The sequence below is a fragment of the Thermococcus sp. LS2 genome (assembly GCF_012027375.1).
Lineage (GTDB): Archaea > Methanobacteriota_B > Thermococci > Thermococcales > Thermococcaceae > Thermococcus_B.
Genome location: NZ_SNUI01000008.1, coordinates 55,305 through 96,843, shown reverse-complemented (window position 1 = coordinate 96,843; position 41,539 = coordinate 55,305). Strand labels below are relative to the sequence as shown.

Sequence of the window (41,539 nt, the reverse complement as noted above, 5' to 3'; positions counted from 1 at the left end):
TGGGGTTCCGCCGATCCCTGGGGCCCGTGAAAAGCCCTCCGGGAACGATCCCCCGCGACCGTACCGAGAACCGACACTGGTGCCCCTGGGTGAGAAGCCTAAGGCGTGTCGGGGGAAACCCAGCCGAGGGAACTCGGCAAATTGGCCCCGTAACTTCGGGAGAAGGGGTGCCTGCGGGTGCGTAACCCGCAGGTCGCAGTGACTAGGGGGGCCCGACTGTTTAATAAAAACACAGGTCCCAGCTAGCCCGAAAGGGTTTGTACTGGGGCCGACGCCTGCCCAGTGCCGGTACGTGAAGCCCGGGTACAACCGGGTGAAGCGCCGGTAAACGGCGGGGGTAACTATAACCCTCTTAAGGTAGCGAAATTCCTTGTCGGTTAAATGCCGACCTGCATGAATGGCGTAACGAGGTCCCCACTGTCCCCGGCTGGGGCCCGGCGAAACCACTGCCTGGCGCATATGCCAGGGACCCCCGGTGGGAAGCGAAGACCCCATGGAGCTTTACTGCAGCCTGCCGTTGCCGTACGGCAGGGGGTGCGCAGCGTAGGCGGGAGGCGTCGAAGCCCGGTCTCCGGGCCGGGTGGAGCCGTCCATGAGACACCGCCCACCTCCTGCCGTACGGCTAACCCCCGAATGGGGGGACAGCGGTAGGTGGGCAGTTTGGCTGGGGCGGCACGCCCTCGAAAAGGTATCGAGGGCGCCCTAAGGTCGGCTCAGGCGGGTCAGGAATCCGCCGTAGAGTGCAAGGGCAAAAGCCGGCCTGACTGGACCCGTAACAGAGGCGGGTCCAGCCCCGAAAGGGTGGCCTAGCGAACCCCAGTGCCTCCCCGGTGGGGGCCTGGGATGACAGAAAAGCTACCCTGGGGATAACAGAGTCGTCTCGGGCGAGAGCCCATATCGACCCCGAGGCTTGCTACCTCGCTGTCGGCTCTTCCCATCCTGGCCCTGCAGCAGGGGCCAAGGGTGGGGGTGTTCACCCATTAAAGGGGAACGTGAGCTGGGTTTAGACCGTCGTGAGACAGGTCGGATGCTATCTACCGGGGGTGTTGGCCGCCTGAGGGGAAGGTGCCCCCAGTACGAGAGGAACAGGGTGCCGCGGCCTCTGGTCTACCGGTTGTCCTACAGGGCATAGCCGGGCAGCTACGCCGCGTCCGATAAGGCCTGAAGGCATCTAAGGCCGAAGCGGTCCCCGAAAATAGGCGGCCATTCCCTGGCGCAGGGCCTGGGTGACCGGCCCATGCCAGGGACGAGGGCGCCCGCAGAAGACGGGTTTGATGGGGCGGGGATGTAAGCGGGAAGGGAAACCGACCCGTTTAGTCCGCCGCTCCCAACAGCCCGAGGTTCTTGCCCCTTACTTGAGGGGCTGGGCATTTTTTGGGCCAATCCGCCTATGCACGGTCCTCAGTAATTGATCTTTTCTAAAAGCTTTCAATCGCAAGATTTAACTGTTGATTGTGTGCTAATTTTTGTGGTGATCATTGTGATATGGGAAAAGTTACACCGTTTTCCTCCTCGTTATGGTCCCGAGTGGGGAAGTGGCGGAATTTTTGGCTTGAGATATCACAATGAAGTTCTTTATTTCACAGTGGCATTTGAAGCAGAAGCTCACTTTATACGAGACAACATCCACAGGATCTACGAATTTGAGCTTGTTGGCGAAAAACCTACTTCGGGCGGAGATACATACAATGCTGTTGAAGTCGTTGATGAATTCATTTATTTCGGCGGGTGGGTTCACGCTCCCGCAATCTATGAGGGGAAAGGAAATGGAAGAGCAACAATAAACTTCATCAACAAGTATTCTCACGTGCATGAATATGATACAGAAAATGACTCCATACGCTTAGTCTGGAAGGAATCTATCCATCATCCCACAGACTGGGCTGGAGAGGTTAGCGATATAATATATGACCCATACAATGATAGACTGCTGTTAGCAAGAGAGGATGGGCATCAAAACTTGGGAATATATGCCCTCGATCGACGAACAGGAAAAATCGAACAACTTAATCCAGAACCAAGTTCAAAAGGAACGATTGTCCACGACACTGCATTCTTTGGCATTGGAAACAACTTCACAGAAGGACTTAGAGAAATCCATGCCTTCGACTTAATAACGGAACAATGGGAAAAATTAAAGCTTGGAGAAAGTATTGATAGCGGGAATTACATTCATCCCCACCTTGGAGCAATGGGAAGTGCCCATAATAGAGCGTTTGCCTTTGTGAGAGGTGGACTTTTTGTGGGAAACCCCCTTAACGACGAACCTTTTAACTTTGTTAGACTGTTTGACTTTTACACATTCTACGCTCCCTTCAGAATCGACGCCCTTCATGTAGATGGAGGGATCCTAATAGCATATACCTCTCACCATGACACCTTCTATAAGCCAAGAACCCCAGAAGAGATTAGATTTGCAAAATTCACTAACACAATAGTTGGACCAAGTGTCTTGGTTTACATTGCCCCACCAATGGTCAAAATAGTTGGAGTTTTCGGTGCTAGAGTTACAAGCCTAGAGAAAGCTATGGGCAAAATACTCGTAGCAACAAATACCACTCCAAACGTTGGAGCATTGGATGCAACACCTTTTGATACTGGAAACAGAGACATAGTGATCCTTGACGAAAAAATCCTCCAAGACAAACCTCCACGGGTTAGCTTTTCATTACCACTAGCATTCCCCGCAATGGCTATGCAATTCGGAGCCGGCACATTTGGTGGAATTCCTCTTGATGGATACAAAGAACCACGGCTCATTCTTTATGCATCAAAAGATAATGAGCTGACAGTTTATGAGTATGATCTTTCCTTACCATTAAGTCCTGCATACACCGACAAGTTCGATATCAAAAAAGGCAAAAATATCATTGATCTAAGCTCTTTCAGCGGCATTGTCTCATTTAAGCTTAAAGAGCAAGATTTCAAAGGGAAAGCAAGAATAGACTTAAGGTAATTTTTATAACCCCTCTCATTATTTTACTTTGGTGGTCAAATGAAGCTGTTGGTTTTAGATTTAGATGGCACTTTATGGGATCATGAGGATGCTTCTCAGCTTGTACCACCTTTTGAAGTTCATGAGGACACTGTGATTGATGCCTATGGCAATGAGCTTTCACTGTTCCCAGGCGTTAGAGAATTCCTAAACTGGGCAAAGGATAAGTTCATCCTAAGCATCGCAAGCTGGAATATGGAAGAACTTGTCAGACCAATTCTTGAAGCTCTTGGCATCTGGGATTACTTCATCTTCCCCAAAATTGAGAACCACCCAGACAAGGCAAGCATGATTTCAAGAACAGTTGAACAGCTCAAGAGCATAGGGTATGAAGTTGATGAAATAATTTATATTGACGATAGGACGCTTCATATTAGAGACATAAAGAAAGAAATTCCAAATGTTAAGTTCATTCAAATGTGGGTTGATGCAAAAAGTTTTGAAGAGCTGAAAAAAGTTTTGGAGGGTCTATGATGGAACTTCTGGTTGTTAAAGACAAAAGAGTTGATTATGATGGAAGCGCAATACGGAGCCACTGGGCTTATAGAAATTTTGGGATTCTTGGAAATTCCATAGTTGTGTTTAGGGGCAAGTGTAACGTTAAAGTCGAGGAGATGATTGACATTGAAGACGTGAGGGCCCAAAAGGAAATCAAAAGCGATGATATGGTTCATTACATAATCGAGGTTTTTGACTTTCCCAACGTCCTACTTGCATCAGCATTACAAAAGCTGTTCATAGCGAAAATCTGCGAGCTCTTGTCTGAATATGGTGTGAAAACCAAACGAAAAGGAGACGATATATACGTTGAAGGTAAAAAGCTCAGCATCTCAATAGCAACTGTTTCTCCAGTTAGCATTAAAATCCACATAGGTATAAACGTTGAGGCCAAAGGAATACCCAAAGATGTCAATGCTGTTGGCTTAAAGGAAATTGGAATTGATGACGTCGAAGCATTTATGGAAAAAAGCGGGAAGGCTTTACAAGAAGAGTTCAATAAAGTGAAAAAAGATAGCTTAAAAGTTAGATGGGCTGAGTAATTACAAAAGCCATTTTACTAAAACTCCAACAAGAGGAACTGCTAAGTTATCATCGAGAAACCTCTGATACTCTGCAAGTGTGAGTATCCCAGCCCAAACAACCTTTGATATAATCGAAGATTGTGGGAAAATAATCGCCACTATTATGACCGCGGAAATTAAATAAGCAACAGCTGTCGCTGAAAATGCAAAGGAAAAATGAAATTAATATACTTTTCGTCTTACACTTAACATCGAGAATCTAAACGCCGAAGGCATTTCTAACATTCAAAAGTGCCCAATAGAAGTCATTGGAATGAACTATAATGAAATGATCTTTTTCATTACTGAGCTCTCCTCTTGACTTTCCTTCCAGCTCTCCATAAAGCCCGACAATCTTAATTTTTGGATATGTTGTTGAAAGCTTAAGCGTTATCTTCTCTGCCTTTCCTTCTCTCCATACTATGCCAACTTTTAAGCCAGCTTTTGTTTCCTTTCTCTTTTTTAAACTCAGTTTGAGATATGGTAGAACCTCCTTATTTACTCCACTTTGCTCCGCTTTTTCTTTTAGGTACTCTCCAACAAGTTCAAATGAATTTAAGCTCAGATTATAGCCAAAAACTGGGATACCAAGATTTTTAGCCTTCCGTCCTTTATAGGAATAAACATCAATGTTTTTCCCATTGCTCTTTGAGGCAAGGTACATACCTTTCGGCTTTTCACTAGCAAATTCCTTAAGTTTTTCGTTTATTTCTTCAAAAGTATTAATAGGCAGTGAAAAGCTGGCCCAAGTGCTCCAAATTCTTGGAGGAACTCTCACAAAGCCTAAATCCTCAAGATGATAGGTTTTAACTTCAAACCCTAATTTCAAGAACCCTTTCTCATTTATTAGCAGTTTCAAGAGTGCTTTTTCTGGACTAATCTCAACAAAATTACCGTTCTCTTTAATTTTCTTGCCCTTTAACAGCTTATCTTTTCTGAGTTTTCTACCTGTTTTAAAAGCTGCTACAACTGGTATTGGAGTTGCAAAGTCCTTTTCTTTGTCATAGGGCACTTTAAATCCTGCTTTTAGAAGTTCTTCTTGGATTTCCAAAGATGCAGGAAAGAACACTTGAAAACTTTCAAGCTCATAACTCCCCAGCTCTTTCCAAACCATTTTCATCAACACCTTTAGTTTTAAATTTACTTTTTATATTCGTTATATATTCACAACTTTATAAAGTTTTCGGAGAAAGAGCCAAAGCTTAAAAACTATCTCTCATATTTACCAGCAGGTGGTGAGAATGGTTCATTGGGCAGATTATATGGCTGAAAAGATAATACGAGAGAGAGGAGACAAAGAGGAGTACGTCGTTGAAAGCGGCATAACCCCAAGCGGATACGTCCATATCGGCAATTTTAGGGAACTTTTTACTGCTTACATTGTCGGTCATGCATTAAAAGACAAAGGGAAAAAAGTTAGGCACATTCATATGTGGGATGATTATGATAGATTTAGAAAAGTTCCAAAGAATGTTCCAAGCGAATGGAAAGAATACTTGACAATGCCGGTCAGTGAAGTTCCCGATCCTTGGGGATGTCATAACAGCTATGCAGAGCATTTCATGGAGCTCTTTGAAAGTGAAGTTGAAAAACTCGGCATAGAAGTTGATTTCCTGAGAGCGAGCAAGCTTTACAAGAGTGGAGAATATGCCAACGATATAAGAAAGGCTCTTGAGAATAGAGACAAGATAGTTGCAATTCTTAACAAATTCCGCGACATGGCGAAACAGCCTCATTTAGAAGAGAGTTGGCAACCTGTTCAAATTTACTGTCCAAAGTGTAGAAAAGAGGCAGATTTTATCAAATGGGACGGTGAATGGAAGATAGAATACAAGTGTCCTCACTGTGGAAGTGAAGGAGAGACAGACATAAGGGAAGGAAATGTAAAGCTGAGATGGCGTGTGGATTGGCCTATGAGATGGGCACACTTTGGAGTCGACTTCGAGCCTGCAGGAAAAGATCACCTAGCAGCTGGTTCAAGCTTTGATACTGGAAGGGAAATTATCAAAGCAGTTTATGGTAAAGAGCCTCCACTGACACTCATGTACGAGTTTGTTGGAATAAAAGGACAAAAAGGTAAAATGAGCGGCTCAAAGGGCAACGTAATCCTGCTCAGCGACCTCTATGAAGTTCTTGAGCCTGGAGTGATAAGATTCCTCTATGCCAGACACAGACCAAATAAGGAGATTAAGATTGACCTCGGTTTGGGTTTGCTGAACCTCTACGATGAATTTGACAAAGTTGAACGCATATACTTTGGTCTCGAAAAGGCAAAAAATGAAGAAGAAGAAATTGAGCTCAAGAGAACATATGAACTCTCAATGCCAAAGATTCCAGAGCGGTTAGTTGCCCAAGCACCATTTAGATTCCTTGTTGTCCTTGTGCAGATGCCTCATTTGGATGAAGATAAAATTATTGAAATCCTCAAAAAGCAAGGCCACGTCTCACAAAATCTTACAGAAGAAGACATTGAAAGAACTAAACTCAGAATTATGCTCGCAAAGAATTGGGTAAGCAAATATGCTCCAGACACAGTGAAATTCTCAATCCTCCAAGAGCTTCCAAAAATTGAGATAAGCGAAGAGATTAAAGAAGCCCTCAGAGAAGTTGCTGAATGGCTGGAGAAGAGGGAAGAGTTCAGTGTTGATGAGCTCAACAATATAATCTTTGATGCTGCAAAGAAGCGTGACATTCCAAGCAAACAGTGGTTCAAAGTTCTCTATCAGCTGTTCATAGGAAAAGACAAAGGGCCAAGATTAGCAAGCTTTTTGGCTTCTCTTGACAGAGAATTCATAATCAGAAGGCTTAAGCTTGAAGCCTGATTCTATCTCTTTTTTGGTTTATACACTTGGAGATAAGAGTACTCGCCAATTTTTAAACTTTCTACTTGAATGAAGTATAATTTTGCCAATAGCTCAATTGCAGTTTTTCCCCAAATGTTAAACTTAACCCTGAAGTAATCATTAGGGCCTTGATATTCAAGAATGACGAATTTTTCATCTTTATCAACCAGCACTTTGCTAATCCAGTATTCCTCCCCAACTATATTACTCGATTTTAACATCGGAAGCATTTCCCTTAAGTCATTAAAGTGCAGTATGAACAATCCATCCTTACTCAAAACCCTACAAATCTCTTTAAAAACTTGGTTCAGCTCTGAAGGCGTAAAATGAACAACATTATCTCCAACAAACAAAACATAATCAAAAGAATGATCTTTGAAAGGTAACTTCTTTGCATCAGCTTGCACAAAGACAACATTAGAGCCTCTTTCTTTTTTATATTCCCGAGCTTTTTTAAGCATATCTTCATCTATATCTACACCAATAACTTCGAATCCATAATCTTCCAGTAAAAATGAAAACCCCCCAGCACCACATGCAAGGTCAAGAACCTTCCCTTTGTTAGCTAAAAACCTCATTAAATATGGTTCGAGTTCTTCAATTCTTTTCTTGTATTCCGGGGAATTGATATCCGAGTAAACCTTGAAAACTTGGTAGTATTTTCTAAAGCTCATGTTATTAAATTTGGCACGAATCCTTAAATATCTAACCTTTTATCCAAATTCAATAGAGATTAATGGAACAATAGGATTAACCACAAACGAAGTCCAAAGAAGCCGCTGAAAGGAAGTCTATACTCCCCAATGGAATTGTAAATAGAATGTATGAAAACATTGTTGAGACATCAAAATCTCGATTATGTTTTAATTAAGGAGAAGGAAAAGCTTAAGATTTTCGAAAAACTCCACGTTTAGGCTTACATTAGCTTTTTAACCTCTTCTTGTAAATTTTTTATGGTGATGCTAATGGAATTCAATCTTATCATAGCTGGTGTTGGAGGTCAGGGAGGATTAACTCTTTCAAGGATAATTGGAAGTGCCGCAATGCATGAAGGATATAGAGTTAGAATAGGAGAAACACTTGGCATGAGCCAGCGTTATGGGAGCGTTCTCTCATATCTGCGCTTTGGTGAAGATGTTTATTCTCCTCTTATTGAAGAAGGCGAAGCTGATTTAATGCTAGCTTTGGAGCCGGCAGAAGCTTTAAGAAATGCACGCTTCTTAAGCAAAAAGAGCTATGCTATTGTCAATGCATATCCGATACACACAGCAACTACACTTGTAGGAAAAGAGAGATACCCAGATTTAGGTGAAATAAAAGAAGCGCTCTCAAAGATTTGTCCAACTGACATGCTCAACTTCCAAGAGGTGGCTGATAAAATAAATCCAAGGACTCTAGGGGTTGTGATGCTCGGTTATGCTTATGGGAAAGGCCTTATTCCTCTCAAGAAAGAAAGCTTAAAGGAAGGAATAAAAGAGACACTCAAAGAAAAACTTTGGGATATCAACTTTAGGGCTCTTGAAGAAGGCATAAACTTGGCCCGCTGATTTTGCTCTTCTCACAATCTTTATATATGATACTCAATCTATATAGACACTGACTGCCAATAATCTCAATATTGATGAGTATTGTGAAGATATTTATAAAACGAGGGTATTCTTAGGGTGGTAGAGATGGAGTTTAGAAAAATTCAGTTTACCGGCAGGAGTTCGTACATAATCTCTCTTCCAAAAAAATGGATTAAGGAAAATAACTTGAAGCAGGGGGACGTCGTGCCACTGGTCATAAATCCCGATGGCTCAATAATAATATTCCCTAAAGAACCCAAAGAAATCAGTGAAAAGAAAGAGCTGGTAATTTCAGAGGAATATTCACCAGATATGGCAGTGAGGTTGATCATCTCAGCGTACATTCAAGGGTATGACGTTCTAGAAGTCAAATTTACAAAAGAGCTTCCTCATTATAAGGTCAAAATTAGAAAGATAATCCAAAGCCTTCCGGGAGTAGAGATAATACTTGATGAGCCCACGAGAATAGTGGGAAAAAGCTTGCTTGCTGATGAGGAAATAAATCTCAGGGAGATTTTGGAGAGGATAAACTCGATAATAGTATCAATGCTTGAAGACTTGTACTTCATGAAGAAGTCTCATACAAAGGAATTGATTAGAGATATCAATGATCTCGAAAACGAGCTTGACAGATTTTATTTCCTTACAATTAGAGCGGTTAACAAAATACTATCTAAACGGAGCCTATCTGAGGAAAGCGGTATTGTCAAGAGGAGTTTCGATCTAATTGGCATTCTCTTCCTAGTCCGCAACATTGAAAGAATTGGAGACCACATAATCAGAATTGCCGAGAACTTTGACGACGACATTGAGGTTGAGTACATAAAAGAGATGTACATTGAAATGCTCAGCCAGATAACCAAGAGAGACCTGAAGAAAATAGATTCCCTCATGCTCGCTTTAAAGGAAAAAATCAGACAGATTGACTATAAGAAATCAATCGCAATGGACAGCTACCGCAGAATTCTCGAATATCTGGAGAATATAGGCGAGACAATAATCAACATGGCATTGAGCTGAACATCTTCCCGCTTCCACAATTTTTTTAACATTCTTAAACTCATTAAATAGCGGTGGTTTTGATGGTTGCGATTATTGTTCATGGGGGAGCTGGGACTATCAAAAAGGAAGAGAGGATTCCAAAGGTCATTGAAGGTGTGAAAGAGGCAGTTTTAGCAGGCTGGAGAGAGCTTAAGAGAGGCTCAGCATTAGATGCTGTTGAAGAAGCTGTTAAAGCTCTAGAAGATAATCCAATCTTTAATGCTGGCACAGGAAGCGTTCTAACGCTTGATGGCAGGGTTGAAATGGATGCTGCAATTATGAGGGGCAAAACCCTTGATGCTGGAGCTGTTGCTGGCATATGGGGAGTTAAAAATCCAATAAGTGTCGCAAGAAAAGTTATGGAAAAGACCGACCACGTTCTTTTGGTTGGCGAAGGAGCTGTAAAATTCGCTCGCATAATGGGTTTTGAAGAATACGATCCAACGACTGAAGAGAGGAGGGAGCAATGGAAGAAGCTCAGGGAAAAGCTCCTAAAGGAAGGCACAATTCCACACTGGAAGAAAATCAGTGGGCTAATCAAAGAGTATCCCGAAGTTCTAAGAAGCACAGTTGGTGCTGTTGCTTTTGATGGAGAAGAAGTAGTTGCAGGAACCTCGACAGGAGGAGTCTTCTTGAAAATGTTTGGAAGAGTTGGTGATACCCCAATAATCGGTGCTGGAACTTATGCTAATGAATTTGCTGGAGCATCTTGCACTGGGCTTGGAGAAGTTGCCATAAAGCTTTCCCTAGCAAAGACTGCAGTTGATTTTGTCAGGCTTGGATTAAGCGCACAAAAAGCGAGTGAAGCAGCGATTGAACTAGCAACCAAGCACTTTGGAAAAGACACCATGGGAATAATCATGATTGACCGCGAGGGAAACGTTGGATTTGCAAAGAATACAAAGCATATGAGCGTTGCATATTTGAAAGATGGAATGAATGAGCCATTTGCAGGGATATGATATGGTGCTGAAAGATTTCCCGAGAGACATTTGGCTGCTCCATTTCTCGACGTTTTTCTTCTTCCTCGGCATTGCGTTAGTCTCACCCCTGATTTCTCCCTTGGCAATTTTACTAGGCGCAACCCCGCTCATAGTTGGCTCAATAGCCTCAATTTCTTCCATAGTTGCTTTATTTCTGAAGCCTTTTGGCGGACTTCTTGGAGATAGAGGCTGGAAGTTCCAGGTCATGATGCTCGGCAGTCTATTGGGTGCAGTTGCGGGAGTTTTGTATGTGCTCTCCGTCTACCTTGGGAATCTGGCCCTGTTTGCGGTTGGGAGAGGAATTCATGGCTTTGGAATGGCATTATTCTTCCCCTCATCTCTTGCAACGGCAATTGAGCTGGCTCCAAAAGGCAGGGTTGGAGAAACCCTCGGCTGGCGTGGAATGATGTTCTCTTTGAGCAATCTAATTGGTCCCGCAGTTGGCGGTTTTGTCGCTGAGTACTTAGGATTTCAGGTGGCTTTCACTTTTACAATAATTCTGTCCTTGATTGCAGTAGGCTTTGTATCAATAGCATATAAAGCCGATAAGAACAAAACCCACCAGAAAAAGACAGAAACTCATGAAGATGCTTCCTATCGTTTGTTGCTGAATCCTTTCTTCGTTGCTGCAAGCTTAGCACTCTTTTTGCTTTCCCTCGCGTACAGCGGAATGTTTACTTTCCTTCCAGCTTTATACAAGATTTTAGGCCTAGGAACAAGTGCCTTTGGAGTGTATGCAAGCATAATGGGTGGCTTCAGCTTGCTCACGAGAGTCTTTGGAGGGAGGGAAGCCGATAAGAGAGGCCCTTTACCAGTCGCAACTTTCGGATTTCTGCTGCTTTTATTGGCATATGTCTCGCTATCATTGAATCCAACTCCGCCTAAAGTTTACCTAAGTGCAGTTCCTCTTGGAATGGGCTTTGGCTTTGCAGTTCCCGCTCTCCAAATGATGGCACTTGCTAAGCTTCCACAGAAGATAAGGACATTTGGTTCGAGCATTTACACAATGTTCTTTGACCTTGGCTATTTATCTGGTCCTCTCATATTTGGCTACATCGCTCAATTGGAAGATAGCTATTGGGTTGTTTTCCCAATCCTTCCAGCTGTGATTTTAATAGCCGTGATTATTCTTCAGCTCCCAAGGTTTTTAAAGGAAAAAAGATAAGCGAAAATGGTGTAGCCTATGCTCATCAGAGTCTCATATGGGACAGCCATTGCAATGGGACTGATAAAAGCAAAAATGCTCGCAAGACCGACAACAGCTTATTTAATGGTCTATCATAATGGAAGGTGCATAAATAACTGCGCTTTCTGCCCTCAAGCAAGAGAGAGCAGAGCAGATTTAAATAAGCTCTCAAGGATAATATGGCCAGCTTTTGACCTTAAAACTGTCCTTGAAAAGCTGAAAAATGGGAAATTTGCAAGAATATGCCTGCAAACTGTTGATTATGACGGTTTGGAAGAAGATGTGCTGACCCTTCTTGGTGCCTTTTATCATCTAAATCTACCAATATCTCTTTCAATAACCCCCGTTGATAGGAGCTATCTTGAAAAGTTCAAGGAGCTGGGCGTTGATTATGTTGGTGTTGGATTAGATGTTGCTAGTGAGAGACTCTATAAAGAGATAAAGGACTCACTATACTCATGGAATGACATGTGGGAATTTGCTGATGAGATAATTGAAATATTTGGTAAAGGAAGGGCTTTCATCCATCTGATAATTGGGTTAGGGGAGACAGATAAGGAAGCAATTGAGACAATTCAGAGGGCATATGACATTGGGGCCGAAGTTTCCCTCTTTGCTTTCACTCCAATAAAAGGAACGAGGCTTGAAGATCACAAACCACCAGAGCTTATGAGATACAGGAAAATTCAAATTGCAAGGTATCTAATTCAGAAAAGGATAAAAAGAGCTGAGGACTTCAAATTTGATACGAAAGGAAATCTAGTTGATTTTGGAATGAGCAAAGACGAGCTTACAAAACTTCTCAGTGAAGAAGCATTTATGACTCACGGCTGTCCAGGATGCAACAGACCATACTACAACGAGAAGCCAAGTAAAGAGCCCTACAACTTTCCAATTCTTCCAGGAAGAGGATATTTAGAGGAAGTGACATCAAAGTTACTCTCGGAGTAATATGGTCAGGATTTCCTTAATCTCTGGGGTGCTGATTTCATCCAAATATTTTTCAATTTCTCTGTTCCCTTCGGCAATTGAAATTAGGGCTTTTACAAATGAGCACAGCTCTGGATTGCCTTCAATAAGCTTGCATGTTGGGGCCATGTTCTCTTTGAGACTATCAAGCAATCCACGCTGCTTGAGAATGAAGAGGATATCCCTCAGTCTCTTTGCACCCAAGATATATAAATCCCAGCTTGGAGCGTTGTACAGAGCCCTCAAAGCACACTTCACACAGCCTCTGTAGTTTTCTTCCTCAAAGAAGACCTCAGCCAGCTTGAAGCATGCTTCAAAGTAAATTCCGGGAAACTCATCTCTTGAGAGCTCCATTATTTCATCAAGCTTTTTCTTTGCTGTTTCAAGCTCTCCCCTATTTTCGGCTTCTAGAGCCTCTCTAAAAAGCTCAGCTATCTTACGCCTTTTCTCCCACACTTCAAACTTCTTCAAAAATCTCGGTCTCTCTCCCATCCCGCTTCGCCACATTATTAATATTTCATTACTCCTTATTATCTTTTTCTCCCCTACTCTCAAGCCAAGCTTCGTAGAACTTATTCCAAATCTCATCAAAGTCCTTTTTGACTCTCCATCTTCTGCGAAAAGCATTTAACAAAACGGATATGTCCCTCTTTAGATATTCAAGGCTCTCAGGATACGCGGTTGGTAGATACTGAGGCCAGTCAATAATTAAGATATCATCGTTTTCCGTCAGAACTATGTTGAACTCGCTCATGTCAGAATGAACAATCCCAAAGCGTACAATCTTGAGGTACTCTTCCAAAACCTTGTTAAGTATTTCTTCAGCCTCCTCTCTTGTCAAATCATCATCCCTAAGCTCGCTCAGCTCAACTCCTTCAATGAACTCCATCACTATGGCATGTCTGTTCCATGCTACAGGCTTTGGAACTTTTGCTATAGGAGAAAGCAATTGCAAAGCCTCATACTCTCTCTCGGCAACTAAACGTGAAATGTAAAGCCAGCTTATGTGGTGTTTGTCAATAAAATCTCTTCTGTAGAGCTTAATTCTGGTAAAGCTCGTCCTCCCAATGCGGTTGAACTTAACCGCAACTTTCTCTCCTTGAGGAGTTATTCCAACATAAACATCAGCCTCTTTCCCAACACCAATCTGCGTCTGGCTTATCGCTTCAATCACACCCTTCTTTGCAAAAGCCCTAATAGCCAGAGCATCGTAACCGTGAATGGTGAGCTGATAACCAATATAGCCGATATCACTCCTTCTCCTTACAAGCATCCAGTTATCGAGCCTTCCTAAACGGTATGAAGCAGTTTCAACATCAGTCCTAGCAAATTTTGCAATATCCTCCAATGGAACCCACTGATGGTAGCGCATATTTAGCTCTACCCCTCTCAATATTCGGAAATCTATGTCTTTAAGGTTGTGATAAACTTCAAGTGCTATTAGTTTGCTGACCATTTTCGCTCAAATGTAAATCCGATTTGGGTTTATAATTTTGTTGGCTTATCCAGAGCAGAAGTCATACGCATAATAAGCTGTTCCTTTATACCGCTTAATGCCCTCTGCCAGAACGAAGTCAACTCTAACCTCCACGGGATAATTAAAAGCGCATATTGGAGTCACGAGATACTCAAAGGTCAGTGTTCCTTCTCCAATAAGTCCTAAATTGCTGAACTCTGCCTCATTAATTGTGTATCCACTCTCTATGTCTTTTCTTATCCTAACGTTGTCCCAAGGTCCTCCTTCTGGAAAGAGCATATACACAGTGCCATCTCCCCAGCTTTTGATGATTATTTTGAGATATTCCAAGTTAGTGCTTCCAGAATGCGTTATGGATACTTCAAGGTTTCCAGACTTCCCAGCAAGAACATCAACATCAGCCATCCATTCACCTTTCCAGTAAAACTTCTCGGTTTCCCAATTATCGAATTTTCTTAGCTCATTGGAATAACCATAAACTTTCAGCTCTTTAGGAACGCTCAAGTATGCAAGTGAGATGATCATTACAAGGAGTACAATAACCGGAAGCCTTCTATCAACTCGTTCTATGATCTCATCAAAATCCATAGGGCACCAAAATTACTACCCAGAATTAGATTTAAACCTTTTGGACAAACAAATTTTTAAACGCTTAACTCTTTATCTAAAAGCATGCGGAAGAAACTTTTACTGCTCCTTTCCCTCGGCTGGATATTCAACTATGCCCACAGAATGGCTATCCCACCCCTCATTCCTATAATCAAAGCGGAGCTTGGAATTAACAACGCCCAAGCAGGACTTCTGATGACTTCTCTCCTCTTACCTTACGCTCTAATCCAAGTTCCCGCTGGATACTTAGGAGACAAACTTGGAAGAAAAAAGCTTGTTGTAGTCAGCATTCTCGGCTATTCCCTTGCAAGCGCTTTCATAATTTTTGCAAAAGACTACTGGGAATTGTTAAGCATAAGAGCCCTTTACGGTATCTTTGCGGGCCTTTATTATGCTCCAGCAACGGCTCTAATTAGCGACATTTACAAAGAAAGAAAAGGCACAGCTCTTGGTGTTTTTATGGTTGGTCCTCCAATAGGAAGTGGAATCGCACCTTTAATTGTTGTTCCTATTGCACTAACTCTAGAGTGGAGATATGCATTTTTGGTTCTCTCCATTATGAGTGCAATAATAGGCATTGCTTTACTCATTTCAATAAATGGAGAAGTTCACAAAGTCAAACATGCAAGGCTTAGGATTCCAAAGCACGTAATTGGACTGAGCATTATGAATTTCATCGTCTTAGCTGCATTCTTTGGCATGCTCACTTTTCTCCCAGATTTCTTCGTAAACAAAGGAAGGAGTTTAGGGGAGGCATCACTGTATTTCTCCGTTCTCTCAATAGTTGGCATTATAGGCTCCTTAAGCGGTGGAGCAGTTTATGACAAGCTTAAAGAAAAAAGCTTAATTTTGTCCCTTGTTTTTAACGCGTTTCTTTCATTTCTGCTGGCAAAAACTGCCCTACCATTGATAATTCCAATTCTTGGCCTGTTTTTCTATTCAGTTGGACCAATAGTTACGGCATACACGGCTGAGCAAGCAACAGAAGAAAACAAGGGATCGGTGATGGGTTTTGTAAACATGATGGGATTCTTCGGGGCAACTCTTGGTCCATACCTTCTGGGAGCGTCAATTGACAGATTGAGCTATGAGAGAGCCTTTTACTTAATCCCTCTGATGTATTTAATCGCATTGAGTATAATTGGAATAGAAAAGGGAAAAGTCATCCGTACATAACTTCGTGCATAGCTATCTGCTGAGCTAACCTCTGCTCCGAGCCTATGACCTTCTCAATAGCCTTTATGAAATCTTCATGAGTTACGTACTCTCTTCTCTCTCTAATAGCGAACATTCCAGCTTCGGTTGCTATTGCCTTCAGGTCAGCACCGCTTGCACCTTCTGTTATCTCCGCTATTGCTCTTAGATCAACGCCTTTAAGGTTCATCTTCCTTGTGTGAACTTTAAGTATTTCCAGTCTTCCTTCAAAGTTGGGCAATGGAACTTCAATGAGCCTGTCAAATCTACCCGGTCTGAGTAATGCTGGATCTAAAATATCCGGCCTGTTGGTTGCTGCTATAACCTTAACGTTACCCCTTGGGTCAAACCCATCAAGCTCAGCTAAAAGTTGCATGAGAGTTCTGTTGACTTCCCTTTCTCCACCTGTTGTCTCCTCCAATCTTTTAGCACCAATCGCATCAATTTCATCAATGAAGATTATTGTCGGAGCTTTTTCTTTTGCTAATTCAAAGAGCTCATGAACTAATCTAGCTCCTTCTCCAATGTACTTTCTCACGAGCTCACTGCCAACAACTCTAATGAATGTTGCATTCACTTCATGCGCCAATGCTTTAGCCATTAATGTCTTTCCACATCCTGGTGGACCATAGAGCAATACTCCTTTTGGAGGATCTATTCCAACCTTCTCGAAAAGCTCTGGGTGTTTAAGTGGAAGTTCTACTGCCTCTCTAAGTTCTTGGAGTTGCTTTTTCAGACCACCAATGTCGCTATACGTAACGTTTGGCCTTTCAATTACTTCAAATCCAAGAACTGATGGATCCTTTGGTGATGGCAATATTTCAACAACTGCCATAGTTCTCTGATCAAGTGCTACTCTACTCCCTGGTTTGAGCTTTTCTTTCTCAATCCATGGTGCTATTCTGACCACAAACCTTGGACCGTTGTAGTTCTGGACTATCGCTCTGTCATCATCAAGGAGTTCGAGAAGGGTTCCAGCGAATGCTGGAGGTTGCCTTAACCTCGACATCTCCATCCTTAAGCGTGAGAGCTCCCTCTCCAGTCTCTCCTTATCTGCCTCAAGTGTTCTCACTTGGAGTTCAAGCTGTCTTATACGTCTCTTTAGGTAGATGATATAATCATCATACTCATCATGAGATTTAATTTCCACATCATTAATGTCGCTCATAATTTGATCCCCCCATAATTAACTCTGCAAGAAGAACTTTTAACTCTATCTAAGATTACCATCATTAGACTCTCCTGACTCTCACTTTCTCGCGTTCTTTATAAAGTTTTGGTATAACGTAATACCCAGCTGGTCATCTAAACTTACCATTTCCCTGTAGATACTAAACATTACTCGAAATCCTTATTAACAATAAACGCGTATATTGTAATGCTTAATCAGGAGGGAGGGTTTAATGAGAGTAGAAATCAAGCTCAAACCTAGAGATAATGGAACAATTCTCCCGTTTAATTATAACTATGATATCTACAACCAGCTTATTCAGAAAATTGCTCTTATCTCTTCAGAACTTGCGAGACTCCTGGAAACTGCCCATGTGGATTACTTCACATTCTCAAGGATTATGGTTAGAAAAAGAGAGCTAATTCCTGACAAAGGCATCAGAATTCTCTCCGATGAAGTGTGCTTATACATATCCTCTTCTGTCGCTGATGTTATAAAATCCATAGTCGAGGGCTTCATTGAAAACCCAATACTCCATATTGGGGACTCCGTTTTCATTATGGATAGAGTTAAAGTCCTTAGAGAACCAAAAATAAAAGACGGCACATTGTTTTCCACCCTCAGTCCAATAATGGTTAGAACAGTGAAGCTTGACGGAAATAAAATGAAAATCTGGGACTTGTATCCAAATGAAGATCTGTTCCATGATAAGCTGAGAAAGATAATGCTGATGCGCTTTTCTGAAATAGAAGGAAGAATGCCGGAAGAAAAAGAATTCAAAATAGAGGTTATAAAGCACAAGCCCGTAAGAATCAAAGTCAAAGATTCCTATTTCCGCGGTTCTCTCATGGTTTTTCGTTATTATGGCTCAAGGGAAATAGCAAAATTCGGTTATGAAAACGGATTTGGAGAAAAAACAAAATACGGATTTGGTATGGTTAAGGTAATTGATGAAGAAGAAGCACAACGAAGCCAAGAATGACCTCAATTGCCCAGACAATTGCAACAAGTTCGTACTCTTTTACTCTCTTTATCCTCATTATCAATCCCAAAAAGCTCAGATATGGTGGTGCTTTTAATGTGCCGTCTTCCAAAATTTCTGTTTTTCCTAGTGGGCGCCCTTTAAACCTTATTTTTGTTTTAAGCAAGAAATCAAGTGCATGAGGAATTAGAAGAATTGCAGCAAAAAGCTCTACTTTTCCAAGTATTCCCACCAATCCTATCAAAGCCCCCAAGCTTAAAGTCCCAGTGTCTCCCGGAAAAACCCTTGCAGGATACTTATTCCACCATAAAAATCCAAGAGCAACCGCAAAGCTCACAAAGGCTAATATCTGGGCATCACCTGAAGTAACTAACCCCAGGAAGAGCAGAGCTATCGCTGAAGTTCCAACTTCAAGCCCATTGAAGCCTGCAAGCATGTTAACTAAGTTTGCAGAACCAGTGACAAATAAGACAGCGAATAGGTAGTACAGCATTTTCAAATTAACTGTGAAAATAAGTAAATCGATCTCCTTATTTACATCCAAACTCAAAAGGGGCAAAGAAACTAATAAAGACAGCAAAACTTTATGTGACTGCTTGAGATTAGTTAAATCATCAAGAATCCCAACCAATCCAAAGAGTAGGAATATTAACAGAGCTTTTGAGAGATCACCATCCAAAGCGGGTATCAGAGCCAATGGTAGAGATATTAGAATTGTAATTCCTCCCATCTCAGCAACTTCCGGCTTGTGCAGCTTGTGTATGTCCTTTCCCACTATTCCAGCTTTCTTCATAAGATTCGCTACATAGGGAGTTAAAACCAATGAGAGGGATAACCCTATAAATACCAATACCCAAATCATCTTTAATCCCAAAGAAATGAGTGAAAAGACAAAATAAATTCTTCGGTGATTTCAATGGACATAAAGTTAGCAATCTTTGACTTGGACGGAACACTCATAGGTGCCCCCACATCTTTTGCAGAGATTAAAGAAAAACTGAAGGAAGAACTCCTTGAGATTGGAATTCCCAAGGAAATTATAGGTGATCTAACGCCTATGTATGAGAGTCTATTCAGAATTGCTGAGGAAACTGGAAGAGACGTCAATGAGTTAAAAAAATTGCTTGAAGATTTGGAAGTCCAAAGGGTCGACGAAAGCTTTCTATTCGAAGGCACAAAAGAAGTTTTGGAGTTCTTAAAGAGCCAAGGAATAAAATTAGCAATCATGACAAGGAACTGCAGGAAAGCAACTCTCAAAGCTTTAGAAATGCACGAAATAAGAGACTACTTCGAGTTAATTCTCACACGGGATGATGTCTCTTGGAGAGAAGTTAAGCCAAATGAAATGCATATTAAAAGAATCCTTGGACATTTCAAAGTTTCTCCTACAAAAGCCGTCGTTATTGGTGACCACGGATATGACATTATCCCAGCAAAGAGAGTTGGAGCTTTAAGCATTCTGATAACGGAGCATAAAAGCGGAAGAATGAGCTTCTCTGTTGAAGAAAAAGCTGACTTTGAAGTTCCAACCATGAAAGAACTTTTATCTCTCTTTCACAGGATTTTAAATGCCTATGTTGTTGTTCCAGCATACAATGAAGAACTTACTATTGGGAAAGTTCTAGATGACCTCCTGATGTACTTCAAGCCGAAGCATATAATTGTAGTTAATGATGGGAGCAGGGACAGAACAGAAAAAATAGCAAAAAGTAAAGGCGTCAGAGTTCTAACACACCTCGTTAACAGAGGGCTTGGAGGGGCACTTGGAACAGGGATAACATTTGCTCTCAAAAAAGGAGCAGAGCTTATAATAACTTTTGACGCAGATGGACAACATTTAGTTAAGGATGCACTTAGGGTTATGAAGCCTGTAGCTGAAGGAAAAGCTGATTTAGCTATCGGTTCGAGACTTAAAGGAGATGTAAGCCAGATGCCCCTCATAAAGCGCTTTGGAAACTTTGTTCTCGATACAATAACAGCGGTTTTTGCTGGTAAATACGTCAGCGATTCCCAAAGTGGATTAAGATGCTTTAATAAAGAGTGTGCCTCTAAAATTAAAATAACATGCGACCGATATGCAGTTTCAAGTGAAATAATAATTGAAGCAAGCAAGAAAGGGTGCAGGATTGTGGAAGTCCCAATCAAAGCTGTTTATACTGAATATGCTATGAAGAAAGGAACAAATGTGTTTGAGGGCATTAAAATTGCTCTAAACTTGCTCTTTGATAAATTGAGGTGATGAGAATGTTAGCAGTTCAATATATAGCACTTGTAGTTATAGGTAGTCTGATGCTTTATGTTCTGAGTAAATATGGCAAGAAAGAATTTGACTGGAAAGACTTGCTCTTTTGGGAATCTCTGCTTGTAATAATGCTGATAATTGCCCTTAAGCCAATAGAGATTTCACTTGAGATAAAACGGATTCTTGGACTTGGCAGGGGTTTGGATTCTCTCTTTGTAGTAGCAATTGGGATAAGCTACTTACTGATATTCAGAGTTTATCTTGCAGTTGATAAGGCAGAAAGAGAAATAACAGAGCTTACAAGAAAGCTTGCAATAGAGTTAAGGGAAATTAATGAGAAGTTAGAAGAAATAAAGAAAAAAGGCTAATCTTTCTCACAAAACTCATCTCCAAACAGCTCCTCTAAGAACGCCTTAACTCTCTCCTTAGAAAGCTTAAACTGTCTAATTTTTATCATGCCCTTTTCTTGGGCCTCCTTAAGCAGAATTTCCGTTGCTTGATTGGGGTACATATCCTCATAAACAATTTCTTTTATCCCTGCATTTACTAAGAGCTTAAAGCAAGTATCGCACGGAAAGTGGGTAACGTAAAGAGTAGCCCCTTCAAGGCTTATTCCCTTTCTTGCCGCCATTGCTATGACGTTCTGCTCGGCATGAACTGCTCTGTGGCAGTGTCCATCAACTATCAAACAGCCAACGTCAATACAGTGATCCATACCCCTTGGAGCTCCGTTATAGCCTGTTGCGAGGATGTAGCCATCCTTAACAGCAACTGCACCAACCCTCAGTCTCGGACAAGTGGCTCTAAGTGAAACAAGCTTTGCTATCAGCATGAAGTATTCATCCTTTGTGGGGCGGATTTTCTTTATTCTTTCTGCTTTTTCTCTATCGAGAATGATCTCAACCGTCACAATCCCACCCATGGAAAAATTAAAGATTGCTTTTAAAGAATTTTTGGAAACTAAAGCTATCACTTAAGGGTATCCCTAAACGCCCTTCCTTCAATCTCCGCAATGATCTTCCATATTCTCTCGTCGTAGCTCGGATGAGTGGCCATAAAGCTCTTCTTCTGCTTTCTTTCAATATTTGGTTCAATTCCGGGCAAAGCTGATGCTCTAACATTTATCCTCAAGTCTTCATAGTATTTGAGTTCTTCAAGCGCTTCTTTAAGTGAGAATGGCCTATCCAACAGATAGAGAGCAGTTTCATCTGCTTTGAACTCCCTTTCTTTGAGGAATTTGACTCTCTCAATCTCGTAGAGAACATATAAACCTAAAGATGCAAGCACAGCTATCGTCGTGTGAACAAACACAATAATTACAGCGCTCAAGAAAAGCATCAGATACCTGCCATATGCCATTAACGGGAAGAGTATTGTATCTCCATTTTTTATATGCCCAATCTCGTGAGCAGCAACACCTAGAATCTGATCTTCATCAAGGACTTCAAACAAACCTAATGAGAGGACTATGGAGTTTCCAAATGAATAGGCGTTGGGAATGTAATCATCAAGAATGTAAACATAGGGCATGCCTATTCCAGCTTTTTTTGCCATCCTCGCAATGCCGTCATAAAGCCAAGGCATCTCTTCCCACTGAAGCTTTGAGTAATCCCTTGTGAGAGAATGCCTTGTTATCCAGATATAAGTCAGAAACAAAAATGCAATGGTGCCTAATATAACAACTAACCCCAACTTACCGAGATAGAATAGTGTAATGAGGAGCTGGGCTAATATAATAAGCTTCAACATCTAAATCACTTCTTTATTTTCGAAAGGTATGCAAATGTCGCCTCTTTGAAATTGTTCATTAATGCGTTCAGTATTGTCTCAACAATCCTCTTTTCAAATTCCTCTCTAGTTGTTGTTACGCTGTATACGTATCTCATTCCACCCCTGCCAGTCTCAACGCTCCTCTTCAAAAGTCCACGCTCGCAGAGGCGGTTCATTAGTATGCTGACTGTTGAGCGTCTCATGTCTGGGTGCTTCTTCTTCATGTGCTCATAAACCTCTCCAGCCGTAGCTACCTTTACCTTCCACATATACTCCATAATCTCCGCTTCTAGTGGTGGCAGAACAGCTTTGAGTCCTTCCTCATTAAGCTTGAATTCATGAGGCTCCATTCTTTATCACTCTCCCAAAAAGTATTTCTCGATAAATATAAATAAACTTTGTGTTTATATAGGTGAGTCAGAATTCTTTGTCATTCTGACAATTTGACAAATCCAGTGCTAAGAAAAAGTTATAAAGCCCGCAAGATTAACTTCGTGAGGGTCGTCATGAGGATAGTCTTTGATATCGGAGGTTCTGTTCTCGTTCCTGACAAGCCTGACATTGATTTTATCAAAAAGATCGCTTACCAGCTCGTCAAGATAAGCGAAGACCACGAGGTTGCTGTTGTAGTCGGAGGAGGAAGAGTCTCAAGAGATTACATCAATGCAGCGAAGACATTCACACCAAACGAGACATTCAAGGATTACATAGGGATCCATATCACGAGAGCAAATGCAATGCTCCTCATAGCAGCGCTTGGAGAAAAAGCGTATCCATTCGTTGTTCAAGACTTTAGAAAGGCTTGGGAAGTCATACAGCTCAAAAAGATACCGATCATGGGAGGAACTCATCCAGGACATACGACTGATGCAGTCGCTGCTCTCTTGGCTGAATATCTGCAAGCAGATTTGCTCGTTGTGATTACAAATGTTGACGGCGTTTATGACAGTGACCCAAGAGAAAATCCAAACGCCAAAAAGCTGAGAAAGATCACCACTGCTCAGCTCGTCGAAATTGCCATGCAGGGAGAAAGCAAAGCTGGAGGAAGCAGCGTAGTTGATGCCCTGGCAGCAAAGTTTATCCAGAGAGGGAAGATCAAGACATATGTCGTTGGTAAGGAAGATGCCGTAAAGCTGTTTGATGTTGTCCGAGGAAATCATAACGGGACAATCGTTGAGCCCGAGGATTAAATTTTCTTTTTTACCTCGATTTTTGATAAAACTTTTATAGTTTCTGGATCAGGCTGTTCTTCTTCATGTTATTCACGATATTTGGCTACGCTCTCATCTACTGGTTAATCAGAAACTACACAAGCTTTGGAGAAGTCTATTCCTCAATAACTGGAGAGCAAATCAAGGGCTTTCTGGCACTTCTCTACTACAGCCTCGTAACCTTTACAACCTTAGGTTACGGCGATATGCATCCAACAGGCGGGCTTAAAGCTCTAAGTGTAATAGAAGCCCTCACTGGCGCAGTCTTCATGGCACTTATCGTTGCAGTCATCGCAAGAAAGTGGATGCGCTGAATAGATTTTTATACCTCCCCTTCAATCTTTTCTTTGGTGATAATGATGAGAATCGTTGTCATTGGTTCTGGAACCGCTGGGAGCAACTTCGCGCTTTTTGCAAGAAAACTTGACAGAAAGGCTGGGATTATTGTCATCGGGAAGGAAAAGACCATGCAGTATTCCCCATGTGCCTTACCCTTCGTTCTTAGCGGGAAAATTCCAGAGCTTGAGGATATAGTTGTCTTTCCAAACAGCTTTTATGAGAAGCAGAAAATTCAGCTGATGCTTGAGACAGAGGCAAAAGAAATTGACAGAGAAAGGAAAGTTGTAGTAACAGACAAAGGAGAAGTTCCCTACGATAAGCTCATCCTTGCAACGGGTTCAAAAGCTTTCGTACCTCCAATAAAAGGAGTTGAAAACGAAGGTGTCTTTACACTCAAAAGCATAGATGACGTGAGAAAAATCAAAGCCTACATCGAGGAGAAAAAGCCGAAGAAAGCTGTTGTTATCGGTGCTGGTCTTATAGGGTTGGAGGGCGCTGTAGCATTTAGAGAGCTTGGCATGGAGGTTCTAGTTGTAGAGCTTTTAGAACATTTGCTGCCAACTATGCTCGATAAGGATATGGCAAGAATTGTGCAGCAGTACTTAGAAGAGAAAGGCATAAGCTTTAGATTCGGTGTTGGAGTAAGCGAGATAATTGGAAGCCCAGTCAAAGCTGTCAAGATTGGAGACGAAGAAATCGAGGCGGATCTCGTTCTTGTAGCTACTGGAGTTAGAGCCAACGTCGATTTAGCCAAAAAAGCAGGTCTCGAAGTCAATAAAGGAATAGTTGTAAACGAGTATCTACAAACCAGCGACCCAGACATTTACGCTATAGGAGACTGTGCGGAGGTCTTTGATGCAGTAACAGGTCAGAGAACCTTAAGCCAGCTCGGTACAACTGCTGTGAGGATGGCAAAGGTTGCTGCTGAGAATGTCTTCGGCAAAAACGTGAAGTTCAAGTCCGTGTTCAACACGGCAATAACAGAGCTGTTTGATCTCGAAATTGGAACCTTCGGAATGACAGAAGAGAGAGCTAAAAGAGAGGGCATAAATGTTGTCATTGGAAAGTTCAAGGGTTCAACGAAGCCAGAGTATTATCCAGGAGGGAAGCCAATTCACGTTAAGCTGATTTTCAGAAAAGAGGATAGAAGACTTATTGGAGCCCAGATAGTCGGTGGCGAGAGAGTTTGGGGCAGAATAATGACTCTTTCTGCTTTAGCACAGAAAAATGCCACAGTTGAGGACATCGTTTACCTTGAAACTGCCTACGCTCCGCCAATAAGCCCGACCATTGATCCAATAACCGTTGCAGCAGAGATTGCCTTAAGGAGATTTAAGTGATTTCCCCTTCTTTTTACACTCTCTTCTGGTGAACCTTCAATGGGGGACATCTACATCCACAACGGCAAATTCACAGAAGAACGTAAAGGCAAGCTGTTCTTAGATAGTAGGAGAAGGGTTAAGCTGAGTAAGCTGATGAGCTATATCCTTAGACACTCACCTTGGGAGTTTAATCTTGAGCCTGATGAAATGGGATTTGTGGAATTGAACGAATTCATTAGGGCTCTTAGGGATGTTTATCCTTGGGTGAGTGGAGAGCATGTAAAGGCTGTAGTTGAGCTCGATCCAAAAGGACGCTTTGAGATTAGGGGAGATAAAATTAGAGCCCGCTATGGGCACAGCTTTGAAGTTCTCCTTGATCACGAAGAAGACAAAGAGTCAAAAACCCTTTACCATGGAACTCCAAGAAAAAATCTAGCTAAGATTCTGAAGGAAGGACTGAAGCCGATGAAAAGGAAGTTTGTTCATTTGACAAAAAGCAAAAGAGAAGCTTATGAAACAGGTCTTAGGCATGGAAAAGACGTTGTTGTTCTAATCATAGACGCTGATTGCTTGAGAAGGAAGGGTTACAAAATCTATAAGGCTGGGAAGAATGTTAGAATCGTTAAATTTGTGCCAAAGGAATGCATAATCTTTTATGAATAAAAAAGTTGTCATGATGCCAAAATTTTGAGAGAAACTCTTAATTAGACAAAACACGTTCAGCTCTAGTGGTATTCCGCAATGTCCATGAAATACCGAGATTCTTTCTGATTATCCACTTATGCGGTGGTCCCAATGGAGTTCAATAAGCTCAAAGACCTGTCAAAAATTTGGCACGATTATGGGACTATCTCAGTTAAAGGTAATTTCGTAGACTGTTCTCTGGGGGTTAATCCATTTGGATGCTCGCCGAAAGTTTTGGAGGTTTTTAAAAATATCAGTCTTGAAGAAATCTCTAATTACCCCAAAAGAGACGATGAGCTTAAGAAGGCAATTGAAGAATACTGGAACCATGAAGTAGTTACGGAGGAGATTTTTCTTGGTACTGGCTCAATGGGGTGCCTTCAAAAGATCAACAAGCTTCTGAGAGAAGGTTCTGTGGTTTTGGGGTACTCTCCCCAGTTTGTTCCATACATAAACGATGCGGTTGCAAATGGGGCGATTTACGAGTATGTGCCTCTAAAACAAGAGAAAAACTTTGAAATAGACGTTGGTGAAATTATAAATGCATTGAATGATAAAACAGCTTTCATTTATGTTGACAATCCAAACAACCCTACTGGACAGGCTATAAGGCTCAAAGACTTAGAAGAACTCGTTGAAGAAGCTGAGAGGAAAAATGCTATCGTGATAGTTGATGAAGCCTATGGCGAATTCATGCCAATGAAAAACTCTGCAATAAATTTAAACTATGAAAATCTCATTGTTGTTAGGTCTTTTTCAAAGGGTTTTGGCTTAGCGGGGCTTAGAATAGGATATTGCATAGTTAAAGGAAAAGCTTTGAGAGAACTTATAGCTAAGGTTGATACTCCGTTCTCAGTTACTTCACTTTCAGCAAAAGCCGCAATAGAAGCATTAGAGGATAGAAATTTTGTGAAAAAGACAGTTAAAGAGATCAGAAAAAGAAAGGTCACGCTTCTCAGAGCTTTAAAGAGGGAATTCCATATTGCTAAAACAAGCGATGATACACCAATATTTCTCTGCGGTGGAAAAGAAGATACACATGCTTATTTTCTTGAGAGAGGAATACTAACAGTCCCAGGGAATGAATTCATAAATCTAGACAACTCGTATGTCAGAATAAGGGTTCCTAAAAATGTTGAGGAATTTTTGAGGAGGCTACTCTTTGTCTGAAATCATGAACATCAAAAGCAGGGCTATTCCAAGGGGAACCAAAGTCGAGAGAAACATGAACCTAAAGCTAATTCCAGCCAAGTAACCTCCTAACATAGGGCCAATGACCCAACCGAGGCTCATCATGGTATTCAGAAGTCCCATCGCCTGGGCCTTTTCACTTGCCTTAACCTTTAATGCTACATATGTTGAAGCGGAGCTGAGGGTCATTGACCACTTAACCCCAGACAATATGCAGACTACAACCATAAGCTTGAGGCTTGTGGCAAAGGTATAACCAACGAAAACAGCCATATAGCCAATAATTGACAAAACGTAGAAAAGCTTTGCCCCATATCTGTCTATCAGCTTTCCGATAAAAACTGCACTCGCAGCAGCAGCTAAAGAGTCTATCCCAAAAAGGATTCCAACCCATCTTTCTCCAAAAAGCTCACCGAAATAAACCGATAAAACAGAATACACTTCTCCCGACGCTATCATTATCAAAAGCATCGAAATGTAGAAGATCCTTAAATTTCCATGCATCAGTCTTTTAAAAGCCGCCCCCTCAAAGGCAACTCTGTCGCTTTCTCTTGCCTCTTGAACTGCTATTATGCCGAAGTCCCTCTTTTTAGGTCTCTGCTTTTCGCTTATCATCAGAACAAACAGCGTTCCAAGGGTGGCAAATAAGAAAGCGGCAAAAAACGCCCCCTTAATTCCAAAATATTCGACGATAAAGCTCCCAAGGAAGTTTCCAAGCATGTAGCCAGCATTTTCGACCGAGCTAAAAAACCCAAAAGCTGAGCCGACCTTAGTTGAAAGCTCCGAGATTAAAGCTGAATGAGCAGGCATCATGGCTGAAGTTAAAGCTCCTTGGAGAGTTCTCAAAGTTAAAAGCAGAATTGGTGAAGAGACCAGTGCCATGAAAACATAAATCAAGCCCGAAGAAAAGACACCAAAGGCTATGAAAGGCTTTCTCTTTCTAGTTTTATCTGAGAGATATCCAAATGGGTACTGAAAGACTGTCGAGGTCATATTGAACACTACACTCAAGAGACCAACGAAGAGCATCGTTCCTCCGATTATCCTCATGTAAACGCTCAGATAAGGGAATGCTATGCCCCAAGAGACATTGGCAAAGAACATTCCAATAGCAAATAGCACAATATTTCTTCTCTTCTTCCGCTTTGTGTTAAATTTGCCCACTCTTTCTCTTAGCGCTTGTATCACTGTCTTTTCCCTCTTCATCGCTCTCAACTTTTCAAAAACGTTTTATAAATCTTTATCTAAACATTCAGAGGGGAATCTTATGTGCGACATCTTAGTTGCGACTCCAGATGCTACTAAAGAAGGAATAATGATTTTTGCCAAAAACAGCGATAGAGACCCAAATGAAGCTCAAATTCTGGAGTTCCTTCCGAGGCAGAAACATGAAGAAGAGAATGTTAAGCTCGCCTACGTTGAATTCCCGCAAGCTAAAGAAACCTACGCTGTAATCCTCTCGCGCCCTTGGTGGATGTGGGGAGCAGAGATGGGAGCCAATGAATTAGGTCTTGTAATTGGAAATACAGCAGTTTTCACAAAGCTAAAAGTTCCCGAGAGAGGAATTTTAGGAATGGACATGATTCGCCTAGCTTTAGAGAGAACAAAATCAAGCAGAGAAGCCCTAGATTTCATAATTTCGCTAATTGAAGAGTATGGACAAGGAGGAAACGGGAGCTATGAGCATAAACTTTTGTATCACAACTCCTTCATAATCGCTGACAAAAACGAAGCATGGGTTCTTGAAACCGCAGATAAGCACTGGGTTGCCAAGCAGATTAGAGATGTTTACTCCATCTCAAACGCTCTCACCATAGGGAATGGCTGGGATTTGGCATCGGAAAGCGTTGAAAAGCTTGCAAAGGAAAAGCCAAACTTCAGCTTTGCCAAATATTTCTCCGACAGATTTTACACCCACTTTGCTCACGGCAGAGAAAGGAGAGCTTTCACTTACAAAAAGCTCAGTGAGAAGAAAGGAGAGATAACCATTGAATATATGATGCAGATTCTTCGCTCTCATCAAGCTGAAGACTTTGAGCCTGCTAAAGGTTCCATGAGAGATATATGCATGCACTTTGGGGGCTTAACGAGGCCGTCTCAGACAGCCTCATCACAGATATCGGAGCTTTATGAGGACTTGCCCGTGCACTGGTTCACAGGAATTTCACTTCCATGTCTGAGCATCTTCAAGCCAATATACTTTGAAAGCGGAATCCCAGATTTAGGAGAGAAGCCGACGAACAAGTACAACCCAAACAGCTACTGGTGGAAATTTGAGCTCTTCCACAGAAAGTTCCAGACGAACTACAGAGCCTACATAGAGGAGTTTGCTGAGGAGAGAGACAAGCTGCAGAAAGAGATAATCGAGAGGGAAAGGCAAGTTAGGGAAAATCCATCTCCAGAAGAGTTTAGAGCTTTAACAGAGTGGGCTTTTGAAAATGAGAGGAAGTTGATTGAGAGGTGGAACGCAAAGGTCAAGCCGGGAAAGATGCCATTTTTGTATGAAAGAAACTGGAAGAAAGTGAATGAGAGGGCTGGGATTAAACTCTAAAAGCATTTCCCCTTAGCCCCGATCCTTTTAGTTATCTTTCTGCAAGCCTCCTTCAACTTTTGGGCATTCTCCTCTGGAACTCCATCGTAGGTGAACTCCCAAGTGCCGAGCTCAATGCCTGCGGCATATTTCAGCTTATCCCTATCTCTAAGCATCGGATAGAACTCGATGTGCAGATGGTAAAACTCACAACTACCCTTAAACGGTGCCTGAAAAATGTTCATCACATAAGGCATCTGCCTCTCAAAGAGAGCATTAAGCGTTGCCGTTGCAACCCTTAAGCTATCAGCCAAGTCCTCGATTTCGTTTTTATTCAACTGAGTTAGCCATTGAATGTGCCTCTTGGGGTAGATATGAATTTCAAAAGGCCAGTTTGCAAAGAAGGGCATAAAAAGCACAAAGTTATCGTTCTCATAAATGACCCTTTCATTCCCCTGTATCTCCTCTTCCATAATGCAGCAGAAGAGACACTCACCAAAGCGTTTGTAATGTCTCCTCGAGTTTTCAATCTTCAGCCGAGCTTTTAACGGGATGAAGGGTAAAGCGTAGAGTTGCCCATGTGGATGTGTTAAGCTGACACCAATCTCTTCACCCTTATTTCGAAAGATTGCAAGGTAGGCAACGTGAGGATTATTCTTTAATTCCATAGTTACATTTTTCCATAATCCAACAACCTTAACCATCTGCTCAAGAGAAAGCTCGTCCAAATCCTTCAAATCATGCTCCGGAGTTTCAACTATAATGCTGCACTGCCCAATTGCTCTCGCTTTTTTATAAAAACCTCTGCTTTCTGGATTCTTGGCTTTAAAATCAAGCATTGGAAATCTGTTGGGCAAAATCAAAACTTCCCAGCCGTAGCCCGTCTCCTCACTCCCGGGACAGAATGGGCAAAAATCTCTAGGACGCCAAGGTCTGTGTTTTCGAACGGCAGAAACCATTATCCACTGACCCGTTAAAGGATTGTAGCGAAGCTCCCTCATAATGACCACAAAGTTAATTTCTCCTCACCTCTAAAAATCTTTGGTGGTTGTACGAAGTTCCCAGACTCATTTCTCCTCGGAACTGCTACCTCTTCTTACCAGATAGAGGGAGACAACGTGTGGAGCGACTGGTGGTACTGGGCTGAGAAGAGAAAGCTTCCCAAGGCTGAAAAAGCCTGCAACCACTGGGAGCTTTATAAGGAGGATATAGAGCTGATGGCATCACTCGGTTATCCCGCTTATAGGTTCTCGATTGAATGGGCACGCATATTTCCTGAAGAGGGAAAGCTGAACGAAGCTGCGCTCATAAAGTACCAAGAACTCATAAATCTGCTCAACAAAAAAGGAATAACTCCAATGCTCACAATTCATCACTTCACCTTGCCGACATGGTTCGCACTAAAAGGAGGCTTTGAGAAGGAGGAAAACCTGAAGTATTGGGAGGAATACATCAGCGTCATAACTGAGCTTAAAGGTGTTGAGCTTGTTGCAACATTCAACGAGCCGATGGTCTACGTTGTCGCTAGTTATCTTATGGGGATGTGGCCCCCATTCAAGAAGAACCCACTAATAGCAGGAAAAGTTGCTGTTAACATGATAAATGCCCATGCAATAGCCTATGAAATCCTCCACGGAAAGTTCAAGGTTGGAATTGTTAAGAACTACCAGCACTTCATACCAGCCTCAGACTCAAAGAGGGACAAGGAAGCGAGAGATAGAGTTGATTACCTCTTCAACTGGGCTTTCATTGACGGCATTTTCTATGGAAGCTACGAAGGCTTTATGAAAAAACATAAAGTAAGCGAAAGCGACTTGGACTTCATAGGGATAAACTACTACAACATCCAGAAGGTTAAGAAGAGCCGGAATCCGCTGAATCCCTTCATAGTTGAAGATGCCAACGTAAGCAGAAAGACCGATATGGGATGGAGCGTTTATCCAAAGGGAATTTATGATGGGATAAGAAGCTTTTCGAGATACGAAAAACCAATGTACATAACGGAAAACGGCATAGCAACGCTTGATGATGAGTGGAGGATAGAGTTCATAGTCCAGCATCTGCAGTATGTCCACAAGGCTATTAAAGAGGGTTTTGACATCAACGGCTACTTTTACTGGTCATTTATGGACAACTATGAGTGGGCTGAGGGATTCAGACCGAGATTTGGACTGATCGAAATTGATTATGAAACTTTCGAGAGAAAGCCAAGGAGAAGCGCCTACATTTACGGTGAAATTACTAAGAAAAAGGAAATAAGTGATGAGGTGTTAGAAAAGTACGGTCTCGAGGAGTTTTAGCCTTTTATCATTTTTCGGATTTCTTCCATGTTCTCTTCGCTGAACTGAGGAAGCATGTCTAAATTGAGTTCAATCAGCTCTGCAATAGCTTTTAAGCCGTTCTCTGCGTTGTTCACAAGGGGATCGAGGAGAATAGCTTTGACTACCTTTTCTAAACTGCCTTCGGCAGCGGCCTCAGCTGAGAGCTTCTGAATCTCTGCTTGAGTTCTCAGCATCGGTATTACTTCCCTCGGAAGCTCAACCTTCAAAGGTTTGACTCCCTTGGGGGAAACTTCAGCCGGCACTTCAACTATAGTACCCTCAGGCAAATTAATGTAGCCTTTATTAGGAACATTTATAGCCTCTTGAAGCTTTTCTTTACCTTCAATCCCTTCAACGATGCTCATTGCAATATCCGGGAACTTGATGAGCTTATTGAATGCGAACTTGGGCACGAGACCCTTGAGGAACAGCCGCAAAAGCTTTCTAACTTCCTCTCCCTCTTTTTTTGTCCGCTCGATCCACTTCAAGCCTTTCCTCTCTTCTGGAATTAAATCCCATGCAAAGCTTAAGTATTCCCCAATGTGGTTATCATCAGGCGATGGAAACAGCCCAAAAGCTCTGTATAAGAGCTGGGACAAAGGCTCAAACTTTGGATTTTTCTCTAACGCAGAATCAAGCTTTTCATAACTTTCTTCCCCATCCATGTAAAACTCCTTGATCCATGTGAAGTGATTCAGACCAGCAGCAATGAAAGTTATCTGATTTTCTTTAACCCTCAACAAGGGAGCTAACATTTCTTTCCTCTCAAGATAGCCCGTGCACAGCCCATAGACATTTCTCAGCTTGGTGTAATTTAAGACAGCATACGTAACTCTTGGCTCGGGATTTGAATATATGAAAACACGAGCATCACTGTTTATATCCTCCAGCTCTTTTGCAATATCTAAGACTAAAGGAACAACCCGTAAGGTGTGACTTAAACCCCCAATACCGCCGTTCTCTCCCAGAACTTGCTTTATGCCGTATTTATGGGGAATCTCAAAATCCAGCCTCCAGCGCTTGTAGCGCTCTTTCTCAACTGATATAACTGCATAATCAATACCAAACTTCTCAAGTTCTCGGATGTCTCGGAAAGTCCAAATTTTCAGCTCTTTCTTAAAAACTTTGCCAATTTTTCTCCCTACAGCTTCAATAAATCCTAGCCGCTCTTTATCAATATCAACGAGGTAAATCTCTGCTTTGTTCAAAATTTCGCTGTTCGCTATCGTATAGAGGGCTAAAGGAGTAAAGATGCTCCCAGCGCCGATAAAGGCTATCCTCATTAAATCACCTCTGCGAAGGGAGTAACATGCAACAGTAGCTTTGGAAGAATTTTAATGCCTTCCCCATACATCACTCCAATTTTCTTTCCATAGAACATTCCAACAGCCCTAATAAACAGCTCCCATTGGTGCCAGTTACTCTCAAACTGACTTCTGTGCTCCCTTAAGGCTTTAAGTTTTATGTCAAAAACATCCGTCACATCCTCGATATAATTAGGTCTTGCAGTGTAATATAAACCAACCAGTGGGACTTCATGAGGGGTCAAGCCCTTCTCAAGATCATCCTTATTTATGTAGGGGAATGGAGCAAAAAAGACAGCTTCCAAAGCCAAGAGACCAGCATTCTTATGGTCCGGATGAGCCTCATATGGGAGCCAAGGATCCGGGGCTAGGACAATGTCAGGCTTTTCTTCACGGATTACGCTTATTATTCTGTTTCTTACTTCGAGGGAATAAGGAAGCTCTGTATCTTTGTAATTAAACCATATCAGCTTTTTAACCCCAATGACTTTTGCAGCTTTTTCTTGCTCCTTCTTTCTAATCTCAGCAAGCTCTTTGGGAGAGATGCTCAAATCTCTAGTCCCCATAGCCCCGTCTGTCAGCGTTAAATACACAATTTCCTTTCCTTCCAAGAAAAGCTTAACCAAAATCCCTCCAATTGCAAGCTCACAGTCGTCTGGATGTGGCTGGATGCATAGAACCTTTTTGACATTTTCAAAAGGATTGTCCAAATCAACTCCGAGCATATTTTGGGATAAAAGTCTAACCGCTTCCTTTTGATCTAAACTTCCGATCATCTGATTAAGCATTTCAAACGGCATCATATTTCCCCCTCCCAATGATTTCCTTAGCTCTCTTTTTCAAAATCCCTTGAATTCCCTCCCTATCCTCTGGATATTGCCTTTTAATCCAAAGCCAGACCAAAGCACATGGAATCCAGAAGAGCGAGCCAATTATAAGAGCATATTCATAAGCCAAAGCATTTGAGTAGCCAGCATTTCTGAGCGTTTCTATCAAAAATCCCCCGAAGAGAGGACCAAGAGCTTTTCCGATGTTGTCTATTATGTTGAAAACTCCAAAGACAGTGCCTCTGTCTTCAGGGAGGTTAACTTGGGAAATTATTGCCGTAACGTTCGGCCCAGCAAAGCTCACCAGCTGGAGAAAGAGAAGTGAATAAACTGTAAGAGCAATCCAACCTTTAATACTGAGCTGACTTGGAAGTGGATAGAGGATTACGCCCATAGCTGCAAGCATGCCTAAGAATATCGCCAAGCCTGTTACTATCGCTCTACCCCCTCTCATCTTTCTTTCAAAATAATCTCCCACAAAACCTCCAACAAGAGTTCCTATAACTGTCGCAATCCCTAAGATTAGCAGAACAAACGTCGCTGTATCTTTTGCCATTCCTCTCGTAACAATGAGGAACGAAACTAACCAGTACATTAAAACGCCCCATGGAACAGTCCCACTTAATCCTTGGAGGAATATCAAGAGATTTGTCTTTGTTTGGAACGACTTTTTAACAACATCCCAGCTGAGCTTGTAAGTGTACTCGTAACCTTTTTCGAGAACCTCCTTCAGAACTTTCTCCCCCTCGCCTCTCTTAGGTTCTTCTGCTATCAGATAGAACAGAGGTGCGAGGATAAAGTTTGGAACTGATGCTATTATAAACGGCGGCCTCCAGCTCACTATTAGTCCAGCAACTATCATTCCAAAAAGTGTCCCAAATCCGAAAGCAGTTTGAATGTATGCATAGCCTTTTCCTCTGTGCTCTTCCTCAAACATATCCGCTATCAGAGAATATCCTATCGGAATTATTGAACCAACCCCAATTCCAGTAAAAAGACGCATGAGCAAAAGCTGCCAATAGCTGTGAACAAATGCTGTTAAAAAACATGGAATTTCTCCGATTAGGACGCCAACTACGAGAAGCTTTTTCCTACGCCCAATGTCTGAAAGAAACCCCCAGATAAGGGTTATTAATGCACTTGTTGCAACAAAGATTGTCGAAACTAATCCCATTTGGGTTTCGCTTATGCCGAACTCCTGCATAATCTGCTGATAATTTGGAGGCAAAAGATTCTGGTCAGCCATTAAGAAAGCAGCCATTAAAACGAGAAGCGCAATAGAAACTTTACGCCTAATGCGCATCACCCAATTTCCCTCCAAGCTTGGTAGATAGCTCTAAAAGCGTCCAACCTCCTCTCAGCCAGCGGCTCCCAACCGCGAGCATCACTGTTTTCAGCTAAAAACGCATGTTCCCACTTCAACTCCCACAAAAGCATGTTCAATCTTTGATTTCCCCAATCTTTCGTCCAAATATCTAAACTTTTATCCGGTGCCCAGCTTGAAGTTCTTAGGTAAAGATTCCTTCCGCTGTGTTTCAGCTTGCTTGGAAGAACAATCTCATTGTTAAGCTCATTTATCAGTTCTTTAAGCCTCTGAATGCTCAATACGTAACCTGCTAAATCCCTGTATCCGAAAAACTCCAGGTCAGTGCCATACAATATTACTTCATCCAATCCTTTAATCCACTTCACGGCTTTCTTAATGTTCATCAGCGGAAATCCACCTATTCCGAGCATAACGGCAGTGTTAACTGCTACCCACACTGGGATGCCTGTTATTTCTTTTACCGCTTCAAGAGTCACTTTTTCACTAAATACAAGCTTTATTGCATTTTTTAGCTCTCTCAGACCGAGAAGGTAATTCCAATATAGGAATCCCTCTCTTCTTTGTGCTTTAATTAAATGCGGATAAAGAGGTTTTATGGGCTTAATTGCTGAATTTAAGTGATTTGAGAAAAGCAACGCTTCCCCATCAACAAAGACTTCGTCATAACCACAGTCTCTTAAGATGGCAGGTATTATAGGATCGTAAGCTAATTCGGGAAGCCAGAAGATCTTCGGTTTCACTTCAAAAGTTCTCTCTTTAACTGCTATGTCCTTCATTATCTGTGCCTCTACCCTATCCAAGGGAAGGAGAGGCAGAATAGCATGAGTGTAAGCAGTGCCAGTAATCTCAACTAGATCGCTTTCAATACCTTCTTTTATGAGTGTTATCAGGTCTTTTGGCAAATACTGGAGAGAAAAACCCGTAATATTCAAAGCAAAAGGAATCTCGCTTTTTATGAGCTCCGAGATTGTTGGAATATATGACTTTTTAACAACTTTTGGAATCTCACTCTTTGGAATTTCAGCGTACTGGAGGTTTGCATGAAAGACCAAGGCATTTGCCATTGTAATCACCTAAATCATTCTAACCCCATCAGAAGCTTCAACTAAAAAATAGCGGGCTTTCCAATTGAATACCTTAGTGTATTCTCTCAACATTTTCTCCGCAATCTCTTCAGCCTTTTCTTTATCTACAATAGCTATTGCCGTTCCCCCAAAGCCCGCTCCCGTTAGTCTTGCTCCATAGGCTCCAAGCTTGACAACTTTTCTCACAAAAAAGTCAAGTTCTCCACAGCTGACACCATAATTCTCAGCTATGTCCCAATGTGCCTCCGTAAGAATTCTTCCAAATTTCTCTATATCCCCTTTTTGAGGGCTTCTTTTGCTTTTAGAACTCTTTCATTTTCTCTTATAATGTAAGCAAAGCGCTTCTTATAAATTCCCGGTAATCCTCTTAAGTCTCTCTCAATTACTTCCTTTGAGGATTTCTTTCCTATGCGTTTGAGAATTTTTTCCGCCATTCTCTTTCTATCAACATAGGCAGAAGAAGCGAGTTCTCTCTTAATCCCAGTGTAAAAGACCAGAACTTGCATATCCTTGGGAAGAGGTATGTACTCATAGTGAAGAGTTTCAGTATCAATGAACATGGCATGTCCCCCTTTTCCTAGAGCTATCACAAATTGATCCATTATACCACAAGGAACACCAACAAACTCATTCTCTGCCTTTTGTGCAAGGAGTGCCATATCTTTTCTTGGAATCCCCAAGTTATATGCTTCATTCAGAAACTGCATTATTGCAAGTTCAAAACTTGCTGAAGAGCTTAATCCAGCCCCAATCGGTAGATTGCCGCTTATCCTCCCTTTAATCCCTCTAGGTCTGAAACCTGCATCAAAGAGAACCTTGTAAATTCCTTTAACGTAATCAACCCATGAATTTTCCTTTTGAAAGCTGTCCAGCTCAAAAGTCTTTCTCTCGTTGAAATGCTCCGAATATAACTCCACAACTTCGCTTTTTTCGCCTTCAATAACTGTGTAAAGATTTACATCCATCGGCATAACGTAACCAAAAGTGTAATCCGTATGCTCGCCAATTAAATTGACTCTCCCCGGAGAAATGACTCTATACATTAAACCGACCCAAAATAATTTTGCACATTGTTGTATTTAAGCTTGCCTCAGAAACCTTTAAATATCCAGCATATTTCATTAATGCTGAGCGGGGGTTGCCGAGCCTGGTCAAAGGCGCGGGATTTAGGGTCCCGTCCCGCAGGGGTTCCCGGGTTCAAATCCCGGCCCCCGCACCACAACAAACTCTTCTGAGAAAGTTTGATCAAAGCCCGTTTATCCTAGTTTAAATGTCATCTTTTGCCAGTTCTTCAAGAGCTTAGTTCCTTATTCCCTTTACTAGAAGAGCTTCGCTTCCTAACCTCTTCGAATTTGTTCAAACTTAAAAAGAGTTTGTGAATGCAAAAACCATTAGTTCACAAATCCTCAGTTCTGTTGAAATATAAAAGAAAAACAAAAACTCAGCCAATCTGGAATGCTGTACTTCTCAATTCTCCACGCTCGAATCTGTGTGGGTCATACCACTCCCAGTCAAGTGGAACTTTGCTCTTTCCTTTCACTATCAGCTCTGCAATTGCCTCACCAACTCCAGGAGCCATCATAAAGCCGTGCCCAGAGAAGCCTGCAGCAATGTAAAGCTCATCTACATACTGAATCCTCCCAATTGCGGGATTGCTGTCTGGAGTTTTTGCATAAAATCCAGCCCATTGCCTAACGACATGCACATACTTCAAAGCCGGAATAATTTTTGTCGCCCATTTCAAGACCTCTCTTAGGAAATCATAAGTTGGCTGGACATCATCTAGGCTTAAAGGCTCTTTTTCAAGCCCAGTTCCGCACATGACACCGCCATCTTCACCATCTTGTATAACATAAGAGTCGTTCCACGCTGGAGGGCATGTTAAAGGCTCAATTTGGCCAGGAGCTATTGGTTCAGTTTTTACTATTTGGTGCTTATACGGCCTTATTGGGATAAAATCTCTCTCCAATCCAGCCATTTCATTTATTATCGGCGCCCAAGCATTTGCAGCATTCACGACTATGCCAGTCTTTATCACACCTTTCTCTGTTTTCACTCCCTTAATCTCCCCGTTCTCAACAATAAGTCCAGTCACTGGTGTGTGCTCATATATTTCAACTCCCATTTCCCTAGCTTTCCTTGCAAATGCATAGACTACCCTAAATGGGCATGCTTTTCCATCTGCTGGATTCCATGCTCCCGCTAAGAAAGGCTCTGTATTGAGGGGAGGGACAATTTCCTTAGCTTCGTCCATATCAATAAGCCTCGTGGGAACTCCAAACTTGTTTTGGAGCTTTATATTCTGCTTGAAAGCTTCGACTTCTTCCTCAGTAGTCGCTAAAAACAGATATCCAGTTTGTTTAAAGTGGATATCATATTCAAGCTCCTCGCTCAAATTTTTCCATCTCTCAATGTTGTATTTTTGGAGCTTTATATTGGCTTCATCTGTAAATTGTGCCCTGATTCCAGAAGCACACCTGAAAGTTGAGCCCGAGCCGAGATAGTTCTTCTCAAGCAAAACAACGTCCTCAACGCCAAGTTTTGCCAAGTGATAGGCAATTGAAGTCCCTGTGCTTCCGCCGCCGATAATAACAACTTCGGCTTTACTCTTCATTCTCATCACTCTCCATCTCACCTACTAATACTCCAGCTGGAACAGGTCTCACAGGGATTCTCGTTGCAGGAAGCTTGATCTCCTCTGGTTTTTTACCAGTCTTCCTTGCGAGGATTGAAACTACCATCGGAAGACAAGTCCTCCCTTGACACGGCCCCATGCCAATTCTTAGAAGCCTCTTTATCATCTCAATGTCGGTGATTCCCTGGTCAATTAAAGCCTCAATCTCTTCTTGGGTAACTTCATTACAGCGACAAATTATGATGTTTTTCTTATCGCTCATCCTCTCACCACCTTGACAGCCCTAACTTCCCAAGCGAGCTCAATTGGCATCTCTACGGTTATTATTGGTGTATCCCCCTTGCTCTTCTCTCTTGGGACTACCGTAATCACTTTTCCTCTTCCCACTTCTTCTCCAACTCTATTGAGCAGAACCACTTCCTCTCCAACCTTTGGGACTGGTAAAAGCTCATGAGGCATGGTCACTCTGGCTTTATCTCCAACGTAGTGAACCATGAAGAACGCCAAGCCGGGACAAATCTGCACACAGAGAGAACAGCCGATACACTTCTCGTAATCAACAATTGGAATTGCATTCGGATTTTCCATGAGGACAGCATTTGTAGGACAGATTTCCTTACATGGCGTACAGGGAATTTCTTGTGGACATTCCGGAATCGCAACGGGTCTCTTTCTCAATCTTTCTTCGCTGGGAAGCTTTATAATCTGCTTGAGCTCTTCAACTGTTATGAATCCCTCTCTGAGGTAGTGCGGGATTTCACTCATTCTATCACCACCTTCTTAATGCCCTCAAGAACTTTCCTACCAAATGGTCCAGCTCTAAACTCATCAAGCTCCTTCTGAGCTTTTTCTATTTCCCGTAGCCATTCTGGTGAGGCGATGCCAATTTCCAGAGCAGCAGCGATTCCAGCTATTTTGCCCTCAAGCATTGCCGTTGTTGCCTCCTCAATCCCCGCTGAATCTCCTGCAACAAAGATTCCCCTAATTGTCGTTTCCATTCTGCTGTCCCTAATCACAACGTGCCCTCCAAGTTCTGGGACGTATTTAATCTGACAGCCAACCTGATGAAGAAGCTCTATGCTTGGTCTCAATCCAACAGCTAAGGCAATTACATCAATATCAAATACCTTCTCGGTTCCCGGAATTGGTCTCCATCTCTCGTCAATTTGGGCAACAACTGCTCTCTCAACCTTTTCTTTTCCTTCAGCTCTAAGAATCGTGTGTCTTGTTAGGATTGGAATGCCTAATCTTCTAACCTTTGCTGCGTGGACGAAATAGCCTCCAATCTTTGGCATAGCCTCAACTATCGCTTTTACTTCAACGCCAGCTTGAATCAGCTGATAGGCTAAGATTAATCCAACGTTTCCAGCACCAACAATAAGAACCCTCTCTCCCGGTTTGACCCCGTAAGTGTTCATGAGCGTTTGAATTGCTCCTGCCCCATAAACGCCCGGTAAGTCATTACCTTCAAAAGGTATCATCTTTTCCATTGCTCCAGTTGCCACAATAACGGCTTTTCCTCTAAACTCAATCAGCTCTTTATTTTTCCTAACCCCAACTACAAGCTTTTCATCTCCCTCTTGGAGAAGCATTATCGCTGAAGTTTCAAGGAAAATCTCAATGTTTTCTCTTTTTCTAACCTCTTCCTCTAAAATTTCTGCTATCTTGACTCCCCTAACTCCCGCAAACTGTTCCCTTTTTCCGAAGAACTTATGGGTCTGCTTTACCAACTGACCTCCGAGCATTGGGTTTTCATCAAGAAGGATAACTTTGGCTCCAGCATCGGCAGCATTTATTGCTGCCATTAGACCTGCTGGACCACCGCCAATAATTACAATATCCCCAGAAACCTTTTTTGCATCCTTCCATTTTGGAGGCTTTACATCCTTGGGCAACTTTGGTTTGCCTTTTTGTCTCTCTATCCTCATACCATCCTCAACAAGGGTTATACAAGTTCTTACGTTTGGAATTCCATTTACTGTCATTAAACACGAAGCACACTTTCCAATTGCACAGAACAAGCCGCGGGGTTTGTGTTTGTTAGGAGTGTACCCAAGAACCCTTATGCCTGCAGCGTGTAATGCCGTGACTATTGTCTCTCCTTCATATGCTTCAATTGGTTGCCCTTCAAAATAGATTGTGACTTTTTTGCTACGCTTTTCTTGAAAATTCAGAATAGGATGTTCAGTGAGACGCATTATGTTTCACCAGCATGAAATATATAAAACCTTATTTATGAGGATTTTTTCATAAAAAAGTTTTGCACCTTTGGTTGTTTTCTATTTTGGATTTTAAGCGAGAAAAATGGACAAATACAAAAATAATCAGCTAATCAGTGAAAAATTTTCAATAGATTCTCATCCCATCTGCAGAGCTGTCTCTCTGAGCTCTCCCCTCTCAAAGCGATACGGGTCATACCATTCAATCGGCAAATCTGTCTTTCCTCTCGTTATCAAATCTGCAAGCATCTCAGCAACCGCCGGAGCCATCATGAAGCCGTGTCCGCTAAAGCCAGCAGCAATGTAGAATTCGTCTATCTCTTTTATTCTTCCAATCACCGGGTTGCTGTCTGGTGTTTTAGCATAAAATCCCGCCCACGTTCTAAGTATCAGAAGTTCTCCGAGAGCGGGGATTATCTTTGTAAAGGCCTTGCTGACTTCCCTTATGAACTC

General features: G+C 42.0%; 42 protein-coding genes, 1 tRNA gene, 1 rRNA gene and 1 pseudogene (1 of these 45 running past the window's edge). 22 read left to right on the top strand and 23 right to left on the bottom strand.

The window, feature by feature from the left end; genetic code table 11:
* From E3E24_RS12705 to E3E24_RS10360, 4 genes are all read left to right on the top strand, one after another.
* Positions 1-1,351: ribosomal RNA gene (locus E3E24_RS12705) — 23S ribosomal RNA — on the top strand; the annotation flags it as partial.
* 126 nt (positions 1,352-1,477) lie between these two features.
* A complete protein-coding gene (locus E3E24_RS10370; RefSeq protein WP_167886052.1) occupies positions 1,478-2,956 on the top strand; it encodes a DUF2139 domain-containing protein in 1,479 nt (492 codons plus the stop codon).
* A gap of 39 nt (positions 2,957-2,995) precedes the next feature.
* Positions 2,996-3,469 (top strand): magnesium-dependent phosphatase-1, encoded by a 474-nt coding sequence (locus E3E24_RS10365; RefSeq protein ID WP_167885847.1) that lies wholly within the window; start codon positions 2,996-2,998, stop codon positions 3,467-3,469.
* A complete protein-coding gene (locus E3E24_RS10360; protein WP_167886053.1) occupies positions 3,469-4,035 on the top strand; it encodes a DUF366 family protein in 567 nt (188 codons plus the stop codon). Before E3E24_RS10365 ends, E3E24_RS10360 begins: the two co-directional genes overlap by 1 nt.
* On the opposite strand, the gene E3E24_RS10355 is transcribed toward E3E24_RS10360, so the two are convergent.
* The gene (locus E3E24_RS10355) at positions 4,036-4,176 is read right to left on the bottom strand and encodes a hypothetical protein (protein ID WP_167885848.1); all 141 of its coding nucleotides are present in this window, start codon (positions 4,174-4,176) and stop codon (positions 4,036-4,038) included.
* Between the two features lie 100 nt (positions 4,177-4,276).
* Positions 4,277-5,176 carry a PhoI gene (locus E3E24_RS10350; protein WP_346766014.1) on the bottom strand — a complete coding sequence of 300 codons (900 nt, stop codon included), beginning with the start codon at positions 5,174-5,176 and terminating at the stop codon, positions 4,277-4,279.
* Positions 5,177-5,297: 121 nt separating this feature from the next.
* Here E3E24_RS10350 and lysS point away from each other — a divergent pair, with 121 nt between their 5' ends.
* Complete coding sequence (lysS, locus tag E3E24_RS10345; RefSeq protein WP_167886055.1) at positions 5,298-6,878, top strand: lysine--tRNA ligase; 1,581 nt, start codon at positions 5,298-5,300, stop codon at positions 6,876-6,878.
* 2 nt (positions 6,879-6,880) lie between these two features.
* Here lysS and E3E24_RS10340 read toward each other — a convergent pair whose 3' ends face one another.
* On the bottom strand, positions 6,881-7,573 hold the full coding sequence (locus E3E24_RS10340; RefSeq protein ID WP_167885849.1) for a class I SAM-dependent methyltransferase: 693 nt from the start codon (positions 7,571-7,573) through the stop codon (positions 6,881-6,883).
* 291 nt (positions 7,574-7,864) lie between these two features.
* Here E3E24_RS10340 and E3E24_RS10335 point away from each other — a divergent pair, with 291 nt between their 5' ends.
* The 5 genes from E3E24_RS10335 to E3E24_RS10315 all read left to right on the top strand — a co-directional run bounded on the left by E3E24_RS10335 (position 7,865) and on the right by E3E24_RS10315 (position 12,628).
* The gene (locus E3E24_RS10335) at positions 7,865-8,446 is read left to right on the top strand and encodes an indolepyruvate oxidoreductase subunit beta (RefSeq protein WP_167915984.1); all 582 of its coding nucleotides are present in this window, start codon (positions 7,865-7,867) and stop codon (positions 8,444-8,446) included.
* Between the two features lie 126 nt (positions 8,447-8,572).
* The gene (locus E3E24_RS10330; RefSeq protein ID WP_167885851.1) at positions 8,573-9,487 is read left to right on the top strand and encodes a phosphate uptake regulator PhoU; all 915 of its coding nucleotides are present in this window, start codon (positions 8,573-8,575) and stop codon (positions 9,485-9,487) included.
* A 62-nt stretch (positions 9,488-9,549) separates the two neighbouring features.
* Complete coding sequence (locus E3E24_RS10325) at positions 9,550-10,470, top strand: isoaspartyl peptidase/L-asparaginase family protein (RefSeq protein WP_167885852.1); 921 nt, start codon at positions 9,550-9,552, stop codon at positions 10,468-10,470.
* Entirely contained in the window at positions 10,448-11,656 is a 1,209-nt protein-coding gene (locus E3E24_RS10320) for an MFS transporter (protein ID WP_240912156.1), read from the top strand. Before E3E24_RS10325 ends, E3E24_RS10320 begins: the two co-directional genes overlap by 23 nt.
* An 18-nt stretch (positions 11,657-11,674) precedes the next feature.
* On the top strand, positions 11,675-12,628 hold the full coding sequence (locus E3E24_RS10315) for a radical SAM protein (RefSeq protein WP_167885853.1): 954 nt from the start codon (positions 11,675-11,677) through the stop codon (positions 12,626-12,628).
* Here the strand turns inward: E3E24_RS10315 and E3E24_RS10310 are convergent.
* Genes E3E24_RS10310 through E3E24_RS10300 form a run of 3 tightly spaced genes read right to left on the bottom strand, consistent with a single transcriptional unit; the run spans position 12,614 to position 14,711 of the window.
* Positions 12,614-13,138, bottom strand: a complete 525-nt coding sequence (locus tag E3E24_RS10310) for a hypothetical protein (RefSeq protein ID WP_167885854.1) — start codon at positions 13,136-13,138, stop codon at positions 12,614-12,616. The two genes, E3E24_RS10315 and E3E24_RS10310, sit on opposite strands and share 15 nt — an antisense overlap.
* Positions 13,139-13,166: 28 nt before the next feature.
* A complete protein-coding gene (locus E3E24_RS10305) occupies positions 13,167-14,102 on the bottom strand; it encodes a serine/threonine-protein kinase RIO2 (protein WP_167885855.1) in 936 nt (311 codons plus the stop codon).
* Between the two features lie 45 nt (positions 14,103-14,147).
* Positions 14,148-14,711 carry a hypothetical protein gene (locus E3E24_RS10300; RefSeq protein ID WP_167885856.1) on the bottom strand — a complete coding sequence of 188 codons (564 nt, stop codon included), beginning with the start codon at positions 14,709-14,711 and terminating at the stop codon, positions 14,148-14,150.
* A gap of 84 nt (positions 14,712-14,795) precedes the next feature.
* Here E3E24_RS10300 and E3E24_RS10295 point away from each other — a divergent pair, with 84 nt between their 5' ends.
* Positions 14,796-15,908 (top strand): MFS transporter, encoded by a 1,113-nt coding sequence (locus tag E3E24_RS10295; protein WP_167885857.1) that lies wholly within the window; start codon positions 14,796-14,798, stop codon positions 15,906-15,908.
* Here the strand turns inward: E3E24_RS10295 and E3E24_RS10290 are convergent.
* On the bottom strand, positions 15,895-17,094 hold the full coding sequence (locus tag E3E24_RS10290) for a proteasome-activating nucleotidase (protein ID WP_167885858.1): 1,200 nt from the start codon (positions 17,092-17,094) through the stop codon (positions 15,895-15,897). The two genes, E3E24_RS10295 and E3E24_RS10290, sit on opposite strands and share 14 nt — an antisense overlap.
* 235 nt (positions 17,095-17,329) lie before the next feature.
* Between E3E24_RS10290 and cas6 the strand changes: the two genes are divergently transcribed.
* A complete protein-coding gene (cas6, locus tag E3E24_RS10285) occupies positions 17,330-18,079 on the top strand; it encodes a CRISPR-associated endoribonuclease Cas6 (RefSeq protein WP_167885859.1) in 750 nt (249 codons plus the stop codon).
* Here cas6 and E3E24_RS10280 read toward each other — a convergent pair.
* Positions 18,036-18,941: a glycosyltransferase 4 family protein gene (locus E3E24_RS10280; RefSeq protein ID WP_167885860.1), complete on the bottom strand. Its 906-nt coding sequence runs from the start codon at positions 18,939-18,941 to the stop codon at positions 18,036-18,038. The genes cas6 and E3E24_RS10280 overlap by 44 nt on opposite strands.
* A gap of 54 nt (positions 18,942-18,995) precedes the next feature.
* Here E3E24_RS10280 and E3E24_RS10275 point away from each other — a divergent pair, with 54 nt between their 5' ends.
* Together E3E24_RS10275 and E3E24_RS10270 are read left to right on the top strand one after the other, a co-directional pair.
* Positions 18,996-20,318, top strand: a complete 1,323-nt coding sequence (locus E3E24_RS10275) for an HAD hydrolase-like protein (protein ID WP_167885861.1) — start codon at positions 18,996-18,998, stop codon at positions 20,316-20,318.
* A gap of 5 nt (positions 20,319-20,323) precedes the next feature.
* On the top strand, positions 20,324-20,689 hold the full coding sequence (locus E3E24_RS10270) for a DUF2304 domain-containing protein (protein ID WP_167886057.1): 366 nt from the start codon (positions 20,324-20,326) through the stop codon (positions 20,687-20,689).
* On the opposite strand, the gene E3E24_RS10265 is transcribed toward E3E24_RS10270, so the two are convergent.
* The 3 genes from E3E24_RS10265 to E3E24_RS10255 are packed head-to-tail and all read right to left on the bottom strand — an operon-like array spanning position 20,686 to position 22,441.
* Positions 20,686-21,231: a cytidine/deoxycytidylate deaminase family protein gene (locus tag E3E24_RS10265; protein ID WP_167885862.1), complete on the bottom strand. Its 546-nt coding sequence runs from the start codon at positions 21,229-21,231 to the stop codon at positions 20,686-20,688. The genes E3E24_RS10270 and E3E24_RS10265 overlap by 4 nt on opposite strands.
* 59 nt (positions 21,232-21,290) lie before the next feature.
* Positions 21,291-22,070, bottom strand: a complete 780-nt coding sequence (locus E3E24_RS10260) for a M48 family metallopeptidase (RefSeq protein ID WP_167885863.1) — start codon at positions 22,068-22,070, stop codon at positions 21,291-21,293.
* Positions 22,071-22,075: 5 nt separating this feature from the next.
* Positions 22,076-22,441, bottom strand: coding sequence for a BlaI/MecI/CopY family transcriptional regulator (locus E3E24_RS10255; protein WP_167885864.1), 366 nt, complete (start codon positions 22,439-22,441; stop codon positions 22,076-22,078).
* A 156-nt stretch (positions 22,442-22,597) separates the two neighbouring features.
* Here E3E24_RS10255 and pyrH point away from each other — a divergent pair, with 156 nt between their 5' ends.
* The 5 genes from pyrH to E3E24_RS10230 all read left to right on the top strand — a co-directional run bounded on the left by pyrH (position 22,598) and on the right by E3E24_RS10230 (position 26,817).
* Positions 22,598-23,281, top strand: a complete 684-nt coding sequence (gene pyrH, locus E3E24_RS10250; protein WP_167886058.1) for a UMP kinase — start codon at positions 22,598-22,600, stop codon at positions 23,279-23,281.
* A 65-nt stretch (positions 23,282-23,346) separates the two neighbouring features.
* Positions 23,347-23,616: a potassium channel family protein gene (locus E3E24_RS10245; protein ID WP_167885865.1), complete on the top strand. Its 270-nt coding sequence runs from the start codon at positions 23,347-23,349 to the stop codon at positions 23,614-23,616.
* 45 nt (positions 23,617-23,661) lie between these two features.
* Positions 23,662-24,981 carry an NAD(P)/FAD-dependent oxidoreductase gene (locus tag E3E24_RS10240; RefSeq protein ID WP_167886059.1) on the top strand — a complete coding sequence of 440 codons (1,320 nt, stop codon included), beginning with the start codon at positions 23,662-23,664 and terminating at the stop codon, positions 24,979-24,981.
* A 39-nt stretch (positions 24,982-25,020) separates the two neighbouring features.
* Positions 25,021-25,626, top strand: coding sequence for an RNA 2'-phosphotransferase (locus E3E24_RS10235; RefSeq protein ID WP_167885866.1), 606 nt, complete (start codon positions 25,021-25,023; stop codon positions 25,624-25,626).
* Positions 25,627-25,758: 132 nt separating this feature from the next.
* Positions 25,759-26,817 carry a histidinol-phosphate transaminase gene (locus E3E24_RS10230; RefSeq protein ID WP_167885867.1) on the top strand — a complete coding sequence of 353 codons (1,059 nt, stop codon included), beginning with the start codon at positions 25,759-25,761 and terminating at the stop codon, positions 26,815-26,817.
* Here the strand turns inward: E3E24_RS10230 and E3E24_RS10225 are convergent.
* Positions 26,803-28,044: an MFS transporter gene (locus tag E3E24_RS10225; protein ID WP_167885868.1), complete on the bottom strand. Its 1,242-nt coding sequence runs from the start codon at positions 28,042-28,044 to the stop codon at positions 26,803-26,805. The two genes, E3E24_RS10230 and E3E24_RS10225, sit on opposite strands and share 15 nt — an antisense overlap.
* A 61-nt stretch (positions 28,045-28,105) precedes the next feature.
* Here E3E24_RS10225 and E3E24_RS10220 point away from each other — a divergent pair, with 61 nt between their 5' ends.
* The gene (locus E3E24_RS10220; protein WP_167885869.1) at positions 28,106-29,389 is read left to right on the top strand and encodes a C69 family dipeptidase; all 1,284 of its coding nucleotides are present in this window, start codon (positions 28,106-28,108) and stop codon (positions 29,387-29,389) included.
* Here the strand turns inward: E3E24_RS10220 and galT are convergent.
* Entirely contained in the window at positions 29,386-30,369 is a 984-nt protein-coding gene (galT, locus tag E3E24_RS10215; protein ID WP_167886060.1) for a galactose-1-phosphate uridylyltransferase, read from the bottom strand. The genes E3E24_RS10220 and galT overlap by 4 nt on opposite strands.
* 36 nt (positions 30,370-30,405) lie before the next feature.
* Here galT and E3E24_RS10210 point away from each other — a divergent pair, with 36 nt between their 5' ends.
* Entirely contained in the window at positions 30,406-31,668 is a 1,263-nt protein-coding gene (locus E3E24_RS10210; RefSeq protein WP_167886061.1) for a glycoside hydrolase family 1 protein, read from the top strand.
* Here the strand turns inward: E3E24_RS10210 and E3E24_RS10205 are convergent.
* The 5 genes and pseudogenes from E3E24_RS10205 to E3E24_RS10185 form a co-directional block, all read right to left on the bottom strand.
* Entirely contained in the window at positions 31,665-32,972 is a 1,308-nt protein-coding gene (locus tag E3E24_RS10205) for a hypothetical protein (RefSeq protein WP_167915980.1), read from the bottom strand. The genes E3E24_RS10210 and E3E24_RS10205 overlap by 4 nt on opposite strands.
* Positions 32,972-33,796, bottom strand: coding sequence for a PIG-L deacetylase family protein (locus tag E3E24_RS10200; RefSeq protein WP_370520486.1), 825 nt, complete (start codon positions 33,794-33,796; stop codon positions 32,972-32,974). The genes E3E24_RS10205 and E3E24_RS10200 overlap by 1 nt, the downstream gene beginning before the upstream one ends.
* Entirely contained in the window at positions 33,783-35,123 is a 1,341-nt protein-coding gene (locus tag E3E24_RS10195; protein ID WP_167915979.1) for an MFS transporter, read from the bottom strand. Before E3E24_RS10195 ends, E3E24_RS10200 begins: the two co-directional genes overlap by 14 nt.
* On the bottom strand, positions 35,123-36,211 hold the full coding sequence (locus E3E24_RS10190; RefSeq protein WP_167915978.1) for a hydrolase: 1,089 nt from the start codon (positions 36,209-36,211) through the stop codon (positions 35,123-35,125). Before E3E24_RS10190 ends, E3E24_RS10195 begins: the two co-directional genes overlap by 1 nt.
* A 9-nt stretch (positions 36,212-36,220) precedes the next feature.
* Positions 36,221-37,275 (bottom strand): annotated as a pseudogene (locus E3E24_RS10185) (galactokinase).
* Positions 37,276-37,363: 88 nt separating this feature from the next.
* On the opposite strand from E3E24_RS10185, the gene E3E24_RS10180 reads away from it, so the two are divergent.
* Positions 37,364-37,451: transfer RNA gene (locus E3E24_RS10180), tRNA-Leu, on the top strand.
* Between the two features lie 222 nt (positions 37,452-37,673).
* Here E3E24_RS10180 and E3E24_RS10175 read toward each other — a convergent pair.
* From E3E24_RS10175 to E3E24_RS10155, 5 genes are all read right to left on the bottom strand, one after another.
* Positions 37,674-38,846, bottom strand: a complete 1,173-nt coding sequence (locus tag E3E24_RS10175; protein ID WP_167915982.1) for an FAD-binding oxidoreductase — start codon at positions 38,844-38,846, stop codon at positions 37,674-37,676.
* A complete protein-coding gene (locus E3E24_RS10170; RefSeq protein WP_167885874.1) occupies positions 38,836-39,129 on the bottom strand; it encodes a (2Fe-2S)-binding protein in 294 nt (97 codons plus the stop codon). Before E3E24_RS10170 ends, E3E24_RS10175 begins: the two co-directional genes overlap by 11 nt.
* Positions 39,126-39,632 carry a 4Fe-4S binding protein gene (locus E3E24_RS10165; protein ID WP_167915977.1) on the bottom strand — a complete coding sequence of 169 codons (507 nt, stop codon included), beginning with the start codon at positions 39,630-39,632 and terminating at the stop codon, positions 39,126-39,128. Before E3E24_RS10165 ends, E3E24_RS10170 begins: the two co-directional genes overlap by 4 nt.
* A complete protein-coding gene (locus E3E24_RS10160; RefSeq protein WP_167915976.1) occupies positions 39,629-41,065 on the bottom strand; it encodes an FAD-dependent oxidoreductase in 1,437 nt (478 codons plus the stop codon). The genes E3E24_RS10165 and E3E24_RS10160 overlap by 4 nt, the downstream gene beginning before the upstream one ends.
* 159 nt (positions 41,066-41,224) lie before the next feature.
* Positions 41,225-41,539, bottom strand: the 3' portion of a protein-coding gene (locus E3E24_RS10155) for an FAD-binding oxidoreductase (protein WP_167915975.1). It continues 825 nt past the right edge of the window; the window shows 315 of its 1,140 coding nt (coding positions 826-1,140); its start codon lies off the right edge, out of view; the stop codon is at positions 41,225-41,227.

What these genes read in the sequence shown, in the direction of transcription:
- E3E24_RS10365 (WP_167885847.1), top strand. Translation starts at nt 2,996, where the DNA reads ATGAAGCTGTTGGTTTTAGATTTAGATGGCACTTTATGGGATCATGAG.
- E3E24_RS10360 (WP_167886053.1), top strand. Translation starts at nt 3,469, where the DNA reads ATGGAACTTCTGGTTGTTAAAGACAAAAGAGTTGATTATGATGGAAGC.
- E3E24_RS10350 (WP_346766014.1), bottom strand. Translation starts at nt 5,176, where the DNA reads ATGAAAATGGTTTGGAAAGAGCTGGGGAGTTATGAGCTTGAAAGTTTT.
- lysS (WP_167886055.1), top strand. Translation starts at nt 5,298, where the DNA reads ATGGTTCATTGGGCAGATTATATGGCTGAAAAGATAATACGAGAGAGA.
- E3E24_RS10340 (WP_167885849.1), bottom strand. Translation starts at nt 7,573, where the DNA reads ATGAGCTTTAGAAAATACTACCAAGTTTTCAAGGTTTACTCGGATATC.
- E3E24_RS10335 (WP_167915984.1), top strand. Translation starts at nt 7,865, where the DNA reads ATGGAATTCAATCTTATCATAGCTGGTGTTGGAGGTCAGGGAGGATTA.
- E3E24_RS10330 (WP_167885851.1), top strand. Translation starts at nt 8,573, where the DNA reads ATGGAGTTTAGAAAAATTCAGTTTACCGGCAGGAGTTCGTACATAATC.
- E3E24_RS10325 (WP_167885852.1), top strand. Translation starts at nt 9,550, where the DNA reads ATGGTTGCGATTATTGTTCATGGGGGAGCTGGGACTATCAAAAAGGAA.
- E3E24_RS10320 (WP_240912156.1), top strand. Translation starts at nt 10,448, where the DNA reads ATGAGCCATTTGCAGGGATATGATATGGTGCTGAAAGATTTCCCGAGA.
- E3E24_RS10315 (WP_167885853.1), top strand. Translation starts at nt 11,675, where the DNA reads ATGCTCATCAGAGTCTCATATGGGACAGCCATTGCAATGGGACTGATA.
- E3E24_RS10310 (WP_167885854.1), bottom strand. Translation starts at nt 13,138, where the DNA reads ATGGGAGAGAGACCGAGATTTTTGAAGAAGTTTGAAGTGTGGGAGAAA.
- E3E24_RS10305 (WP_167885855.1), bottom strand. Translation starts at nt 14,102, where the DNA reads ATGGTCAGCAAACTAATAGCACTTGAAGTTTATCACAACCTTAAAGAC.
- E3E24_RS10300 (WP_167885856.1), bottom strand. Translation starts at nt 14,711, where the DNA reads ATGGATTTTGATGAGATCATAGAACGAGTTGATAGAAGGCTTCCGGTT.
- E3E24_RS10295 (WP_167885857.1), top strand. Translation starts at nt 14,796, where the DNA reads ATGCGGAAGAAACTTTTACTGCTCCTTTCCCTCGGCTGGATATTCAAC.
- E3E24_RS10290 (WP_167885858.1), bottom strand. Translation starts at nt 17,094, where the DNA reads ATGAGCGACATTAATGATGTGGAAATTAAATCTCATGATGAGTATGAT.
- cas6 (WP_167885859.1), top strand. Translation starts at nt 17,330, where the DNA reads ATGAGAGTAGAAATCAAGCTCAAACCTAGAGATAATGGAACAATTCTC.
- E3E24_RS10280 (WP_167885860.1), bottom strand. Translation starts at nt 18,941, where the DNA reads ATGATTTGGGTATTGGTATTTATAGGGTTATCCCTCTCATTGGTTTTA.
- E3E24_RS10275 (WP_167885861.1), top strand. Translation starts at nt 18,996, where the DNA reads ATGGACATAAAGTTAGCAATCTTTGACTTGGACGGAACACTCATAGGT.
- E3E24_RS10270 (WP_167886057.1), top strand. Translation starts at nt 20,324, where the DNA reads ATGTTAGCAGTTCAATATATAGCACTTGTAGTTATAGGTAGTCTGATG.
- E3E24_RS10260 (WP_167885863.1), bottom strand. Translation starts at nt 22,070, where the DNA reads ATGTTGAAGCTTATTATATTAGCCCAGCTCCTCATTACACTATTCTAT.
- E3E24_RS10255 (WP_167885864.1), bottom strand. Translation starts at nt 22,441, where the DNA reads ATGGAGCCTCATGAATTCAAGCTTAATGAGGAAGGACTCAAAGCTGTT.
- pyrH (WP_167886058.1), top strand. Translation starts at nt 22,598, where the DNA reads ATGAGGATAGTCTTTGATATCGGAGGTTCTGTTCTCGTTCCTGACAAG.
- E3E24_RS10245 (WP_167885865.1), top strand. Translation starts at nt 23,347, where the DNA reads ATGTTATTCACGATATTTGGCTACGCTCTCATCTACTGGTTAATCAGA.
- E3E24_RS10240 (WP_167886059.1), top strand. Translation starts at nt 23,662, where the DNA reads ATGAGAATCGTTGTCATTGGTTCTGGAACCGCTGGGAGCAACTTCGCG.
- E3E24_RS10235 (WP_167885866.1), top strand. Translation starts at nt 25,021, where the DNA reads ATGGGGGACATCTACATCCACAACGGCAAATTCACAGAAGAACGTAAA.
- E3E24_RS10230 (WP_167885867.1), top strand. Translation starts at nt 25,759, where the DNA reads ATGGAGTTCAATAAGCTCAAAGACCTGTCAAAAATTTGGCACGATTAT.
- E3E24_RS10225 (WP_167885868.1), bottom strand. Translation starts at nt 28,044, where the DNA reads ATGAAGAGGGAAAAGACAGTGATACAAGCGCTAAGAGAAAGAGTGGGC.
- E3E24_RS10220 (WP_167885869.1), top strand. Translation starts at nt 28,106, where the DNA reads ATGTGCGACATCTTAGTTGCGACTCCAGATGCTACTAAAGAAGGAATA.
- galT (WP_167886060.1), bottom strand. Translation starts at nt 30,369, where the DNA reads ATGAGGGAGCTTCGCTACAATCCTTTAACGGGTCAGTGGATAATGGTT.
- E3E24_RS10205 (WP_167915980.1), bottom strand. Translation starts at nt 32,972, where the DNA reads ATGAGGATAGCCTTTATCGGCGCTGGGAGCATCTTTACTCCTTTAGCC.
- E3E24_RS10200 (WP_370520486.1), bottom strand. Translation starts at nt 33,796, where the DNA reads ATGATGCCGTTTGAAATGCTTAATCAGATGATCGGAAGTTTAGATCAA.
- E3E24_RS10195 (WP_167915979.1), bottom strand. Translation starts at nt 35,123, where the DNA reads ATGCGCATTAGGCGTAAAGTTTCTATTGCGCTTCTCGTTTTAATGGCT.
- E3E24_RS10190 (WP_167915978.1), bottom strand. Translation starts at nt 36,211, where the DNA reads ATGGCAAATGCCTTGGTCTTTCATGCAAACCTCCAGTACGCTGAAATT.
- E3E24_RS10175 (WP_167915982.1), bottom strand. Translation starts at nt 38,846, where the DNA reads ATGAAGAGTAAAGCCGAAGTTGTTATTATCGGCGGCGGAAGCACAGGG.
- E3E24_RS10170 (WP_167885874.1), bottom strand. Translation starts at nt 39,129, where the DNA reads ATGAGCGATAAGAAAAACATCATAATTTGTCGCTGTAATGAAGTTACC.
- E3E24_RS10165 (WP_167915977.1), bottom strand. Translation starts at nt 39,632, where the DNA reads ATGAGTGAAATCCCGCACTACCTCAGAGAGGGATTCATAACAGTTGAA.
- E3E24_RS10160 (WP_167915976.1), bottom strand. Translation starts at nt 41,065, where the DNA reads ATGCGTCTCACTGAACATCCTATTCTGAATTTTCAAGAAAAGCGTAGC.